This is a genomic window from Gemmatimonas sp. (genome assembly GCF_044376735.1).
Classification (GTDB): domain Bacteria; phylum Gemmatimonadota; class Gemmatimonadetes; order Gemmatimonadales; family Gemmatimonadaceae; genus Gemmatimonas.
Window position 1 is genome coordinate 1 of record NZ_JBILKJ010000023.1, and the last position, 41,210, is coordinate 41,210.

Below are 41,210 nucleotides of genomic sequence, written 5' to 3' on the forward strand. Positions count from 1 at the left end.
GTAGGCGACGGGCGACGCGACGGCGGGTGGAGGAGCCTTGGCGGCGCTGGCCGAATCAGCCGGTGCCGCCCCGCAGGCCACCTTGACCAGCGGGTCCCCGGGGTATGCGCGCCACATGGCCGTGCACGTTTCCGCGGCATCCTCTTTCCAACGGATCTTCGTGTACAGCTCGTGGAGCCGCAACCAGGAGAGGCGGGCCGCCTTGGTGCTCGGGTACGTGGTGACGACGTCTTTGAAGTAGATGATCGCCGGATCGATGGCCCGCCGAACACGGACGTAATGGACGCCGGTGTCATAGTCCTTCTGGGCCATCCACTCTTCGATCTGTACGATGCGCTTCTTGGCGTCGTCCGTCTCCTTACTCTCGGGATACGAGGAGAGCAGCGCCCGCAGGATGGACACGGCCTTCTGCCCGTTCTCGGGATCGAGGGACGGCCGACGCCACAGGCTCTGATAGCTTCGACCGACTCCGAGCATTGCGGTCGGCGCGAGCGTATCGTCGGGGAATCCGTCGGTGATGCGTTCGAAGGCCTGCGCCGCGAGCAGGTATTCCTTCTGCTTCTCGTGCGACAGCGCCAGATAGAAGTAGGCGGGGGCCAACAGCGGATCCCGCGCCGACAGATCACCCGTCAGGCGCTCAAAGCCGATCTTCGCGTTGTCCCACTTCTGTCGCTGAAATTCCAGCAGGGAGGCGCGGAAGAGCGCTTCAGGATTCGCGTAGTCGCGAGGTTGGAAACCGCGAGAACAGCCTGAGAGCGCGGCGGCAATGCCGAGCAGCATCAGCAGGCGGAATTCAACGCGAGACAGTCGATGACTCATTCGGACTCTGGTACCCGACGCACCGCACGCGGATCCACTCCGCCAAGGGGCGCTTGGTTCATGAAGCTGCACCCACGGTCCGAGTGCCGGACGCCAGCGGGATGATGCGGGCACGCCCGGCCTTGAGGCCAGCCGTGACATTTCGCGTATCGACGAGCAGCGCGGCGTGGTCAACGACGCGCTGGTAATCGACATTCTTGTGATCGGTGACGACAACGACGGCGTCGGCCCAGCGCAGCATTTCGTCGCTGAGCTCAACGCCCTTGCGGATGTGCCCTTCCTCTCGGAACTCGTGCACGAAGGGATCGTGGAACTCCACGTGGGCACCGCGCTCTTCGAGCAGACGGATGACATCGAGGGCCGGACTTTCTCGTACGTCGTCGATGTCGCGCTTGTACGCCACACCGAGGACGAGCACGCGGCTGCCGCGCACCGCTTTGCGGACCTCGTTGAGGGCATCGGCCACTTTCTGAACGACCCACTCCGGCATGTGCGAATTGATCTCGCTGGCGAGATCGATGAAGCGCGTCTTGTAGTTGAGCGTGCGCATCTTCCACGCGAGATAGTGCGGGTCGAGCGGGATGCAGTGGCCGCCGATGCCGGGGCCTGGCGTGAACTTCATGAAACCGAACGGCTTGGTGGCCGCTGCGTTGATGACCTCCCAGACGTCCACGCCCAGTTTGTCACACACGATCGCGATTTCGTTCACCAGGCCGATGTTGACGGCGCGGAAGGTGTTCTCGAGCAGCTTCACCAGCTCGGCCGCTTCCGGCGAGGAGACCGGGACGACCACGTCGATACAGCTGGCGTAGAGGGCGCAGGCGACTTCGACACAGGCCGGCGTCACGCCACCAACCACCTTCGGGGTGTTCTTGGTTTGATAGATGGGATTGCCCGGATCGACGCGTTCGGGGCTGAACGCCACGAAGACGTCCTTGCCGACCGTGAGCCCCATCGCCTCGAGCCGCGGCTGCAGCAGCTCGCGCGTGGTCCCCGGATAGGTTGTGCTTTCCAGCACCACGCACATTCCGGGATGCGCCTGCCGGGCAATCGCATCGGCAGCCGCCAGCACGTAGGCCATGTCCGGATCCCGGGTCTTGGAGAGCGGCGTGGGCACCGCCACCGAGATGGCGTCGCAGTCCCCGATCCGCGACTCGACCGCGGTCGCGACGAAACTCCCCGCGGCCACCGCCTCTTGCACCACGTGGTGCGGAATGTCCTGGATATGCGACTGCCCTGCCATGAGCAGGTCGACCACGCGCTGGCTGACGTCGTACCCAATGACGCGAAAGCCGGCGTGCACGAACTCCATCGCGAGCGGCAAGCCCACATAGCCCAGGCCGATCACGCCAATGACGGCAGTACGGTCCTGAATTTTCGCGAGCAGCTGGTCCTTCATCGACGGGGAAACGACCATGTCGTACGCCTCAGCGTCCAAAGAAGGCTCGCACTGCCGCGATGACTTCATCGAGTTGCGCAGTAGTGAGCTCAGGGAAGACCGGCAGCGAGAGCACTTCGAGCGCCGCGCGTTCCGACTCGGGGCACTGCCCCTGCCGGTACCCGAGGTACGCGAAGCACGGCTGCAAATGCAGTGGAAGCGGATAGTAAATCGAGCAACCGATCCCGCGATCCTTGAGATGCGTCTGAAGCGCATCACGCTGCGGAACGCGGATCGTGTACTGGTTGTAGATCGAGGTATTGGCTGGATCGATATACGGGGTGACGACATCAGCCAAATCAGCGAACGCCGCATCGTAGTAGGCCGCATTGCGACGCCGCGCCGCACTCCACGATTCGAGATGTGGCAGCTTGGCGCGCAACACGGCCGCCTGCAACGCGTCGAGACGGCTGTTGTACCCGACAATCTCGTGAAAATAGGTTCGACGACTGCCGTGCGTCCGCAGCTTCATGAGTGTCTCGAACAGCACTTCGTCCTGGGTCACCATCATTCCGCCGTCCCCGTAGCCCCCGAGATTCTTCGACGGAAAGAAGCTGTACGTGCCAATCGTCGCGGCCTCCCCGGCCATCACCTTGGCGCCGTTGATCATTCGGCTGGCGCCGATCGATTGGGCAGCATCTTCGATCACCGGTCGTCCCCGAGCAGCCTCGGTGACCTGCTCGATCGCGGCCATCTGCCCGAACAGATCGACGGCGATGACCGCCTTGGTCTTGTCGCCCACGGCCGACCGAATCGCGTCGGGGGCGACATTGAACGTGCGCGGATCGATGTCGACGAACACGGGGCGGGCCCCGACGTTGTGGACGGCACCCGCGGTCGCGAAGAACGTGAAAGGCGTCGTCACGACCTCGTCGCCCGGACCGACGTCGAGCGCACGCAGCGCCAACAGGAGGGCATCGGTGCCATTGGCGCAGCCGACGGCGTACTTGACGTGCGACAGTCCCGCCACGCTGCACTCCAACTGCGCCACCGGATCGCCGAGGATGAACGCCTGTTGATCCACGACGTCCATGACCGCGGCCACGACTTCGTCGCGGATCGTGGCGTACTGCGCCTTGAGATCGAGAAGAGGAACGGCCATGACGGATGAGTTCAGATGTTGACGCGAAGCGGCAGGGGCACGTCACGGCCGGTCTTCGCCGACTCGTAGATCCCCAGAATCAGTTCAAGCGACTTGCGACCGGCACGACCGTCGGTGTCGGGGATCGCGTCACCGCGGAGCACCGACTCGACGTTGCGGTAGTAGCCTTCGTGTCCGAAACCATACACGCTTGGCGGACTGGTGTTCGCCTGCTCGACGAGCTTGTCATCGTCATCGTAATCGGCAAAGGTCCAGTGCTCGACCTTGTTGACCGCCGTGCCACCAATCTTGACGCTCCCCTTCTCGCCGAGGATCGTGATCGATCCCTCCAGGTTCCGGGGGAAGGTGAGCATGGTGACTTCGATGACGCCGATGGCGCCGGAGCGGAATTTCAGGACTGCCGCCCCACTGTCTTCCGCCTCGATACGCCGCGCCAGGGTCGCGGTCTTGGCCATCACGCTCTCGACCGGCCCAACCAGCCACTGCACGAGATCGACGTAGTGCGACGCCTGGTTCATGAACGCGCCGCCGTCGAACTCCCAGGTGCCTCGCCACGGCGCCTGATCGTAGTAGTCCTGCGGACGGGTCCACCGCACGGTACAGTTTGCCATGTAGATCCGTCCGAAGCGTCCGCGCTCGATCGCGCGCTTGAGCAGCACGATCGGCGGATTGAGGCGGTTCTGCTTCACGACAAACAGGTGCACGTGGTGGTCATCGCAGGCCTGCACCAGGGCGTCAGCGGCCGCAAGCGAGATCGCCATCGGCTTCTCCGAGATCACGTGGCGGCCAGCTCGAGCCGCAAGAATCCCGTGCTGGGGATGAAGCCCTGATGGCGTTGCGATGATGACCGCGTCGCTAGCGATGTCGGCCAACATCTGTTCGTAGCTGGTGAACCACGGTACGTCGTACTGCGTGCCCGCCTGCTGCGCGCGCTCAGCGACGATATCGCAGACGGCCACCAGCTCGAGCCCCGGGAGCTTCGCCAACGCATCGAAGTGGTTCTTGCTGATGCGCCCGCATCCGAGCAACGCCACGCGGATACGCTGACCAGCGGGAATGGCCTTCATGTTCATACCGTCTCCTCGAGGCGTACGACCACGTCGCCATGCCGTTCATATCGCACGTCGGTCCCCGGGCAGCGCAGCAGTTCATGCCCCCCCTCGTCCGCACTCAGACTCAAGGACTCCAGCTTGTAGCCGTCTTCCGACATCCATCCGATGCGCTTGCCCGGCACCCCTGCCACGAGCGCGTAGTCGGGGACATCACGATTGACCACCGCGCCGGCGCCGACAAAGGCGAAGCGTCCGATCGTCACCCCGCAGACGATTGTCGCATTCGCGCCGATTGTCGCGCCACGGCGAACCAACGTGCGACGGTATTCATGCTTCCGCGACACGGCACTTCGCGGATTGTACACGTTCGTGAAGACCATGGAGGGACCACAGAACACATCGGCCTCCAGTTCCACCCCTTCGTACAGCGATACGTTGTTCTGAATCTTGGCGTTCTCGCCGACCACGACGCCATTCATCACGACGACGTTCTGCCCAAGCGAGCATCGCGGTCCGATCACCGCGCCACCGAGCACGTGGCAGAAATGCCACACCCGTGTCTCGGCACCGATCACCGCCCCAGCGTCAACGTAGGCAGACTCGTGCACGAGCGCGCCTTCGCCAAGCACCGCACCCAGCGCCACGTGTCCCTGCCCGGCGGCCGCGATCATGCCCGGAATAGTCACGCCGCACCAATGGCGGCCGCACGGGCGGCGAGGGACGACGCCAGAATCACGTGCCACTCCTGCAGGGAGCGCACTCCTGGCTCGCGCGACTGCCGGGCAGCGATTGCTTCGGCGGCGGCGCTCGCCGCCGAGAGCGTGGTCGTGTAGGGCACACGATTGCTGATGGCCGCCTGGCGCAAGCGTTCGTCATCGACCTGTGCGTGCTTGCCGAGGGGCGTGTTCACCAGCAGGTGAATCTCGCCATTCAAGATCATATCGACGCCGTGTGGGCGTCCTTCGCTGACCTTGAGCACGGACTGCACGGGAATACCGCGCTCACGCAGATAGGCGGCGGTTCCACTGGTGGCATAGAGCGCAAAACCGAGCTCGTGGAAACGCGCCGCCAACTTCGCGGCGCTCGGCTTGTCCGAGTCGTTCACCGTGATGAAGACGGCGCCCGTACGCGGGAGCGCGTTGTCGGCGGCCAGCTGCGATTTCATAAACGCCGTACCGAAGTCTTCGTCGATGCCCATGACTTCGCCGGTAGAGCGCATCTCGGGGCCGAGCACCGGATCAAACTCGCGGAACTTGTTGAACGGGAACACCGCTTCCTTCACGCTGAAGAACGGCGGCACGATCTCCGACGTGAAGCCGATGTCCACTAACGTCTCGCCAAGCATCAGGCGCGCCGCGACAGAGGCCAGTGATACACCGATGGCCTTCGAGACAAACGGTACGGTTCGCGAGGCACGCGGATTGACCTCGATGACGTACACGACGCCGTCTTTGTAGGCGTACTGTACGTTGATCAGGCCAACGACGCCGAGCTTCTTGGCGAAGGCGACGGTGTGCGCCCGCATCTGATCGGCCGCGTCCTTCGGAATAAGGTACGGCGGCAGCACACAGGCGGAGTCCCCGGAATGGATGCCGGCACTCTCGATGTGCTCCATCACCGAGCCAATGACGACATCGGTCCCATCGGAGAGCGCGTCGACATCGGCCTCGAACGCATCCTCGAGGAACTTGTCCACCAGCACCGGACGGTCTTCGCTCACGCGGGCGGCGCGCTCGAAATAGTCACGCAAGGACGCAGCGTCGTGGACGATCTCCATCGCCCGACCGCCCAGCACGTACGACGGGCGGACCAACACAGGATACCCAATGCGGTCCGCGATCTCGACCGCTTCATCGACGCTGGTGGCAGTGCCGTTGGCCGGCTGGGCGATGCCCAATTCGCGCACGATGGCTTCAAAGCGCCGCCGGTCCTCGGCGATGTCAATGGCGTCGGGCGACGTGCCGAGAATGCGCACGCCGGCCGCCTCGAGCGGACGCGTCAGCTTGAGCGGCGTTTGACCGCCGAGCTGCACGATGACGCCGAGCGGGTTCTCGCGATGGACGATCTCGAGCACGTCTTCGAGCGTCAGCGGCTCGAAGTAGAGCTTGTCCGAGATGTCGAAGTCAGTGGAGACGGTCTCGGGGTTCGAGTTGACCATGATGGTCTCGTAGCCACGCTCACGCAGCGCGAGTACGGCGCGGACACAGCAATAGTCGAACTCCACCCCCTGCCCGATGCGATTGGGGCCTGACCCGAGGATGACGACCTTCTGACGGCCTTCGGTTGCCGCCTCGCTCTCCTCGTCGTAACAGCCGTACAGGTACGGCGTACTGGAGGGAAACTCTCCGGCACAGGTATCAATCATCTTGTACGACGGCCGCACCCCGAGCGACCAGCGCAACGCGCGAGCCTCATGCTCGGTGACGCCGCGCAATGCGCCGAGCTGGCGATCGGAGAAGCCGAGGCGCTTCATGCGACGCACGCGCTCTGCATCGATCGTGGCCTCGTGTTGGTACTCGGCCTCGGCGACAATCAGCTCGTGCAACTGGTCGAGGAACCACGGATCGATGCCGGTGATCTCGTGCAGCTCCACGGTACCCATCCCCAGCAGCATGGCGCGCTTGAGCTGGTAAATGCGCTCCGGCGTGGGGCGGCGCAGTGCGCCACGGAGCTCCTCCTTCGAGCCTTCGACGAGTCGGTCATCAACGAGCCGTTCGCCGACGGTCCAGCCGCTACGGCCAGTCTCGAGTGCGCGTAGCGCCTTCTGAAAGGCTTCCTTGAAGGTTCGTCCAATCGCCATCGACTCGCCGACGGACTTCATCTGCGTCGTGAGTCCCGGATCGGACGAGGTGAACTTTTCGAAGGCGAATCGCGGGCACTTCACGATCACGTAGTCGAGCACCGGTTCGAAGCTGGCCGGTGTCGTCTTGGTAATGTCGTTCGGCACTTCGTCGAGTGTGTAGCCGACGGCGAGCTTGGCGCCGATACGCGCGATGGGAAACCCGGTCGCCTTGGACGCCAGGGCCGACGAGCGCGACACTCGCGGGTTCATCTCGATGACAATCAACTCGCCGTCCTGCGGGTTCACGGCGAACTGAATGTTACAGCCACCGGCATCGACGCCGATCTCACGAATGATGGCCACCGCCGCATCGCGCATACCCTGATACTCGCGATCCGTCAGTGTCATGGCGGGCGCAACGGTAATGGAATCACCGGTGTGCACCCCCATCGGGTCGAGATTCTCGATCGAACAGACAATCACGACGTTGTCGGCGCAATCGCGCATCACCTCGAGTTCGTACTCCTTCCAGCCAAGTAGGGAGCGTTCGATGAGGACGGAGCCCACGGGCGACAGGTCGAGGCCGCGCCGCACCATGGTCTCGAACTCTTCGCGATTGTAGGCGATCCCGCCACCGGTACCGCCGAGCGTGAAGGACGGACGGATGATCGAGGGGAAGCCCGTCTCCTCCACGCCTGCGATCGCTTCCTCGAGGGTCGTCACGGTACGACCGGTCGGGCATTTGAGCCCGATCTTCGTCATCGCTTCACCGAAGAGCTTGCGATCCTCCGCGACGCGGATCGCCCGCGCGTTGGCGCCGATGAGCTCGCAGCCGTACTTCGCAAGCACGCCACTGTCATGGAGCGCAAGCGCGACGTTGAGCGCCGTCTGTCCACCCATGGTGGGCAGAATGGCGTCGGGGCGTTCCTTGGCGATGACCTTCTCGACAAACTCGGTCGTCACCGGTTCCACGTACGTGCGGTCGGCAAACTCCGGGTCGGTCATGATCGTGGCCGGATTGGAGTTCACGAGAATGACCTCGTAGCCCTCTTCACGCAGGGCCTTAGTGGCCTGCGTTCCGGAGTAGTCAAATTCAGCAGCCTGCCCGATCACGATCGGTCCAGAGCCGATCACGAGAATCCGGTGCAGGTCAGAGCGTCGCGGCATGAAGGAGATCGTCGATGATGTCGTCAAGAGAGCGGGTGGCGGACCATCCGGTTGCCCGCTGCAATTTTCGCGAATCCCCGATCAGGACGGGGACGTCAACCGGGCGTACCAGCGAGGGATCCTCGACGGGCGTCGCCTGCACCCCGGCACGCGCCAGAACCCGATCGAGAATCTGCTGCACCGACCATCCGGTACCGCTGGCCACATTGTACGCCTCGCCAGGCGTACCCCGTTGGCAGAGGGAAATATACGCAGCGACGACGTCACTTACATGGAGGAAGTCGCGTATCGGCGAACGATTGCCGACGGGCAGGCTCGTCCCCGGCGGCGCCCCCCGGAGTTCGACGGCGCGCTGCACCAGCGCGGGAACCAGAAATCGCGTAGGCTGCCCGCGACCGCTGTGGTTAAAGCTCCGTGCGACGACCACCTTCAGACCGGTCGCGCGCCAGCACTGCAGGGCCAGCATCTCCTGCGCCGCCTTGGTGCCGGCGTACACTGTTCGCGGCGCTTGGATCGCGCTCTCGACCAGCGGGAACTCATGGGTGTCGTGCCGGCCGTACTGTTCGGCGCTACCGACGACCAGCACGGTGGGGTCGATGACGCCGGCGTCGCGGGCGAGGCCAAGCTGGTAAAGCAGTCGCGCGGTGGCCGTGACGTTCACCTCGCACGCCAGCGCCGGATCGGCAGCGGCCGTGGGCACGTGGGAGATCGCCGCCAAATGGATGACTGTGTCAGGTTGTGCGGCGGCGACCACGTCGGCGACGTACGCGTCGTCGCGGAGATCGCCAAACCGCCACGTTACGCCCGAGACCCCGGTGACAGCCTCGGGGTGCTCGGGCGGATCAGTGGCGAGTGCGAACAACTCGACCCCAGCGTGCTGCAGCGCGCGGAGCATGTACGAGCCGACGAAGCCGGCGGCTCCGGTCACGAGCACGCGCTTCACGCTCGGCTCACCGTGCGCGTTCGTACCGCGCGAGATCGGCGGCGACCATCATACGCACCAACTCGGCAAACGGGACTTGCGGCGTCCAGCCCAGTCTCTGTTCGGCCTTGGTCGGATCCGCCACGAGCAGGTCGACCTCGGCGGGGCGGAAGAACTTTTCATCCTGCGTCACATACTCACGGTAGTCGAGGTCGACCGCCCCGAAGGCGGCCGCGCAGAAATCACGCACGGAGTACGTTTCGCCGGTGCCGATCACGAAGTCATCGGGCTCTTCGAGCTGGAGCATGCGCCACATGGCATCGACGTAGTCCCCGGCGAAGCCCCAGTCCCGACGGGCTTCGAGGTTGCCGAGCCGCAGCTCGTGCTGGAGCCCGAGTTTGATGCGTGCGACGGCGTCGGTGATCTTACGCGTCACGAATTCGAGACCGCGACGCGGTGACTCGTGATTGAACAGGATGCCGGAGACCGCGAACAGATTGAAGCTTTCGCGATAGTTCACGGTGATCCAGTGGCCGTACACCTTGGCGACGCCATACGGCGATCGGGGATAGAACGGGGTCGATTCGCGCTGCGGCGTCTCGACCACCTTACCGAACTGCTCGCTCGAGCTGGCCTGATAGAAGCGCGACTTGGGCGCGGCCTTGCGCATGGCTTCCAGCATCCGCGTGACACCGAGCGCGGTGAATTCGCCGGTCAGCACGGGCTGGGTCCACGAGGTTTGCACGAAGCTTTGCGCGGCGAGGTTATAGATCTCGTGGGGCTGTGTTTCGTACACGACGTCGGTAAGCGACGTCTGATCGAGCAGGTCGGCCGACACGAGTTCGACGCGATCGACGAGATGGGCAATGCGCTCGTAAGGGGTCGTCGATGAGCGGCGGACGACGCCGACCACGCGATAGCCTTTGGCGAGCAGCAGCTCCGCGAGGTAGGAGCCGTCCTGTCCGGTAATCCCGGTGATCAGTGCAGTCTTCAACAGAGTACTCAGTCGAAAGTCAGGAGTCGTGAGTGGCGACGACGGATCGCACATGTACAAAGCGGGGAGCCCGGCAACTGCGAGCTCCCCGCTGAGACGTCACCGCACGCGTACTACGCGACGGCAACCTGACCGCGCGGCGCGCGGGTGATCTTACCGGCCGCGATGCACCGCGTGCAGGCCTTGACCTTGATGATCTTCCCTTCGCTGAGGGTGCGAACGACCTGGAGATTGGGTCTCCAGGTGCGGCGCGTTTTGTTATTGGCGTGCGAGACGCTGTTTCCAAAGGCAACGCCCTTGTCGCAGACGTAGCAGCGGTGTCTATCGATAGCCATGTCCGATATCCTCAGCTCTGGACCAATTCGATCCGCGCCATCTCCGCACCGTCACCCTTGCGGTGGCCGGTCTTGAGAATGCGCGTGTAGCCGCCCGGTCGCGTGGCGAACATGGGGCCGATTTCCTGAAACAGCTTGTCGGCCGCCTCACGCTTGTGGACGTGTTTGCCAGCCAGGCGGCGCGCGTGGAGCGTGCCGGTCCGGGCCTTGGTGATCAGCTTCTCAACGAAGGGGCGGAGTTCTTTCGCCTTCGCCTCAGTCGTCTCGATCGCACCCTGCTCGATGAGCGAGGTAGCGAGGTTGCGAAGCAGCGCGAGGCGCTGCTCACTCGTCCGCCGAAGTTGGCGGTTTGCCTTGCGATGGCGCATGGGAATTACTCCTCGTCGTCTTCGTCGTCGGGCGCGTTCTCGGCCGCGCGGCTGGGCGGGGTGCCCATATCGAGGATGCGCACACCATCTGTGCTTTCCTCGTATCGCATGCCGAAGTTGAGCCCTTCCTTCTCGAGCAGCGCGGCGATTTCCTGCAGCGACTTCTTACCGAAGTTCTTGACCTGCAGAATCTGCGCCTCGGTCTGGCGAACCAGATCGCCGAGCGAGCGGATGTTTGAGTTCTTGAGTGAATTGACCGAGCGAACCGAGAGTTCGAGATCGTCGATCGGCGTGCGGAACAGTTCGGCCAGGCGGAGTGCGTCGCTGTTGGAGCCGTCGCCACCCGCACCAGGCTGTGCCGAGGCCGACGAGCCAAAGCCCACGAAGTACTGGAAGTGGGTCTGGGCCAGTGCGGCGGCATAGCTCACCGCTTCCTCGGGCGACATCGTGCCGTTGGTTTCGACGGTCAGCGTGAGGCGGTCGTAGTCGGTCCGCTGCCCAACGCGCGTCTCAGAGACGGCGAAGTTGACGCGGCGTACCGGGCTGTAGATGGCATCGATGCGCACCACGTCGACGGAGAGATTCTTGTCGGCGGGATGCTGATCGCTCTCGATGTAGCCGCGTCCCTTGTTCACGTAGAGTTCGACATTGAAGTCGCGCTCGTCGGTGATGGTGAAGAGGTGATGCGTCGGGTCGATGACCCGGGCGCCACCACCGACCTGGATGTCGGCCGCCGTGACGGCGCCAGGTCCCGATTTCGCGATGCGGAGCACCGTCTGCTCGACATCATCGGGGAGCGCCAGCGTGAGCGTCTTGAGATTACCGATAATCTGGTGGACGTCTTCCACGACGCCGCCGATGGTCTGGTGCTCATGCACCACGCCATCAATACGGAACGCCCACACGGCGGAGCCGCGCAGCGACGACAAGAGCAGTCGACGCATGGCGTTGCCCAGCGTGTGTCCGAAGCCGCGTTCAAGCGGCTGCAGACGGAATTCGGCCAGATTGGGCGTGTCCTCGCGCTTGGTTGCTTCGACAAGCTGCGGGCGAACCAGCCCTGAGAGATCGATCGTTGCCATGGAGTTCGAAAAATTGAAGTGGTCACACCGGCGATGCTCGCCGATGACGCGCTACCCCGCCCCGAACGCGCGGTAGCCCCGTAAAGGGGTTCGGGCCCCGACCGCCGCTGGAGGCGCGCTGTGCCAGCCGCGCTCCAGCAGCTGCGTACTGGGTCTTACTTGGAGTACAGTTCGACGACGAGCTGTTCCTGCGCCGCCAACGGAATCGACTGACGCTGCGGCTTCTCGAGCACCCGACCGCTGAACGACTCCTTGTCGACGGCGATCCAGGAGAGCGAGGCACCACGCGCGGCCTGTTCCATGGCAGACATGACGAGCACGAGTTCACGCGACGACTGCTTGACGCGCACTTCTTCGCCCGGACGGACCTGATAGGACGGGATGTCCAGCAGGCGACCCTTCACCTCGATGTGACGGTGACGGATGAGCTGGCGCGCCGCCTTGCGGCTGGGGGCGAAGCCCATGCGGTACACAACATTGTCGAGGCGCGTTTCGAGCGCCGCCAACAGGTTGTGGCCAGCGATACCGGGTGCTGACGCCACACGCTCAAAGGTGTTGCGGAACTGCTTCTCGCTGATGCCGTAGATGCGCTTGATCTTCTGCTTCTCGCGCAACTGCTTGGAGAACTCGGACGCTTTCTTCCGACGCGCCGTGGCCTGACCGTGCTGACCCGGGGCGTACGGACGACGCTCGACGGGGCACTTTTCGGTGAAGCACTTGGTGCCCTTCAGGAAGAGCTTGGCGCCCTCACGACGGCACTGACGGCAGCTGGGACCAGTATAACGGGCCATGTCTTAGACCCTCCGACGCTTGGGGGGACGGCAGCCGTTGTGCGGAATCGGGGTGACGTCACGAATGGACTTCACCTGGAGGCCGGCCGCGGCGAGCGCCTGAATGGCGGACTCACGACCGCTGCCCGGACCCTGCACGCGCACGTGCACGCGGCGGACGCCGAGGGTGAGCGCTTCGCGCGCGCACTGCTCGGACGCCACCGTGGCGGCGAACGGCGTGGACTTCTTCGACCCCTTGAAGCCCGCCTTTCCAGCGGAGCCCCACGACACCGTGTTGCCGTGCATATCGGTGATCGTGATGGTCGTGTTGTTGAACGTGGCGCTGACGTGGGCGATGCCTTCGGCCTCGACGACGCGCTTGGTCTTCTTTGCGGTAGCCATGGCTTACTTGGTCACCTTCTTCTTGCCCGCGATAGCGCGGCGCGGCCCCTTCTTGGTGCGCGCGTTCGTGTGCGTGCGCTGCCCGCGCACGGGAAGCCCGCGGCGATGGCGCGTGCCACGGTACGAGCCGATGTCCATCAGGCGCTTGATGTTCATCGCGATCTCGGTGCGCAGGGCACCTTCGACGCGAATGTTACGCTCGATTTCCTGACGGAGCTTGTTGACGTCCGCGTCGTTGAGATCACGGACACGCTGATCGGGCGAGACGCCCGCGGCAGCGAGGATCTTCTGGGCGGTCTTGCGACCGATGCCGAAGATGTAGGTCAGGCCGATCTCAACCTTCTTCTCACGAGGGAGATCGACGCCAGCGATACGTGCCATAAGTTACGCTTCCCCTCAGCCTTGACGCTGCTTGTGCTTGGGGTTGCGCTTGCAGATGATGCGAGTCACGCCCTGTCGCTTCACGACTTTGCAGTGCTCACAGATCGGCTTTACGCTGCTCCGAACTTTCACGGGTCACCTTGGCGCTCACGCGCCAACGGAGTCTCCCACACCAGATTGCTCTGGCTGGCTGGACTCCCCATGCGTCCATCGCTCATGAAGCATCGCGTAACCGCGATTCCGCGCACGAGCGAAGCAAATGTGGCCAGCGGATTGGCCTCGAATCCCACCCGAAAACGGGCAAGACCCTCATCCTAGTGGACTTAGACCGCTCCCGCAAGTGAGGCGGTGACCGTGGCCATAGCAGCGACGGGATCGGCGGCCCCGGTCACGGCTCGGCCGAGGATCAACCAACGGGCGCCCGCGTCCGCGGCAGCCCGAGGCGTCATCACGCGACGCTGGTCGTGGGCGTCGCCGCCCGGAAGGCGAATGCCGGGGACCAAGAGGCCGAGGCCGGTGCCGAAGGCGGCCTGTACCGCCGCCGCCTCGTGGCCGGAGCAGACGATCCCTGCGCCGCCCCCACCGTGCACCAGCCCGGCCAGTCGTACCACCTCCGTCGTGACGTTGGCCGGCTCCCGCCCCCACGCCTCGCTGATCCCGGCCGCATCCATGCTCGTCAGGATGGTCACTCCGAGGATGCCACAGCCACCGCGCGGGGCCGACCCGCCGACTGCGGCCGTGGCGCCCTCCTGGGCGCCCTCTACTGCAGCGCGAACCATGGCCGATCCACCGGAGGCATGCACCGTGAGTAGCGACGCGCCGTGGCGGGCAACGCTGCGCGCGGCCCCACGCACCGTGTTGGGGATGTCGTGGAGCTTCAAGTCCACGAACACCAACTTTCCGGCGTCGCGCAGCCAGTGCACGATCTCGGGGCCTTCGGCCGCGAACAGCTCCAATCCGACTTTGTAGAAGCCGCAGGCGTCGCCAAGGCGGGAGACCACGACCTGCGCTGCCCGCCGGTCAGCAACGTCGAGCGCGACGATCGGGATAACGTTCGGAGCGACCGTCGCATCGACGGTCGGAGAAGACGCAGGGGTCACGATGGCCACTCCAAGGTGCCGATGATCGAGCGAAGGTCGCGGACCCCTGCCCGGTCCGCCCAAGCAGACAGTTCACGCGCGATGCGCTCGGGGGCGCGGGGATCACGCAGCGCGGCCGTCCCGACACCCACCAGCGAGGCCCCCGCCAGCAGGTACTGGGCCGCGTCGTTGCCGGTGCTAATGCCGCCCAGGCCGATGAGGGGAACGCCGGGTAGCGCCTGCCGGACACGCCAAGTGGCCAGCAATCCCAGCGGGAGCAACGCCGGACCGCTCACGCCGCCGCTGCCAAAGCCGATCTTGGGTCGGCGGCGGTCCGCATCGATCACCAGCCCGGGCATGGTGTTCACCAGCGTCAGCCCTGTCGCGCCGTGCTCCATCGCCACACGTGCGGCGTCGACCACCCCGGCGCCGAGCGTCGGCGACAGCTTGACGAAGATGGGCCGGGCAGTCTTCGCCCGGGACGCGCGTACCAAGGCGGCGAGCGCGACGGGGTCGGCACCGAATTCCAGTCCACCCGCTTTCACGTTCGGGCAGCTGACGTTGAGTTCGAAGGCATCCACCCCCGGCAACTCGTCGAGCCCATCGACAACGGTCTCGAAATCCTCGACACTGTTCCCGACCACGTTCACGATGACGCGGGTGTCGGGGTAGGCGTGCCAAAGCCACGGGAGATAGTCAGCACGAACGGCGTCCAGCCCCGGGTTGGCGAGGCCAATCGCGTTGATCATCCCGCCAGCGAACTCGCTGACTCGGAGTGGCGGTGCCCCGTGCCGCGGAGCCACGCTGACGGCCTTGGTGGCGATCCCACCGATGGCCGCGAGGTCGAGGACATCCTCGACCTCCTTGCCGAAACCCGCCGTACCGGCGGCGAGTACGATGGGGTTGCGAAAGGCCATCCCCGCCACGGGCCACGGTTGCTGTATTCCTGCGGTTGCTGTCACGCGGTCACCGAGATCCGGCCGGCTTGGGAGGAAGACGCAGCTTGCGCACGCTGTCGGACCAGATGCGGAGCGCATCGGTCCAGTTCAATCTCAACAGGTCGGGCGAACTGACAAAGTCGGGGCGATCGGTGGGGTCCTCCCCACGCAGCCGCGCCGCGACGGAGGAATTGGCGAAGTCCGCGAGGACGCGTCGCTGCCACGCGCCGGCGCTGTCGGGCTCGAGGAGTGCGGCGGCGTACCACGCGTTCGGCACGAGTGGCGACGACGGCGACTCGCGGGCGATGCGCAGGAAGAGACCTCGAGCGAGCCCCGGCGCACGCAGGGAATCGCGCGCGACCTCGGCGGCGAGATACAGCGACGCGCTTTCGGCATCGCCACGGGAGGCCAGCAACCGGAACAGGAGGACGCGCTCCGCGACCTGGCGCGCGTAGCTGGTGCGCCACACCACACTGTCCTGTCGCGCGACCAGGGTGTCGAGCTCGCGTTCCGACGTGACGCGGGGGAGCGCCAGCAGCGCCAGCCGCGCATTCGCGTCATGCGCGGTGATCGTGTCGCGTTGCGCCAGGGTGCGGGCCGCGTATAGATGCCGTCGCGCCAAGGAGTCGATCCCAACGCGCGCAAGCATGTCGCCGAGCACGTAATGCATCCGAGCGCGGCTGTCGTCGCGAACGCGTGCCGCGTCGTACTGGTCGACAATCTGTTGGGCCGCGTGCACGCGACCGTCGCCGAGCAGGTCGCGCAATGCACGCGTCACGTCTTCGCGATAGTCGCCCAACCGGGCGCGTTGCACGAGGAGCGATTCGACGCGTGCATACTCCCGCGCCGACATCGACGCGTTGATGAGCTCCCACTGCAGGACGCCCGCGTCGAGATCACCGAGATATGCTGGCACCGCGTCGCGATCGCCCATGCTGAGTGCCGCACGAGCCGCCCAGAGGCGAGACTGTCGCGCGATCTCCCGATCGTCGGTGAGCACCAGCGAGTCGAGCCGGGCTCGGGCATCGGCGCTCCGCCCGGATCGCACGTCACAGGTGGCCAGCGCCAAGCGCGCCCGCGTGCGCTCGGTGCCGTTCAGCGTGGCACCGCCCAGCAGCTGCTCCAGCCGTGGCACGGCGCGCTCGCACTGGGCCGCCATGGCCCCGCTCCGCGCCGCGATATACAGGGCGCGGTTCCGCCATTGGGACTTCGGGTGCCGTACCAGCACCGTTTCGGCGATCGCCGCGGAGCGTTGGAATCGGGTCACGGCTTCGCCGTCGTTGTCGCGGCGCAGCTTGGCATCGGCCAGCCGGGCTTCTGCCTGCGCGTTGTAGATGCCGTTGTAGTAGACGCACCCCGAACCGACGAGCCACGCCGCAAACACCAGCGCCAGCCGCTGTGCGCCACGCATCAGCCGCCCCCTCCGACCTTCCGCTCATACTGCTCGAGGTAGCGAACGACGGCGTCGGCGAGCGTCGACGCGAGCTCGCGCTGCCGGTCTCCGTCGGTCATGTACTGCGCTTCGGCCCGGTTGGTGCCGAACCCGATCTCCACCAGCACGGCCGGCATGAAGGCTGTGACTAACACCGCCAATCCGGCCTGTTTCACCCCACGGCTGGGACCGGGATGCACGGTGCGCAGGCCGGTTTGAATGAGCGTCGCCAGCCGCATGGACTCCCGTAGATGCTCATTCTGTGCCATGTCCCGCATGATGAACCCCAGTGGATCATCGCGACTGACGTCCGCATCGGTTTCGAACTTGACCGCCTCGTTTTCCATGGCCGCCACCCGACGCTCATCTTCGGTTTTCGCTTCGGCGAGAAAATACGTTTCGAAGCCGCGCGCACTGCCCGGATTCTGCCAGCGCGGATTGGCCGCATTGACGTGAATCGAGACGAACAAATCGCCCTTGGCTGCGTTGGCGATGGGCCCACGATCGTACAGCCCGATCAGTGTATCCGTGGTTCGCGTCATGACCACGCGAACGCCACGCTCTTCGAGTGCGCTCTGCAACAGTTTCGACACCGCCAACGTGACGTTCTTCTCGTACACCCGGGGGCCGCCGCCAATGGGTCCCGACATGCCGTTGTCACGGCCACCGTGTCCGGCATCGACGACCACCACACGCTGGCGGAGCGAGGCGCTCCGGTTGGCCGGTGCGCTCCGCACGTTGTCGGCCGGCGAGGCCGGGAGGCCAGGACGGGGCGTCTCGGCGCGCGGGCGCGGCGCCGGCGCCCGCCGAGCGACCGTGACCGTAGCGAACCGGCGCAGCTCCGCCTTGTCCGGATCGAACAGGACCCCGGCACCGAGCCGTGGCAACAGCTCGGTCGCCAAGGCGAGCGGCACGTACAGTCGACCACCGCGCCGGAAGACGCCCGCGCGGAGCGGGACGGTGTCGCCGGCGATCACCGCGAGCGCACTGCCCGCCTCAAGGTCTACGCCGGTGGTGCCGACCTCGAGCCGATAGCGCGCACGGCCGTTGGAGAGCGACACCAGCTGCCCGCCGAGCGCCTCGGCCACCGCATCGGCGCGGATGGCAATGCCGCCATCTGGATGTCGCATCGTGGGCACGGACTGCATCCGGTTCCCCGCCCGCACGGCGAGCGGCGGAAGGGACGGTACGGCTGGGACGGCGGCCGAGAGTTGCAGTGCGAGCGCGAGCGCGCCGAGCGGCATCATCGGCTCCGCGGCTCAGCGCCTGTTGAGCGCACGCGCTATCTCGCGCTCGGCGTCGCGCTTCTTGAGGTCTTCGCGCTTGTCATGCTGCTGCTTGCCACGGACGAGCGCGAGCCGCGCCTTCACACGACCGTTTTTGAAGTACAGGTCAAGCGGGACAAGCGTGAGTCCCTGCCGCTCGACGGCGCCGATGAGGCGACGGATCTCGCGGCGGTGCATCAGCAGCTTGCGCGTTCGGGTCGGCTCGTGATTGAACACGTTGCCCTGCCCGTACGATCCGATGTGGAGGTTGAGCAGGAACACCTCGTTGTCCTTGATCACTCCGAAGGCATCGGTGAGGTTGGCGCGCCCCTCGCGGAGCGCCTTGACCTCGGTGCCGGTGAGCACGACGCCACACTCCCAGGTATCCAGGATTTCATAGTCGTGTCGCGCCCGCTTGTTCCGCGCGATCAGTTCTGTGGGTTCTTCGGTGTCCTTGTTTGCCATACTGGAAGGAAACGTAATACCCCGAGACGCACGAAGAGCGCGCGATGGCGTTGACTTCGGAGGCATGTTCGATCTATTCTTTACGGCCCTGCTGGAATTTTGTATGGACGGCTGTTTTCATACAGGACTTCAGGATCTGCCGGAGTGGTGGAATTGGTAGACGCGCTGCGTTCAGGGCGCAGTGTCCGCAAGGACGTGCCGGTTCGAGTCCGGCCTTCGGCACTCGATGATCAGACGAACGAAGGGGAAAGGTGGCATCTGCCATCTTTCCCCTTTTTCGTGTAGGCGCACCTCGATCGACGGCAGCGGCTCCCGAGGCGATCAGCTTCGCAGCGCGGAGGGCCGAATGTCCTCCGGGAGCGAGGCGACGCCGAAGACATCGCGTAGCGCCTCGTTGGCCGCGCTCCGAGTCTGGTGGACGAAATCGGTGGCTCGAGCCAGCTGATCGGCGGACGGCTCCGAGATCCCGGCGCCGGCGAGCAACACGCGCCCCAACCGGGTGACCGGCGACTCAACGCTGCCCCGTATCGCGAGGGCGGCAGTGTAGGCTCGCCAGCGCTCGCCCCACTCGACGTCGGCTCGCGACTCCCGGCTGAGCAGCTGGAGCAACTGATGCGCCACGTCGGACGCGGTGCGATCATCGAGTGCATCGCGTTCCGCGACGATCAGGCCGATCGCGCGCTTGGCAAAAACGAGTTCCCGCACGGCGACGGGCTCCGGCACGTCGAGGGACGCGAGCCACGAGACATCGGCCCCCTCGGGGGGGCGCAGCGACCGACCAAGGTAGGTTGCCGCCCGTCGGCTGCGTTCGCGCTGCGCGCGCCACTCCGCCCACATTCCCATTGGCGTCGTCAGCCCTGCAGGATCGGTAGCGCGCCCGGGAGCTCGCGCACGCCTTCGTAGGGCGGGAGCCCTACGCGATCACGCACCGATGCCTCATCGGTCAGCAGGTCGCTGAGCTTTACGCCTTCGAGCACCTCATCGATCCGCTGCTGCAGCAGCAGCCAGACCGGGCGGATACTGCAATTCTCATCGGCGGCGCAACGGTCCGCATCAACGGGGTGGCTGATGCAGTGCAGGTCGAAGGTGGCCAGTTCCGACGCCTGAATCACATCGCGGACCGAGATGTGCTCCGGCGAGCGCGCCAAGGCATACCCACCGCGCGCACCGCGTGTGCTGTCGACGATGCCGGCGCGACGCATGCGCAAAAGGATCTGCTCGACGTAATCGGCGGGCAGCCGCTCTCGCGCCGCGACGTCCCGTCCCGTGACCGGCCCGGTGCCCGCGCGACGCGCAAGATGCAGGGCACAAATGAGTCCGTATTCCGCCCACGTCGTAATGCGCATCTGTCGAGTCTATGGCTCCCGGGTCGCTCGGACAAGTTCCGCGCTGGAAAAGCCCGCGGCGTACTCAACCACCGGCGCCGGACCCGTGCCGGCCGGACGGGACCCCGATTTCGGTCATTTTCCGGAGGTCGAGGACCGCGTCGACGTCCTCGGGGGGCAATAACCCGTCCCGTCTGACCATGGTACGAATGAGCGTGCCTTCCTGGACCGACCGCTTGGCGATCTCCGCGGCGGCCGCGTAGCCGATCTGCGGCATCAGTGCGGTCGCCAGGGCCGCCGACCGCTCGACCCAGTGCTCACACATTACCGTGTTGGCGCCAATGCCTTCGACACACCGCGTCGCCAGCGCGGCGATCGCATTCGTCAGAATCTGCATGGACAACAGCACATTATGTGCGATCACCGGCATCATGACGTTGAGTTCCAACTGGCCGTGTTCCGCCGCCATCGCCACGGTGGTGTCGCACCCGACGACCTGAAAGCACACCTGATTCACCATCTCAGGGATCGATGGATTGATCTTGCCCGGCATGATGGACGAACCCGGCTGCACGGCCGGCAGCACGATCTCGTCGAGCCCCGTGCGAGGACCGGACGCCATGAGGCGCAAATCACTCGCGATCTTCGAGAGATCGAGCGCCAGACCGCGCAGCGCCGCCGAGAAGGCGGCCGCGTCGCCCATGCTCTGCATGAGCTGAATCCGATCGCGACCGATGCGCAGTGTGGCGATGCCGGTGATCGCCCGCAGATGCGTGTTCATCCGAGCCGGATACTCCGGCTCGACAGTCACCCCGGTGCCCACCGCCGAGCCACCGATGCCAAGGTCGTTGAGATAGTCCGCCGCTTCGAGTACGCGCTTCCTGCAGCGCGCGAGGGTACCGGCATAGGCCGTGAACTCCTGTCCGAGGCGGATGGGCATGGCGTCCTGCAGATGTGTGCGCCCGGCCTTCACGATGCCGTCGAACTCCACTCCTTTCTTCTCGAGCGCGGTGAGCAGCGCGTCGACGGCTGCCAGCAACGACGGCAACTGCCGCAGGATGGCCAGGCGGATATTGGTGGGGATCGTGTCGTTGGTGCTCTGCGCCATGTTGACGTGGTCGTTCGGATGCACGGGCGTGTACGTGCCGCGCACGCCGCCGAGCAGTTCGTTCGCGCGATTGGCGAGCACCTCGTTCACGTTCATGTTGTGCGAGGTCCCAGCGCCAGCCTGATACGGATCGACGATGAACTGCTCGCGGTGCTGCCCATCGAGTACCTCGTCGGCGGCGGCGATGATCGCATCTGCCCGGCGCGCGTCGAGCCGACCAGTATCCCGATGCGTCATCGCGGCGGCTTTCTTGATCCACACCTGCGCGATCACGAACGGCTCGAGAGGGCGCAGTCCGCTGATCGCGAAGTTCCGGGCGGCGCGCTGGGTCTGCACGCCGTACAGCGCGTCGGCGGGCACCGGTACTTCACCAAGCGGGTCCTTCTCGATGCGCGTGGTCACCGGGTTCACCGCAGCCCTGCGATCAGGGGAATCGAACGATCGTGTCGACGGTCGAGACGATGTGGAGCAAGCTGCTGGAATCGGGGCGCACTTCCTTGGTTCGCCAGCGAATCATCGTGACCGAGCGCAAAGCGGGGGCCGATGCGACGAATGCGGCGAGACCGGATGCAGGCACCTGAAACGCGCCATCATCCTTGAGCGCGCAGTAGATCTGCTCATTCGGAACGGTCGAGGTGGGCGTGGTGCCGTAGCGAACAGACAGAATGATCGCGGCTGTCGCGTCGTTGGTAGCGTTCCAAGTGACGTCGAGTGGCAGGCCGGCGGCCGGAACAACCAGTCGTCCGGGAATGATCGGCTCGGCGAGCTTCACGGTGATCGATGCGGCCGGGAACGCGCCGGCGAGCCCGGGCACGTTCACCGCGGCCACGTCGCCGGCGGCGTAGCTGAGCACGGGGCCGGTGGCTGGCTCATAGCGCGAGGACGCCGACGAGAATGGCATCGCGACGCTGGCGCCGGCGAAGGTGAGCGCAAGACTTTCGCCCACCTTGAGCGAGCCGGTCGCTCCGCCCGTGGTGCTGTCGATGAGGGCATAGGCGCACTGATCACCCTGCTGCAGGGCGCTGTTGGGCGCCGTCGCGGACAGTCCCTGAAAGAAGACGGCATTGATGGTGGCCGTGGCCCGTCCGGCCGGTGCGTTCTTGCCGGTGATCGTGACCGCGCCGTAGCTACTGAGCTTGGTGTTGCTCTCCGTGACGCTCGAACAGGCCGTCGCTGCGGTGACGCCAAGCAGTCCGGCGATAAGCGGGCGGAATCGGTGAGACAGGGACGGCGACATGCGAGAACCGGAAAGAGAGAGAGCGAGGCTCAGGCGCCGAGTGGCCGGGCAGTACCGCGCAGAAACGGGTTGGACGACAACTCGCGCCCGATAGTTGTATCAACACCGTGCCCAGGAAATACCCGAGTCTCGGCATCGAGCTTTGCCATTCTCAGTAGTGACTGCTGCATCGCCGTGGGGTCGCACAACGGCAGATCGGTCCGGCCGATCGAGCCGGCGAAGAGGAGATCCCCGGAGAAGCAGAGTCCATGACCGATGAAGGCCACGTGCCCCGGCGCGTGTCCAGGGAGATGCCAGACGTCGAAGTGATAACTGCCCAGTTGCACGCGATCGCCTTCGGCCAGTTCGTGATCAGCGGGCGGCGGGTTGTCGATCACCACCCCCCAGCGGGCGGCACTACTGGCCGCATTGGCGTAGAGGACCGCGTCGGCCGGATGCACCCAGATCGGCACGGGACGCGCGGCCACGACGCCGGCGACGCCGCCGACATGATCGAAGTGCGCGTGCGTGAGCCAGATGGCCTCGAGGGCACATCCTGTGGCGTCCACCGCCGCCAGCAACACCTCCGACTCGTCGCCAGGATCCACAAGGACTGCCTTGCCGCTCACCGGATCGGCCAGCAGCCAGCAGTTCTCCTGGAGCGGACCGACGGTGAGTTGCTGGAGCGTGAGGGGGCTCACGAGAACACGGACTCCGGCGTGACGGGGACTGGCGCTTCGGCCGTTTCCAGCACGGGCGATTCGCCGATGCCGTGATGCGCGAGCCAGCGCTCGGCCTCAAGCGCCGCCATGCATCCGGTGCCCGCAGAGGTAATGGCCTGGCGGTAGTAGTCGTCGATCACGTCGCCCGCGGCGAACACGCCGGGCACATTCGTTTCCGTCCGCCACGACGACACTTTGATGTAGCCGTGTTCCGTGGTGTCGAGCTGCCCCCGCAGGAACTTCGTATTCGGCGTATGCCCGATGGCGACGAAGAGCCCGCCAACTTCGATTTCGCTCACCGCGCCCGTTTCCGTGTCGGTGAGCTGTAGCCCGGTGATGAACTCATCGCCGAGGACGTCGGTGACCTGCGCATTCCAGATCACGCGCACCTTCGGGTGCTCGAGTACACGATTGGCCATGACCTTCGACGCGCGGAAGCTGTCGCGGCGATGAATCACCACGACCTCGCTGGCGAACTTGGTGAGATACATGGCCTCTTCCATGGCCGTGTCGCCACCGCCGACGACCGCGAGGCGCTTCTGGCGATAGAACGGCATGGCGCCGTCACACACCGCACAGGCGGAGACGCCGCCGCCCGCGAGCGCCAACCGCAACTCGTTGTCGAGGCCAATCCACTTCGCGGCTGCGCCGGTGGCGATGACGACGGTGTGCGCCGTGATCGGCGCAGAATAGTTCGGGATGATCCCGAACGGCTTCGACGCGAGATCCACCTGCTTGACCAGTTCGGACACGACGCGCGCGCCGTGATGCACCGCCTGCGCGCGCATCCGGTCCATGAGTTCCGGGCCGCTGATGGCGTCGGGGAAGCCGGGGAAGTTCTCGATATCGGTCGTGAGCATCAGCTGCCCACCCGGAAGCTCGGTGCCGACGGGCTCACCTTCGAAGACGACCGGATTCAGGTTGGCGCGCGCCGCATAGATCGCGGCGGTCCACGCAGCGGGGCCGGAACCGATGATGACGATGTTTTCAGGACGGGAGTCGGACATATCGTCGAGGAGAAAGAGAACTCAATCGATCGCCAGCACACCCAGCGCGCCGTGACAGTGCGAAACGGTCCCGACGAGCACAGCACAGGGGCCGGAGGCCCCCCATGCGGCGAGTTGCCGATCAGCATCCGCGATCGCGGCGGCATCGATCATCCCGACGCCATACGTGCGGTGAACACACGGAAAGATAACGGGACCGCGAAGCGACGGGTTGTCCGCCACGTATTGGCGCACCATCGGCGGCATGCTCCAGTCTCGGACGCCCCGCGTGTGCGGACAGCGCGCCGGTTCGATGCAATTCACCGGGCACATCCATGTGGCGAAGCTGACGTAATGCCGCCCGTCGGGCGACGCCCGTTCCCACGGCGTCGGCGGCGCCTGCTCGAGGGGAGCGACGCGAATGTGCCGTTCCGGCCACCGTTCCCGCGCGCGGCCGATGAGCCAGTCGAGACAGACGTGGTGCATCAGCGGCGATGGCACCATCGCGTCGTGCGCGACCGCGTCCGGCCCCTGCCCGAGCCACTCGGCCACATACGCATCCCAGTCACGAACGGCAATGGTCAAGGGCAATCCGTGGTACGCACCGGCTGCGAGGAGGCCGGCCACGCGGCAGGCGGAGTTGCGATCGACCACCACGACTTCACCGACCTGCAGTGCCCCTCGCAGAGCGGCTCGCGTGAGTTGCTGAGCATACCAGCTGCCGTAGCATCCACCACCCATGATGACAAGGCGCCCGAAACACAGTGGCGCAGCGTGTGCGTCGCGGAGTGTGTCTGGCATTCAGCGACGCAAATGACGGCCACCGTCAACCGGGAGCACGATGCCGGTGACATAGGGCGCGTCGACGAGAAAGTGCACCGCCTGGGCCACATCGTGGGGCGTGCCGCTGCGCCCCATCGGCACATCGCGCAGGAAGCGCTCGATGGCGTCGTCCGCCAGATCGTCCGGCGGGAGCACCAGTCCGGGCGCCACGGCATTGACCCGCACGCGCGGCGCGAGCGCCGAGGCGGTCGTGCGCACCAACTGCGTCAGCGCCGCCTTCGTGACCTGATGGGGGATGAGCGTCGGGAAGATGGATTCGAACGCGAGATGGTCCGAGAGTTGCACGATGACGCCGCCGTCGCGCATGACCCGTGCGGCGGCCTGCATGAGAAAGAAGGGCGCACGCAGATTGACCGCCGAGGTCTGCTCCCACTGATCGGGCGTGACGGCATCGAACGGATGCGTCATCATGACGGAGGCCGAGCTGACGACGACGTCGAGCGCCCCGAACGCCCGCATCGCCGCGTCGACCACGCGGGACGGCGCCTCGACATCCGCGAGATCCTCCTGCACCACTGCGATACGCACGTCGTGCGTGCGGCGCAGCTCTTGGGCCAACGCGTCGGCTGCATCCGGCGATTTCCCGTGGTGCACCACCACATCGTAGCCGCGCGCGGCAAAGCTGCGCACGATTTCCGCGCCAACGCGCCGCGCGCCGCCGGTGACGAGCGCGACGCGATTCGACATCAGGCGGTGCCGGCCGCTGGGCGCTCAGCCGGGAGCATCGCCGCGCGGTCTGCCACGCGCGCATCCTGCCAGTCAAGCCAGATCTTCGGCACGAGCTGCCCGCCGAGCCGGCGCGGACCGTCGTGCGTGCCGTGCCAATCGGACCCACCGCTGGGCAGTAGCCCGGCCTTCTCGGTGTTGTCGAACAGGCGCTGCGACAGGGACGGCGGATGACTCGGGTGCAACACCTCGACGGCATCGAGTCCCATGTCGGCCAGCCGCAGAATGCGCGTCGGCGTCGCCGATTCACCCGGGTGCGCCCAGACGGCGAGCCCACCAGCCTGATGCACCAAGGCGATGGCGTCGGCCACGTCGAAGCGTTCTTTCGCCATGTACGCGGGACGGCCAAAGCCGATCCAGCGATCGAACGCCTCACGGAAATCACGGACCCACCCGCCGGCGACCATCGCCCGCGCCACATGCGGACGACCGACCGCCCCCTTGTCCGCTTCGGCGAGCACGGCGTCCATGGTGACCGGAATGCTGTGCTTATTGAGCACCTCCACAATCCGCACGGCGCGCTCCACCCGACCCGCCTGCAGGCCGCGCAGGGCCGAACGCATCGCGTCCTGGTTGGAAAGGTGGAGTCCGAGCAGGTGGAGTTCGTCGTCGTCAAAATGCGAACTGAGCTCGACCCCCGCGATGAGGCGGACCCCGAACTCCGCACCGGCGGCGGTCGCCTCGGCGACACCATCGACGGTGTCATGATCGGTGAGCGCGATGGCGTACAGCTTCGCGTCACGCGCCGCCTCGACGACCCGCGTGGGCGACAGCGCGCCGTCCGAGGCGGTCGAGTGCACTTGTAAGTCGACGAATAGTGCGGACTCGCCGCGTCCCGAGATCGTCTCCGGGCCCGATATGCCCGGCACGCCGTTCACGTGCGGTAGCCCGCTTCAGGGGAGCGCGCACCCGGCTGCGACGTGCGGAAGAGGTCGACGAGCTGCGCAACGTCAAGCTCGACGAGCGATTGTTCGCGCGCGCGCGTGCCCACCGGCGAATAGCGGGTCACACGCACCTCGCGGTCATCGCCGACTCCGGTCACGAAGATCACTCCGAACTCGTCACCGACGTACTGGGTGAGGAATCCGGAGGGGTATACCTGCCATTCACGTCCGTCGACCGTGATGCGTCGCGCGGGCATATCAGCCTCCTTGTACTTCGCGCCAGAGTCCGGACATTTCATCGTCGTCACGAGCCGCGGCGATGGCTTCTTCGCTCGCGGCCTCCATGAACTCGACGAATCGACCCGAATCGGTGGCGTGTTCAAAGACCCAGAAATGTGCGAGCACGGCAGCGGCGCGCGCCCGACGGGTTGCGAGGGCCGCCAGATAGGCTTCCCGCTCTGCGTGGGCGACCACGCGCTCCTGCATGGCCAGCACGCGTGCCATATCGGAATCAGAACCCGTTATCGGGCACCGACTCCAGCGACTTCTTGAGATCGGCCATGAACCGATCGGCATCGGCGCCGTCGATCACCCGATGATCGAACGACAGGGAAAAATACGCGCAGGTGCGAATCGCGATCGTCTCCTCGCCATCCGGACCGGTGACGACCTTCGCCCGCTTCTCGATGGCGCCGAGGCCAAGGATTGCCGTGGTCCCCACGGGAATGATCGGCGTGCCGAACAGCGATCCGAACACGCCGGGATTCGTGATGGTGAAGGTGGACTCCTGGACATCGGTCGGGCTCAGCTTCTTGCTACGGGCGCGGGCGGCGAGGTCGTTGGTACCGCGCGCGAGGCCGGTGAGCGAGAGCTCGTCGGCGTGCTTCAGCACGGGAACGATGAGCCCCGTGGGTTCGAGCGCCACGGCGATGCCGAGGTTAATCGGCTTGCGGAGAATGACGTCGTTGCCGGCAACTGCGGCGTTGAGCACGGGATGGCGCTTGAGCTGCGCGCAGACCGCCTGCAAGATGAACGGCAGGTAAGTGAGCTTCTGTCCGGACTGTGCTTCGAAGTCCTTGCGCATCGCCGTGCGGATGCGGGCCACGCGTGTGAGGTCGACTTCGAAGAAGGAGGTCACATGCGTCGCCACCTTGATGGCGAGCGCCATGTGATCGGAGGTGAGTTTCCGAATCTTGGACATCGGCTCGACGGTGTCGCCCGCCCACGGGGTGGGTAGCGGACCGCGCGCCTCGATCCCCGCCGGGGCGTGCATGGACGCGCCGACAACAGCGGCCACGCTCGGGGCCGGCTTCGCGGCGAGCACGGCGTCGAGGTCCTTGCGCGTGACACGACCGGCGATGCCGGTGCCACTCATGCCAGCGATCTCGACGCCGTGTGCCGCCGCCATCTTGCGCACGAGCGGAGACGACTTCGTGCGCACGCGTTCCTCGAAGGAGCCAACCGGTGCCGTCAGCGCCGACGGCGCGGCCGAGGCGACGACCGGCGCCGGGGGCGTCACGGCAGATGCGGTGACGGGTGCTGACACGGGGGCGGCAGCGGGCGCGCTGGGCGCGGCTGGCGGCGCGGAAGCCGCTACCGCGGCGTCGGTCTCGAGGCGCGCCACGACGGTCTGAATGGCAACCGTCTGCCCCTCTCCGATCAGGATCTCGACCAGAATGCCGGCGGACGGAGACGGGATCTCGGCATCGACCTTATCGGTGGAGATCTCGAAGAGCGGTTCGTCGCGTTTGACGTTGTCCCCCACCTTCTTCAGCCACCGCGAAACGGTCCCTTCCGCGATGGATTCTCCCATCTGCGGCATAATGACATCTACACGAGCCACTCGATCATCCTCGATCTAAAGAAACCGCATCGGCCGCGCGATCCGCGCGGCGCAAACGCCACAAGGCGAGCACCGGCAGCGTGATCGCGCCGAATGCCCCCCCGTACCCTGCGTACACCCACCAGTCGCACGCCGGCAACCCCGCCATGGGAGTACAGCGCGCGAAGAAGCCCAGCAACTTCCCGATCCCGACGCCGACCATCGCGCCGCTCACTGCACCGATAAAGAACGTAAAACACCCCACCCCGATATTCCGACCGACGCGGTCTTCGGGGAGAGGATTCTGGGCATCGCCAGCAGAGGTCGTCATCAATACGCAGTCAGGCGCCGGACCGCTCGAACGATATCGGCGGTTTGCGGCAACACGTAATCTTCGAGGGCTGGGGCGTACGGGAGTGGGATGTCCGCAGCCGTGACGCGCAACACTGGTGCGTCGAGCCATTCGAAGCAGGTTTCGTTGACGCGCGCGGTGATCTCCCCCGCCATCCCCCCCGTGCGCGTATCCTCATGCACGATCAACAGGCGATTCGTCTTCTTGACCGTGCGGAAGATCGCCTCGTCGTCCATCGGCGCGAGCGTGCGCAAGTCGATGACTTCGACGGAGATACCCTCGGCGGCCATGATCTCGGCGGCTTCGAGCGCCTTCCAGACGGTCGAGGCGTAGGTCACGATTGACACGTCGCTGCCTTCGCGCGCCACGCGTGCCTTGCCGATGGGCACCACATGATCGCCATCGGGCATGACATCCTTCACGCGTCGATAGAGATACTTGTGCTCGAAGAAGAGCACGCAGTCGTCGTCGCGGATCGCCGCCTTCATCAAGCCCTTGGCATCCGCCGCCGTGGACGGATACACGATCTTGAGCCCGGGCGTGTGCAGGAAGCCGGCTTCCGGGTTCTGGGAGTGAAACGGACCACCGCGGACGTAGCCGCCGCTGGGACCGCGCACCACCATCGGGCACGGCAGGAACGCGCGATAGCGCGCCGTGGCGACGTAGTTGGTGAGCATGTCGTACGCGTTGGCGATGAAGTCGATGAACTGCATTTCGACCACGGGCCGCATCCCCATGTGCGCGGCGCCGGCCGCTGCTCCCACGAGCGCGATCTCACTAATCGGCGAGTCGATGACCCGCTGCTCGCCGAACTTCGCCAGCAGCCCTTCGGTGACCTTGAACGCGCCACCGAAGGCCCCGATGTCTTCGCCCATGCAGAAGACATTGCGGTCACGCTCCATCTCCTCGAAGAGCGCCTCGCGGATCGCCTCGAGATACGTGATTTCGGCCATCAGGGCGTCGCTCCGTCGGCATTCCAGGTGCCCCAACTCTCGGGTCGCTCCTGACCGTACGCCTCGGTGTCGGCGTCGCGGCGGAACCAGAGAGGCTGCTCAACGGGCGGTTCGGCGTAGACACCCATCAGGGCCTCACGCGCATCGGGCGTGCCAGAGCGTTCGGCCAGATCGGTCGCATCGTCGATCTCGCGCACGATGCGCGCGTCGATGGCGTCGATTTCAGCCGGTGCGACGCCGAGGTCAGCCTGCAGCACCCGTCGATAGCGATCGATCGGATCATTCTCAGCCGCCCACCGCTCGATCTCGCCGGCCGGCACGTACGACTGGTTGTCGTGCTCGGCATGTCCCTTGCGGCGATACGTGATCAGCTCGACCAGTGACACCCCGTGGCCGGCGCGAGCGTGGTCAACGGCCGTCTTGGTCACGTCGTAGGTGGCCAGGACGTCGTTGCCGTCGGCCTGCAGCCCCAGCACACCGTAGCCGATCGCCTTGTCGACGAAGTGTTTCGCGGCCGACTGCCTGTGCGTGGGGGTGGAGTAGGCGTACCCGTTGTTCTCGACCACGACGACCAGCGGGCACCTCTGCACGGCGGCGAAGTTGATGCCCTCATGAAAGGCACCGGTGCTGGTCGCGCCGTCGCCGACATAGACGAGTCCCACGCGATCTTCGCCGCGCATCTTGAACGACATCGTGACCCCGGTCATGACTGGGACCATATCCCCGAGCGGCGAGATCTGCCCGAGGAATCCGCGGGTGACACCCGCTTCACCGATGTCGCCAAAGTGGATGTTGAGTTCGCGGCCGCGGGTGGGAGAATCGGCCTTGGCCATGTACTGCTTGAGCACTTCGACCGGCGTCGCCCCTTTGACGAGCATGGCCCCGAGGTTGCGAATGAGCGGCGACATGACATCGCGCTGCTCAAGGGCGAAGCAACTGCCGACGGCATCAGCTTCCTGCCCGAGCGAACGAAAAAGACCGCCGACGACCTTGGTTTGGCGGTACAGGTTCACCAGACGCTCTTCGAGTTGCCGCGTGAGCTTCATCCAGTAGTAGAGCTCGAGCTTCCGCTCGCGCGAGAGGGCGTCACTGGGACGCGCTCCGACGGCGGGGGCGTTACGGCCAGTGCGCGCCCTCGCCATCAGTAACCGGCCTCGATCGTGTGCCGAGGGTCGGCGAGGCGATGTACGGCGTTGAAGAACCGCTTGACGTTCTTATCGAGTCGGCTCTCACCGACCTGATCCGTATGGGCTTCGACGAACGTGTAGTGACCGCCCTCCATTTTCACCGACAGCGTCAGGGTGCCGAGCGAACCGCTAAAGCTGCGCGACCTCGCATCGGCGGCCGCTCGGGCGAGACCGATCAGCGGAAAAAAACGATCAGCCGACTCCATTACGAGATCCGGTGCGAGCGCGGTCCGATGGAAGTGCCGCATACTCAGGGTTCCTTACGCGTCGTGTCCTTGGCGCGCGGTGGTGGTTCAGGCGGGCGCGACGACGCGGGCGGGGAAAAGTCGCCCGGCTCCTCCGCGGCCATGATGTCCTGCGTCCAGTCTGGCGTTTTCTGCAAGACCTTCGTGGAGTCGAGACGGAACTGAATGGCCATCGCCCACATGCCTGCGGTGACGAACATCAGGTTACTTCGGTAGGTCCCCAACTCTTCGGTAGCGGCGAGGCCGTTGGAGACGGTTTTGCGATCGCGGTTGGTGCCGAAAATTCTCCCTTCGCCTCCCTGAATGGGGAGGCCGCTTTTGACATCGTGGACCATGACGCGCCAGTAGATCGGCTCGAGCGCACGCGTCGGCTTCGTCTCAGGCGACACCCGAATGACGAAATCGTCCGTCTTGAAACGGAGTTCGTTCGTAGGTGGTGGACTCGCCCCACCTCCGCAGCTGGCCATCACGAGGCCAGCGGCGGCGAGTGTCACGACGCGACGGAGACGACGCGTGCGCTCATGAGTCATTGATAGTATTCCAGTCCGAGGTGCGTGATCTGCTCTTCGCCCATCAGGTGACGCAGCGTGTTCTTCAACTTCGTCTGCTGGATGAACAGGTCGTGTTCCGGCTGGAGTCCCGGCGCGGCCTGCGGCGCTTTGTAGTAGAAGCTCAGCCATTCCTGAATGCCCTTCATGCCGGCGCGCATCGCAAAGTCGGAGAAGAGCGCGAGGTCAAGCACCATCGGCGCCGCGAGGATGGAGTCGCGGCAGAGGAAATTGATCTTGATCTGCATCGGGTAGCCGAGCCACCCCTTGATGTCGATGTTGTCCCAGCCTTCCTTATTGTCGCCGCGCGGTGGGTAGTAGTTGATGCGCACGACGTGCGAGAAGTCCTTGTAGAGCTCCGGATAAATCTCAGGCTGCAGGATCGTGTGCAGCACGGAGAGCTTCGACGCTTCCTTCGTCTTGAACGACGAGGGATCGTCGAGGACCTCGCCGTCGCGATTGCCCAGGATGTTCGTGGAGTACCAGCCTTCGAGACCAAGCATGCGCGCCTTGAGGCCCGGCGCGATGATGGTCTTCATCCATGTCTGCCCGGTCTTGAAGTCCTTGCCGGAGACGGGGACGCCCTTCGCGATGGCGAGGTCGAGCAGCGCCGGGAAGTCAGCGGAGAGATTCGGGGCACCGTTGCAGTACGGGATGCCTTCCATGATCGCGGCATAGGCGTACAGCATGCTGGGCGCGATCGCATCATCATTCTCGTCCATTGCCTTCTCGAACGCTTCGATGGTCTGATGCTGCGGGCCCGGGCTGATGAACGTCTCGGTCGATCCGGTCCACACCATCACGCCGCGGGTCGCGCCATTGCTCTGCATGACGTGGCGAATGTCGGCGCGAATCTGGTCGGCGAGGTCGCGCTTGTTCTTGCCCGTCTTGACGTTGGTCGCGCGGGTGATGCGCGTGACGTAGCGACTCTCGAAGACGGCCGGCATCGGCTTGATGCTCTTGAGGAAATCCGCGATCGGTTCGATGTCGGCCTTCTCGAGGACGCCGGCGTTCACGGCCGACTCGTAGGCCGTGTCGGGGATGGGGTCCCAGGCGCCGAACACGATGTCGTCGAGCTTGGCCAGCGAGACGAAATCCTTGATCAGCGGGCTCCGACCGTCCGTGCGCTTCCCGAGGCGAATCGTGGCCATCTGCGATAGCGATCCGATGGGCACCGAGAGTCCCCGGCGCACGCGCTCAACGCCAGCGATGAACGTGGTGGCCACGGCGCCGAGACCCGGCGTGAAGATGGCGAGCTTCCCCGTTGCCGGGGCTGGGGCCGCGGCGTTACCGCGAGTCGATTCGGACACTGCGTTTATTCTCCGGGGGAAGTGGTCGTACGATACACGAAGTTGATGCGCTGGAAGACGGTGATCCACGCGGTGACGGCCAACAGACTGACGATGCCGATGAGAATCCAGCCGTTAAGCGCCAATCCAAAAAACGCCTGCGGCGCGGAGAGGAGCGTGATGCGCTCTGGACGCTGCAGCATACCCACTTTCGCATCGACGCCGAGCCCCTCGGCTCTGGCGCGCGTGTACGACGTGAGGAAAGTAGCGATGAGGGCGGCCAGCGTGACGAGGACCATCGGCTGGCTGGCGTGCACCGGGTGCGTCGCGTAGAAGACCAGCAGGCCGCCAAAGAGGAAGCCATCGGCCACACGGTCGAGCGTGGAGTCGTAAAACGCGCCAAAGATGGTGCTCTGCCCCGTCCGGCGGGCGACGGTTCCGTCGAGCACGTCGAACAGCGCGGTGAGTCCGAGGAACCAGCCGCCGGCGCTGATGTGCCCCGACGCGAAGATCACTCCCGCCGTGCACGTGCAGATCGTGCCGATGGTCGTGATCGTGTTGGGGCGCACACGCCGCGCAACGAGCCAGTCGGCCACAGGGGCGATGACTCGCATGTATCCGCGCTGGACAGCGCTCCACAGTGACTGCATCTCGCTCGCGCTAAAGTAACAGGGAAGTAACTAGCTCGTGAAAGTTAGAACTCCTCGTCGATCAACGGTAGAGATAGAAGCGTCTCGCGTCCCTTTCGAAGGCGATCACCGCTGGCAGCTGGCGATCCATCACGGCGTCGGGGTCAGCCCCACCCAGCAGGGCCTCCCGAACGCGGGCGGCTCCCAGGCGCAGGTCGAAGCCGGCCGCCGTGACCCGGAGCGAGTCCTTGTGCACCCGTGAGAGCGCCCAGAGGATGGCGGCACCAACACGGGCGGGCTGGACGCGCTCGCGGTCTGTGACCTCGATCCGGATTCCGGGGATCGACTGTCCCGCGAACTTGCCGTCGCCGGGCTTGTTCGGGGTGAACCGCTCGGCCTTGAACTTCACGCCCGTGAGCGAGAGATCCTCGAGCATGCGGGTGACGGAATCGGCGCGGAGCCACGCGGCGCCGAAGCGCTGGAACGGCTCGTCGGTGCCGCGTCCCACGGAGACGTTACTGGCCTCGAACGGGACCAAGGCGGGGTAGAGGAGCGCGCTGGTGATATTGGGCATGTTCGGCGACGGCCGGACCCAGGGGAGTGACGTCTCGTCGAACCACATGCCGCGTCGCCAGTTCCGCATGGGCACGACGGTGAGGCGGGTCCCGAGCTTGAACTGCGTCTGAAAGAGCCGCGCCATCTCCCCCATGGTGAGGCCATGGCGAAGGGGCATCGGATAGAGTGCGAAGCCGTTCGTCCGATTGCCGGGGACGGGCATCTCCGCATTGGCTAGCGCCGAATCGAGGAGGGCGCCTTCGGCGCGCGCGCCCGTGAGCGGGTTGGGGCGATCGAGCACCAGCACCGGGATCCCGCGTTTTGCGCCCGCCTGCATGGTGTAGAGCATGACGCCGACGTACGTCCAGGTGCGCGTGCCGATGTCCTGGAGATCGACCACCAGCACGTCCACATCAGTGAGGAGACTGTCCGGCGGCGCTATGGTGCGGCTCTGATACAGCGCGTGAATGGTGAGGCCTGTCTTCTCGTCCTTCTCATCGCTGAGGTTTGGTCGATCGGCGGTCCCAGTCACGCCATGTTCCGGAGCAAACAGGCGCACCAGCTTCACCCCGGCGCGTTGGGCGCGCGGGTCCATGGCCAGCAGGTCGATGGAGCGACGCCCTCTTTCGTCCACCCCCGTTTGGTTGGTCACGAGCGCGACACGCTTGCCGGCGATCAGCTTGATGCTATCGTCCAACAGCACGGTAATCCCGGGGCGGACCTTGCGGTTCCGGTCCCCGATCGGCATTCCATCGAGACCCTCGTCGGGCATCGGCGCATTGTCGGGGCGACCGCCGCCCGCACACCCCGACACGAGCGATCCGACACCGATCACCGAGAGCAGCACCAGCGTCTTGATGGCCTTCACGCGTTACCTCCAGAAGATCCTGCTGCGCTCAGGTCGCGCAACATCCCGCCCCATCGCGAACACATGACCCGACCGGCCCCCTACCATTCCGCGCTGCTCTCCGGCCGAACCGGCCACGGCGCTGCCTGCACGAACGCACCGAACCGCATCTTTCTCAAGCGGGGCACGCCATGGATGTTGGCGCTGGTCAGCGGGGCGAGCATGCTGGCCGGGTGCGCGAGACATGCCAACGGGTCTCGTGAGTTGCCCCCGGTCCGAGGGATCGCGCGCGCGCAGGCCCAGCGCCTCGGCGACAGCGTCCGCGCGGTGCTGACGCGAGCGATCGCCGACAGTGCGTTTCCGGGGGCATACGCGGCAGTCGGCACCGCCGACGGCGTGATCGTCGAGTATGGCGTCGGGCAGCTGGACGTCGCCGATCGGTCGCGGCCGTCGGCCACCACCATCTGGGATCTGGCGTCGTTGACCAAGGTGATCGGCACGACGAGTGCCATGATCCAGCTCGTGGGCTCGGGCCGGGTGGCGCTGGATTCGCCCGTAGTACGCTATCTGCCGGCTTGGAAGGCGCCGGGTGCGGAACGGATCACGGTCCGGCACCTGTTGTCACACTCGTCGGGCATGCCGGCATGGCGCGCGCTGTACAAGGAGGCGGCGACGCCTGAGGAGGCCGAGCAACAGCTGTTCGCAACGTCACCGGACACGGTGCCGGGTGTTCGGTACGTGTACAGCGACCTTGGCTTCATTCTGCTGGGCAAGCTGGTGGAACGGGTAAGTGGTGAACGGCTCGCCCCCTACGACTCGGCGCATGTGTTTGGGCCGCTGGGGATGACTGACACGCGCTATCTCCCGTCGGCGGCCTTGCTGCCGCGCATCGCGCCGACCGAGGAGGATCCCTGGCGCCAGCGGAAGGTCCGCGGCGAGGTGCACGACGAGAATGCCGTCCGTCTCGGGGGCGTATCGGGACACGCCGGGTTGTTTTCGACGGGTCAGGATCTGGCGCGTTTCGCCCGCATGTATCTGCGGCACGGCACGCTGGACGGCGTCCGGGTCTTCGACTCGGCTACGGTGTCGACGTTCACGCGCATGCAGGACTCCACGATCTCGCGGCGGGCGCTGGGCTGGGAGACACCGACCGGGGGCAACTCGGCTGGTAGTCGCCTGACGCCGCTCGCATTCGGCCACACGGGGTTTACCGGCACGTCCTTGTGGATGGATCCGGCGCGCGGCGTGTTCGTGCTGTTGCTCACCAACCGGGTGAATCCAACACGCGAGAACCGAAAGATCGGTGGGGTCCGCACGGCGCTGGCGGACGCGGCGGTCGGTGCATTGGGCGGAAGCCCGGGGCGATGAGCAAGGATTCACGAGGGGCTTTCTTGAACGGGAGCGATTCACTCGCTATTTTCCCTTCAGCTAGACGCGACACTGACCCGGTTGCCGATCGCGGGTGCGATCGGGTGCGGGCAGTGCGCTCCATCAGGCCGGGGTGTCAGCCGGCCGCTTCGGAGGACAGCAATGAGCACGATGCAGCAGCCGGATGTCATGGTGGTTCTCACGTCCACGGCCGCGACGGAAGTCCGCAAGTTCATGGAAGCGGAAGGCGTCACGCCCGAGCAGGGTGGCCTTCGCGTGTCCGTGATGCCGGGCGGGTGCAGCGGCTTCAAGTACGGGCTGGTGATCGAGGACAAGAGCGCGGACGACGATACGATCTTCGAGCTCGAGGGCATCAAGCTTTTCGTCGACCCGTTTTCGGCGCAGTATCTGAGCGGCACGACCATCGACTATGTCACGTCGATGCAGGGATCTGGCTTCACCTTCAAGAATCCGAACTCAACCGGCGGTTGCGGTTGCGGCAGTTCCTTCTCGGCCTGACTCGACGCCCCAACACCTTCTTTCATGACCATGGCCTCCGGTTCTCCGGCGGCCACTGAAGGTTCGCAGGCCCGCACGCTCGAGTCGAGCGGCGGGCCTGCGCACGTCAGTGGCACCATGTTCGTGCACCCCGACATTGACGGGACGGTGCGCGAGCGTATTCCGACGATCATCATTGACGAGCACGAGGCGATGGCCCGGCTGGTGGCCGGGCGTATCGCGACGCTCATGCGCGAGCGCGCGGCGGCCGGCCGGTCGATCGTGCTGGGACTGGCCACGGGTTCGACGCCGATCGGGGTCTACCGTGAGCTCATCCGCCTGCACCGCGAGGACGGGCTGAGTTTCCGCCATGTGATCTCGTTCAACCTGGACGAGTACTATCCGATGGCGCCGGGCAGCATTCACTCGTATCACCGGTTCATGTGGGAGAACTTGTTCTCACACGTCGATATCGAGCCCGACAACGTCCACATCCCGGACGGCACGCTGGATCGATCGGCGATCGACGCCTCCTGTGCGGCCTACGAGGCGGCAATCGTGGCGGCGGGCGGTGTGGATTTTCAGCTGCTCGGCATCGGCAAGACGGGACATATCGGCTTCAACGAGCCGGGCTCCGGAGAGAACAGCCGAACGCGTGTGGTCCACCTCGATTCCGTGACGCGACGAGATGCCGCGGCGGATTTTTTCGGCGAAGCCAACGTGCCGCGCGAAGCGATCACCATGGGCATCGCGACGATCCTGCAGGCGCGTGAAATCGCGATTCTGGCGACCGGTGAGCACAAGTCGGGCATCGTCCGTCGCTCGGTGGAAGGCGACATCGATCGCGCCGTCGCCGCGACGTTCCTGCAGCGTCATCCGCACACGACGTTTTACGTGGACAACGCCGCCGCGGCCGATCTCACGCGCGTCGCTACGCCGTGGCTGATCGATGACGTGCGCTGGGATGACGCTCTCGCCGTACGCGCTGTGACCTGGCTGGCTGGCCGGTGCCAGAAGGCGATCCTCAAGCTGACGCAGCTCGACTACGACGAACACTCGATGTCGTCGCTGGTAGCGCGGCACGGCTCGCCGGGCGCCGTGAACGGCCTTGTGTTCAACGTGCTCGGCGCCAAGATCCGCGGGAAGAGCAAGCTGCCGCGCGGCATGAAGACGCTGTGTTTTTCGCCACACCCCGACGACGACGTGATTTCCATGGGCGGCATTCTCCGCAAGTTCGTGGAGAATGAGAACGACGTGATGGTGGCTTATATGACCAGCGGCAACATCGCCGTGTTCGATCACGACGTCCGTCGCTATATGGATTTCCTGGTGCGGCTCGACCAGGAGCGAATCGGTGAGGGCACGGCGGTCCGCACGCTGGCCGACACGGTGCATCAGTTCCTGGAGTCGAAGCACGCCGGTCAGGTGGACATCGCTGAAGTGCAAGACATCAAGCGCATCATCCGCGAGTCCGAAGCGGTGAGCGGTATCGAGGTCATGGGGCTGACGCGGGACCATGCACGCTTCCTGAACCTGCCCTTCTATCAGACCGGGAAGGTGCGCAAGGATCCGATCGGTCCGGCCGACGTGGCGATCGTTGCGACACTGCTGCGTGAGCTGCAACCCGAGATCATCTTCGTCGCCGGCGACTTGTCCGACCCGCACGGTACGCACCGGATGTGCAAGGAAGCGATCGACCGCGCGCTCTTGGAAGTGTACGGCGGGCCGCAGGCGCCAACGCCCCCGCAGGTGTGGCTGTACCGCGGCGCGTGGCAGGAGTGGCCGGTTACGGAGGCCACCGTGCTCGTGCCGTTGTCGCAGGAAGAACTCACGCTCAAGATCCAGGCGATCTTCAAGCATCAGTCGCAGAAGGACTCCGCGCCGTTCCCCGGACAGGATGCCCGCGAATTCTGGCAGCGGGTGGAGCAGCGCAACAAGGCCACGTCGGCCCAGTTGGACCAGCTCGGCCTCGCCGAGTACTTCGCTATGGAGGCGTATGTCATCGCGTGATACCGGTGTGACTTCGTGACCGGCCGCTTCAATCTGCTCGACCTGCTCGTGCTGTTGCTGTATCTCGGCGGCACGACGGCATTGGGGATGTGGATCGGTCGGACGCAGCGATCGACCAGTGACTACTTCGTCGCGGATCGGGCGATTCCGTGGTGGGCGGTCATGTTCTCGATCGTGGCGAGTGAGACCTCCGCCCTCACGTTTATCAGCATCCCGGGACTGGCATACACGGGGAACCTTGGCTTTCTCGAAGTCGTGGCCGGTTACATCGTGGGGCGCATCGTGGTGGCCTACACGCTCCTGCCTCGGTACTTCGCCGGCAATCTGGTCACGGCGTACGCCTTGCTGGAAACGCGGTTCGGCCTCGGCACGCGGCGCTTCACGTCGATCGTGTTCATGATCACACGAGCGATGGCCGATGCCGTTCGTGTATTCGCCACGGCGATTCCCGTTGCGCTGATCATCGGCCCCGTCATGCCGAAGGAATACACCATGCCGGCCGCGATCGTCGTGCTCGGCGTGCTGACCGTGATTTATACCTACCGCGGCGGGATGAAGGCGGTGGTGTGGACCGAGCTCTTGCAGGCGAGCATCTACCTGATGGGCGGAATCTCGGCGATCGTGCTGATCGGCCAGGCCGTCGACGGTGGATGGACGACGATTCTCGCGCAAGCGGGAGCGGCGGGCAAGCTGCAGGGGATCGACTGGTACACCGGCTTCGACCGTCCTCACACGATGTTCGCCGGCATCATCGGCGGCGCGTTCCTCGCGATGGCGTCGCATGGCACGGATCAGATCATCGTGCAGCGATTGCTGTCAAGCCGATCGCTGAAGCAGGCACAGGTGGCGATCATCGGCAGTGGATTTGCGGTATTTGCGCAGATGGCACTGTTCCTGATGGTGGGCCTCGGTCTGTGGGTCGTATATGGTGGGCAGCCCTTTGCGACGGCCGACCAGATCTTCCCGACGTTCATCATCGAGCGCATGCCGCATGGCCTGATCGGGCTGATCGTCGCGGCGATCATCGCGGCGACGATGAGCACGCATTCCGGTGCCATTAACGCATTGGCGGCGTCGTCCACCTACGATATCTACCTTCCGTTCACCGGCCGATCGGCGGACGATCCGCGGACACTTCGCGTGAGTAAACTGTTCGCCTTGGCATGGGGCATCGCTCTCACAGCTGGCGCGCTCATGTTCAAGGAACAGGGGACGCCCGTGGTCGTGATTGCGCTGTCGATCGCCTCGTTCACGCAGGGGGGGCTCCTGGGCGGCTTCTTCCTCGGACTCTTCTGGTCGCGCGCGATTCAACGGGATGCGATCCTTGGCATGAGCGTCGGCATCAGCTGCATGGCATTCATTGTGTTCGCGAAACAGATCGTGTCGGCGTATCCGTCCATGGAGCCGACGTTGCACGGTGTGGCGTCGATTGCGTGGCCGTGGTACGTCCTGATCGGTCTTTCCATCACTTTCGTGACGGGCGCCGTGTCATCCTTCAGTCACCCGGCGCCCGCGCCGCCGCACGTTCTTCAGGGGAATCGTTCATGAGTGCCGGACCTCTCGACCCGACGCCGCTCGTTGTCGGTGTAGACGGCGGTGGCAGCCGTACCCGCGTTGTTCTGGCCGATGCCGCTGGCCATGTGCTGGCGCGTGTGGACGGTGCCGGCACCGCGTTAACGCCAGGTCACGAAGGGGTTGCGGCGGACATCATCAAGTCGTTGATCGCCGAAGCGCTGACATCGGCCGATCGCACGGACACCCGGCCGGCGGTGTGCGTGGTCGGTGTCGCAGGTGCGGGACAGGAACGGGCGGCGCAAGCCCTGTGGTCGGCGCTGGCGTCGCGCCGCATCGCCGACGATGTGTCAGTGCAAGCCGACGCCACGATCGCGATGGATGATGCCTTCGGCGATTCCGCCGGCGTACTGCTGATTTCTGGTACGGGATCAGTGGCCTACTCCCGAGGGCCCGACGGACGGGTCGAGCGATGCGGCGGATGGGGTCCGCACATCGGCGACGAAGGCAGTGGTGCGTGGTTGGGCCGGCGCGCCCTCAGCGTGATTACGGCGGCCCATGATGGGCGCGAGCCCGACACGGCGCTCACTGGCGCCATTCTCACGGCGCTCGAGCTGGAGTCGCTCGACGAGTTGATCCCGTGGGCGGCGGTCGCGACACCCGGGCAGTACGCGACGCTCGCGCCGGTGGTCGCCAAGGTGGCGTCTACGGGTGACTTGCGCGCCAACGCGATCATCAGCTTCTGTGTGGAAGAACTCTCGCTGCACGTTCGCACACTGGCGCGTCGTTGCTTCA

Annotated in this window: 45 protein-coding genes and 1 tRNA gene; 6 read left to right on the plus strand and 40 right to left on the minus strand. The window is 65.4% G+C overall.

Annotation, left to right across the window (positions count from 1 at the left end):
* From ACIRA7_RS05805 to smpB, 20 genes are all read right to left on the minus strand, one after another.
* The coding region (locus tag ACIRA7_RS05805) for an outer membrane protein assembly factor BamD (RefSeq protein WP_396219895.1) at positions 1–819 on the minus strand (819 nt) is incomplete at its 3' end.
* Positions 820–877: 58 nt separating this feature from the next.
* Positions 878–2,236: a nucleotide sugar dehydrogenase gene (locus tag ACIRA7_RS05810; RefSeq protein ID WP_396219896.1), complete on the minus strand. Its 1,359-nt coding sequence runs from the start codon at positions 2,234–2,236 to the stop codon at positions 878–880.
* 10 nt (positions 2,237–2,246) lie between these two features.
* Positions 2,247–3,359 carry a DegT/DnrJ/EryC1/StrS family aminotransferase gene (locus ACIRA7_RS05815; RefSeq protein WP_396219897.1) on the minus strand — a complete coding sequence of 371 codons (1,113 nt, stop codon included), beginning with the start codon at positions 3,357–3,359 and terminating at the stop codon, positions 2,247–2,249.
* An 11-nt stretch (positions 3,360–3,370) separates the two neighbouring features.
* Entirely contained in the window at positions 3,371–4,426 is a 1,056-nt protein-coding gene (locus ACIRA7_RS05820) for a Gfo/Idh/MocA family protein (protein WP_396219898.1), read from the minus strand.
* A gap of 2 nt (positions 4,427–4,428) precedes the next feature.
* On the minus strand, positions 4,429–5,082 hold the full coding sequence (locus ACIRA7_RS05825; RefSeq protein ID WP_396219899.1) for a DapH/DapD/GlmU-related protein: 654 nt from the start codon (positions 5,080–5,082) through the stop codon (positions 4,429–4,431).
* An 11-nt stretch (positions 5,083–5,093) separates the two neighbouring features.
* On the minus strand, positions 5,094–8,360 hold the full coding sequence (carB, locus tag ACIRA7_RS05830; protein WP_396219900.1) for a carbamoyl-phosphate synthase large subunit: 3,267 nt from the start codon (positions 8,358–8,360) through the stop codon (positions 5,094–5,096).
* Positions 8,344–9,303, minus strand: coding sequence for a GDP-mannose 4,6-dehydratase (locus tag ACIRA7_RS05835; RefSeq protein ID WP_396219901.1), 960 nt, complete (start codon positions 9,301–9,303; stop codon positions 8,344–8,346). The genes carB and ACIRA7_RS05835 overlap by 17 nt, the downstream gene beginning before the upstream one ends.
* A 7-nt stretch (positions 9,304–9,310) precedes the next feature.
* Complete coding sequence (gene gmd, locus ACIRA7_RS05840) at positions 9,311–10,276, minus strand: GDP-mannose 4,6-dehydratase (RefSeq protein WP_396219902.1); 966 nt, start codon at positions 10,274–10,276, stop codon at positions 9,311–9,313.
* A 113-nt stretch (positions 10,277–10,389) separates the two neighbouring features.
* Complete coding sequence (gene rpmB / locus ACIRA7_RS05845) at positions 10,390–10,611, minus strand: 50S ribosomal protein L28 (RefSeq protein WP_396219903.1); 222 nt, start codon at positions 10,609–10,611, stop codon at positions 10,390–10,392.
* Between the two features lie 11 nt (positions 10,612–10,622).
* On the minus strand, positions 10,623–10,979 hold the full coding sequence (gene rplQ, locus ACIRA7_RS05850; protein ID WP_171224248.1) for a 50S ribosomal protein L17: 357 nt from the start codon (positions 10,977–10,979) through the stop codon (positions 10,623–10,625).
* 5 nt (positions 10,980–10,984) lie between these two features.
* Entirely contained in the window at positions 10,985–12,058 is a 1,074-nt protein-coding gene (locus ACIRA7_RS05855) for a DNA-directed RNA polymerase subunit alpha (RefSeq protein ID WP_396219904.1), read from the minus strand.
* Between the two features lie 155 nt (positions 12,059–12,213).
* Complete coding sequence (rpsD, locus tag ACIRA7_RS05860) at positions 12,214–12,849, minus strand: 30S ribosomal protein S4 (RefSeq protein WP_396219905.1); 636 nt, start codon at positions 12,847–12,849, stop codon at positions 12,214–12,216.
* 3 nt (positions 12,850–12,852) lie between these two features.
* A complete protein-coding gene (rpsK, locus tag ACIRA7_RS05865; RefSeq protein ID WP_171224245.1) occupies positions 12,853–13,230 on the minus strand; it encodes a 30S ribosomal protein S11 in 378 nt (125 codons plus the stop codon).
* A 3-nt stretch (positions 13,231–13,233) separates the two neighbouring features.
* Positions 13,234–13,611 (minus strand): 30S ribosomal protein S13, encoded by a 378-nt coding sequence (gene rpsM / locus ACIRA7_RS05870; protein ID WP_310570100.1) that lies wholly within the window; start codon positions 13,609–13,611, stop codon positions 13,234–13,236.
* A 15-nt stretch (positions 13,612–13,626) separates the two neighbouring features.
* Positions 13,627–13,743, minus strand: coding sequence for a 50S ribosomal protein L36 (rpmJ, locus tag ACIRA7_RS05875; RefSeq protein ID WP_012683466.1), 117 nt, complete (start codon positions 13,741–13,743; stop codon positions 13,627–13,629).
* Between the two features lie 191 nt (positions 13,744–13,934).
* Positions 13,935–14,660: an orotidine-5'-phosphate decarboxylase gene (pyrF, locus tag ACIRA7_RS05880; protein ID WP_396219934.1), complete on the minus strand. Its 726-nt coding sequence runs from the start codon at positions 14,658–14,660 to the stop codon at positions 13,935–13,937.
* Positions 14,661–14,707: 47 nt separating this feature from the next.
* On the minus strand, positions 14,708–15,607 hold the full coding sequence (locus ACIRA7_RS05885; RefSeq protein WP_396219906.1) for a dihydroorotate dehydrogenase: 900 nt from the start codon (positions 15,605–15,607) through the stop codon (positions 14,708–14,710).
* 49 nt (positions 15,608–15,656) lie between these two features.
* Positions 15,657–17,039, minus strand: coding sequence for a hypothetical protein (locus ACIRA7_RS05890; protein WP_396219907.1), 1,383 nt, complete (start codon positions 17,037–17,039; stop codon positions 15,657–15,659).
* Entirely contained in the window at positions 17,039–18,307 is a 1,269-nt protein-coding gene (locus ACIRA7_RS05895) for an N-acetylmuramoyl-L-alanine amidase (RefSeq protein WP_396219908.1), read from the minus strand. Before ACIRA7_RS05895 ends, ACIRA7_RS05890 begins: the two co-directional genes overlap by 1 nt.
* A 12-nt stretch (positions 18,308–18,319) precedes the next feature.
* Entirely contained in the window at positions 18,320–18,790 is a 471-nt protein-coding gene (gene smpB, locus ACIRA7_RS05900) for an SsrA-binding protein SmpB (protein WP_396219909.1), read from the minus strand.
* A gap of 138 nt (positions 18,791–18,928) precedes the next feature.
* On the opposite strand from smpB, the gene ACIRA7_RS05905 reads away from it, so the two are divergent.
* Positions 18,929–19,012, plus strand: a tRNA-Leu gene (locus tag ACIRA7_RS05905).
* A 99-nt stretch (positions 19,013–19,111) separates the two neighbouring features.
* On the opposite strand, the gene ACIRA7_RS05910 is transcribed toward ACIRA7_RS05905, so the two are convergent.
* From ACIRA7_RS05910 to ACIRA7_RS06005, 20 genes are all read right to left on the minus strand, one after another.
* A complete protein-coding gene (locus ACIRA7_RS05910) occupies positions 19,112–19,633 on the minus strand; it encodes a hypothetical protein (protein WP_396219910.1) in 522 nt (173 codons plus the stop codon).
* An 8-nt stretch (positions 19,634–19,641) separates the two neighbouring features.
* A complete protein-coding gene (locus ACIRA7_RS05915; protein ID WP_396219911.1) occupies positions 19,642–20,136 on the minus strand; it encodes an RrF2 family transcriptional regulator in 495 nt (164 codons plus the stop codon).
* Positions 20,137–20,200: 64 nt separating this feature from the next.
* Positions 20,201–21,625 (minus strand): aspartate ammonia-lyase, encoded by a 1,425-nt coding sequence (locus ACIRA7_RS05920; RefSeq protein ID WP_396219912.1) that lies wholly within the window; start codon positions 21,623–21,625, stop codon positions 20,201–20,203.
* A gap of 22 nt (positions 21,626–21,647) precedes the next feature.
* The gene (locus tag ACIRA7_RS05925; protein ID WP_396219913.1) at positions 21,648–22,460 is read right to left on the minus strand and encodes a hypothetical protein; all 813 of its coding nucleotides are present in this window, start codon (positions 22,458–22,460) and stop codon (positions 21,648–21,650) included.
* Positions 22,461–22,489: 29 nt separating this feature from the next.
* Positions 22,490–23,140 (minus strand): MBL fold metallo-hydrolase, encoded by a 651-nt coding sequence (locus ACIRA7_RS05930; RefSeq protein WP_396219914.1) that lies wholly within the window; start codon positions 23,138–23,140, stop codon positions 22,490–22,492.
* The gene (trxB, locus tag ACIRA7_RS05935; RefSeq protein ID WP_396219915.1) at positions 23,137–24,168 is read right to left on the minus strand and encodes a thioredoxin-disulfide reductase; all 1,032 of its coding nucleotides are present in this window, start codon (positions 24,166–24,168) and stop codon (positions 23,137–23,139) included. The genes ACIRA7_RS05930 and trxB overlap by 4 nt, the downstream gene beginning before the upstream one ends.
* Before the next feature lie 21 nt (positions 24,169–24,189).
* Positions 24,190–24,948 carry a hypothetical protein gene (locus ACIRA7_RS05940; RefSeq protein WP_396219916.1) on the minus strand — a complete coding sequence of 253 codons (759 nt, stop codon included), beginning with the start codon at positions 24,946–24,948 and terminating at the stop codon, positions 24,190–24,192.
* Positions 24,949–25,677: an SDR family oxidoreductase gene (locus ACIRA7_RS05945; RefSeq protein WP_396219917.1), complete on the minus strand. Its 729-nt coding sequence runs from the start codon at positions 25,675–25,677 to the stop codon at positions 24,949–24,951.
* On the minus strand, positions 25,677–26,516 hold the full coding sequence (locus ACIRA7_RS05950) for a PHP domain-containing protein (protein ID WP_396219918.1): 840 nt from the start codon (positions 26,514–26,516) through the stop codon (positions 25,677–25,679). The genes ACIRA7_RS05945 and ACIRA7_RS05950 overlap by 1 nt, the downstream gene beginning before the upstream one ends.
* A 74-nt stretch (positions 26,517–26,590) precedes the next feature.
* A complete protein-coding gene (locus ACIRA7_RS05955; RefSeq protein ID WP_396219919.1) occupies positions 26,591–26,857 on the minus strand; it encodes a hypothetical protein in 267 nt (88 codons plus the stop codon).
* Between the two features lies 1 nt (position 26,858).
* On the minus strand, positions 26,859–27,104 hold the full coding sequence (locus tag ACIRA7_RS05960) for a hypothetical protein (protein ID WP_396219920.1): 246 nt from the start codon (positions 27,102–27,104) through the stop codon (positions 26,859–26,861).
* Between the two features lie 7 nt (positions 27,105–27,111).
* Positions 27,112–28,422 carry a dihydrolipoamide acetyltransferase family protein gene (locus ACIRA7_RS05965; protein ID WP_396219935.1) on the minus strand — a complete coding sequence of 437 codons (1,311 nt, stop codon included), beginning with the start codon at positions 28,420–28,422 and terminating at the stop codon, positions 27,112–27,114.
* 25 nt (positions 28,423–28,447) lie between these two features.
* A complete protein-coding gene (locus ACIRA7_RS05970) occupies positions 28,448–28,753 on the minus strand; it encodes a hypothetical protein (RefSeq protein WP_396219921.1) in 306 nt (101 codons plus the stop codon).
* A complete protein-coding gene (locus tag ACIRA7_RS05975; protein WP_396219922.1) occupies positions 28,753–29,727 on the minus strand; it encodes an alpha-ketoacid dehydrogenase subunit beta in 975 nt (324 codons plus the stop codon). The genes ACIRA7_RS05970 and ACIRA7_RS05975 overlap by 1 nt, the downstream gene beginning before the upstream one ends.
* The gene (locus ACIRA7_RS05980; protein WP_396219923.1) at positions 29,727–30,869 is read right to left on the minus strand and encodes a thiamine pyrophosphate-dependent dehydrogenase E1 component subunit alpha; all 1,143 of its coding nucleotides are present in this window, start codon (positions 30,867–30,869) and stop codon (positions 29,727–29,729) included. Before ACIRA7_RS05980 ends, ACIRA7_RS05975 begins: the two co-directional genes overlap by 1 nt.
* Positions 30,869–31,120: a hypothetical protein gene (locus ACIRA7_RS05985; RefSeq protein ID WP_396219924.1), complete on the minus strand. Its 252-nt coding sequence runs from the start codon at positions 31,118–31,120 to the stop codon at positions 30,869–30,871. Before ACIRA7_RS05985 ends, ACIRA7_RS05980 begins: the two co-directional genes overlap by 1 nt.
* A 44-nt stretch (positions 31,121–31,164) precedes the next feature.
* Positions 31,165–31,689 (minus strand): hypothetical protein, encoded by a 525-nt coding sequence (locus tag ACIRA7_RS05990; RefSeq protein ID WP_396219925.1) that lies wholly within the window; start codon positions 31,687–31,689, stop codon positions 31,165–31,167.
* Positions 31,686–33,017: an inositol-3-phosphate synthase gene (locus ACIRA7_RS05995; RefSeq protein WP_396219926.1), complete on the minus strand. Its 1,332-nt coding sequence runs from the start codon at positions 33,015–33,017 to the stop codon at positions 31,686–31,688. The genes ACIRA7_RS05990 and ACIRA7_RS05995 overlap by 4 nt, the downstream gene beginning before the upstream one ends.
* 5 nt (positions 33,018–33,022) lie before the next feature.
* Complete coding sequence (locus ACIRA7_RS06000) at positions 33,023–33,610, minus strand: CDP-alcohol phosphatidyltransferase family protein (RefSeq protein WP_396219927.1); 588 nt, start codon at positions 33,608–33,610, stop codon at positions 33,023–33,025.
* A 97-nt stretch (positions 33,611–33,707) separates the two neighbouring features.
* Entirely contained in the window at positions 33,708–35,048 is a 1,341-nt protein-coding gene (locus ACIRA7_RS06005) for an exo-beta-N-acetylmuramidase NamZ domain-containing protein (RefSeq protein ID WP_396219928.1), read from the minus strand.
* A 63-nt stretch (positions 35,049–35,111) separates the two neighbouring features.
* Here ACIRA7_RS06005 and ACIRA7_RS06010 point away from each other — a divergent pair, with 63 nt between their 5' ends.
* The 5 genes from ACIRA7_RS06010 to ACIRA7_RS06030 all read left to right on the plus strand — a co-directional run.
* Complete coding sequence (locus ACIRA7_RS06010) at positions 35,112–36,395, plus strand: serine hydrolase domain-containing protein (protein ID WP_396219929.1); 1,284 nt, start codon at positions 35,112–35,114, stop codon at positions 36,393–36,395.
* A gap of 162 nt (positions 36,396–36,557) precedes the next feature.
* Complete coding sequence (gene erpA, locus ACIRA7_RS06015; RefSeq protein ID WP_396219930.1) at positions 36,558–36,914, plus strand: iron-sulfur cluster insertion protein ErpA; 357 nt, start codon at positions 36,558–36,560, stop codon at positions 36,912–36,914.
* 24 nt (positions 36,915–36,938) lie between these two features.
* The gene (gene nagB / locus ACIRA7_RS06020; RefSeq protein WP_396219931.1) at positions 36,939–38,903 is read left to right on the plus strand and encodes a glucosamine-6-phosphate deaminase; all 1,965 of its coding nucleotides are present in this window, start codon (positions 36,939–36,941) and stop codon (positions 38,901–38,903) included.
* Positions 38,904–38,918: 15 nt separating this feature from the next.
* Positions 38,919–40,451, plus strand: a complete 1,533-nt coding sequence (locus tag ACIRA7_RS06025) for a sodium:solute symporter (protein ID WP_396219932.1) — start codon at positions 38,919–38,921, stop codon at positions 40,449–40,451.
* On the plus strand, positions 40,448–41,210 hold a 763-nt coding region (locus ACIRA7_RS06030; protein ID WP_396219933.1), incomplete at its 3' end, for a BadF/BadG/BcrA/BcrD ATPase family protein. The genes ACIRA7_RS06025 and ACIRA7_RS06030, both read left to right, overlap by 4 nt.

Excerpts from the sequence above, each read along its gene's own strand:
- ACIRA7_RS05810 (WP_396219896.1), bottom strand. The coding sequence starts at position 2,236 with ATGGTCGTTTCCCCGTCGATGAAGGACCAGCTGCTCGCGAAAATTCAG.
- ACIRA7_RS05815 (WP_396219897.1), bottom strand. The coding sequence starts at position 3,359 with ATGGCCGTTCCTCTTCTCGATCTCAAGGCGCAGTACGCCACGATCCGC.
- ACIRA7_RS05820 (WP_396219898.1), bottom strand. The coding sequence starts at position 4,426 with ATGAAGGCCATTCCCGCTGGTCAGCGTATCCGCGTGGCGTTGCTCGGA.
- ACIRA7_RS05825 (WP_396219899.1), bottom strand. The coding sequence starts at position 5,082 with ATGATCGCGGCCGCCGGGCAGGGACACGTGGCGCTGGGTGCGGTGCTT.
- carB (WP_396219900.1), bottom strand. The coding sequence starts at position 8,360 with ATGCCGCGACGCTCTGACCTGCACCGGATTCTCGTGATCGGCTCTGGA.
- rpmB (WP_396219903.1), bottom strand. The coding sequence starts at position 10,611 with ATGGCTATCGATAGACACCGCTGCTACGTCTGCGACAAGGGCGTTGCC.
- rplQ (WP_171224248.1), bottom strand. The coding sequence starts at position 10,979 with ATGCGCCATCGCAAGGCAAACCGCCAACTTCGGCGGACGAGTGAGCAG.
- ACIRA7_RS05855 (WP_396219904.1), bottom strand. The coding sequence starts at position 12,058 with ATGGCAACGATCGATCTCTCAGGGCTGGTTCGCCCGCAGCTTGTCGAA.
- rpsD (WP_396219905.1), bottom strand. The coding sequence starts at position 12,849 with ATGGCCCGTTATACTGGTCCCAGCTGCCGTCAGTGCCGTCGTGAGGGC.
- rpsK (WP_171224245.1), bottom strand. The coding sequence starts at position 13,230 with ATGGCTACCGCAAAGAAGACCAAGCGCGTCGTCGAGGCCGAAGGCATC.
- rpsM (WP_310570100.1), bottom strand. The coding sequence starts at position 13,611 with ATGGCACGTATCGCTGGCGTCGATCTCCCTCGTGAGAAGAAGGTTGAG.
- ACIRA7_RS05885 (WP_396219906.1), bottom strand. The coding sequence starts at position 15,607 with ATGGCCTTTCGCAACCCCATCGTACTCGCCGCCGGTACGGCGGGTTTC.
- ACIRA7_RS05890 (WP_396219907.1), bottom strand. The coding sequence starts at position 17,039 with ATGCGTGGCGCACAGCGGCTGGCGCTGGTGTTTGCGGCGTGGCTCGTC.
- ACIRA7_RS05895 (WP_396219908.1), bottom strand. The coding sequence starts at position 18,307 with ATGATGCCGCTCGGCGCGCTCGCGCTCGCACTGCAACTCTCGGCCGCC.
- smpB (WP_396219909.1), bottom strand. The coding sequence starts at position 18,790 with ATGGCAAACAAGGACACCGAAGAACCCACAGAACTGATCGCGCGGAAC.
- ACIRA7_RS05910 (WP_396219910.1), bottom strand. The coding sequence starts at position 19,633 with ATGGGAATGTGGGCGGAGTGGCGCGCGCAGCGCGAACGCAGCCGACGG.
- ACIRA7_RS05915 (WP_396219911.1), bottom strand. The coding sequence starts at position 20,136 with ATGCGCATTACGACGTGGGCGGAATACGGACTCATTTGTGCCCTGCAT.
- ACIRA7_RS05925 (WP_396219913.1), bottom strand. The coding sequence starts at position 22,460 with ATGTCGCCGTCCCTGTCTCACCGATTCCGCCCGCTTATCGCCGGACTG.
- trxB (WP_396219915.1), bottom strand. The coding sequence starts at position 24,168 with ATGTCCGACTCCCGTCCTGAAAACATCGTCATCATCGGTTCCGGCCCC.
- ACIRA7_RS05940 (WP_396219916.1), bottom strand. The coding sequence starts at position 24,948 with ATGCCAGACACACTCCGCGACGCACACGCTGCGCCACTGTGTTTCGGG.
- ACIRA7_RS05945 (WP_396219917.1), bottom strand. The coding sequence starts at position 25,677 with ATGTCGAATCGCGTCGCGCTCGTCACCGGCGGCGCGCGGCGCGTTGGC.
- ACIRA7_RS05955 (WP_396219919.1), bottom strand. The coding sequence starts at position 26,857 with ATGCCCGCGCGACGCATCACGGTCGACGGACGTGAATGGCAGGTATAC.
- ACIRA7_RS05960 (WP_396219920.1), bottom strand. The coding sequence starts at position 27,104 with ATGGCACGCGTGCTGGCCATGCAGGAGCGCGTGGTCGCCCACGCAGAG.
- ACIRA7_RS05965 (WP_396219935.1), bottom strand. The coding sequence starts at position 28,422 with ATGCCGCAGATGGGAGAATCCATCGCGGAAGGGACCGTTTCGCGGTGG.
- ACIRA7_RS05970 (WP_396219921.1), bottom strand. The coding sequence starts at position 28,753 with ATGACGACCTCTGCTGGCGATGCCCAGAATCCTCTCCCCGAAGACCGC.
- ACIRA7_RS05975 (WP_396219922.1), bottom strand. The coding sequence starts at position 29,727 with ATGGCCGAAATCACGTATCTCGAGGCGATCCGCGAGGCGCTCTTCGAG.
- ACIRA7_RS05980 (WP_396219923.1), bottom strand. The coding sequence starts at position 30,869 with ATGGCGAGGGCGCGCACTGGCCGTAACGCCCCCGCCGTCGGAGCGCGT.
- ACIRA7_RS05985 (WP_396219924.1), bottom strand. The coding sequence starts at position 31,120 with ATGGAGTCGGCTGATCGTTTTTTTCCGCTGATCGGTCTCGCCCGAGCG.
- ACIRA7_RS05990 (WP_396219925.1), bottom strand. The coding sequence starts at position 31,689 with ATGACTCATGAGCGCACGCGTCGTCTCCGTCGCGTCGTGACACTCGCC.
- ACIRA7_RS06000 (WP_396219927.1), bottom strand. The coding sequence starts at position 33,610 with ATGCGAGTCATCGCCCCTGTGGCCGACTGGCTCGTTGCGCGGCGTGTG.
- ACIRA7_RS06010 (WP_396219929.1), top strand. The coding sequence starts at position 35,112 with ATGACCCGACCGGCCCCCTACCATTCCGCGCTGCTCTCCGGCCGAACC.
- erpA (WP_396219930.1), top strand. The coding sequence starts at position 36,558 with ATGAGCACGATGCAGCAGCCGGATGTCATGGTGGTTCTCACGTCCACG.
- nagB (WP_396219931.1), top strand. The coding sequence starts at position 36,939 with ATGACCATGGCCTCCGGTTCTCCGGCGGCCACTGAAGGTTCGCAGGCC.